A 56761-nucleotide genomic window follows, 5' to 3' on the forward strand; every position below is an offset into this window, starting at 1 on the left:
CCCGCACCTACGCCCTCGACCAGATCCAGGAAGCGGCCAAGCTCAGCCAATCCCGCCGCCCCGGCGGCAAACTCATGCTCGTCCTGTGATCACCTATCTGGCTTGGCCAGGCGAAAGGAATCCACACAACCCTCGATGATCACACGGTGACCGCACCCGTTCCCGACCAGGGTCCCTACAAGATCGTGAAGTCACACTGGAGTACTAAGCGCGTCCGTCGAGCTCACATCGCGGCTTACGAAGGCCGTGTCGCACTCATCGGCGCCTCGGCAAGGCCGTTCCCAAGGATCGCCGCGGGAGCCGTCAAGAGGTTCCACTTCCGCCTGTCGATCGACGTGCCGCCGTCATAGCCGCGTGAAGCGGCCGGCAGCGTCACGGACCCCCTTCACCGGCTGCGCGGCGATGCTTTCCGTTCGTCTCTCGCCCCCCCTCACCTGCCCCCATGCAGCCGGTCATGGAACTTCACGAACAGCTCGTTCTGGTGCCACCGGCGGAACATAGCCCCGGCACCATTCGGGGAAGTCCAGCTTCGGTCACCGAGGGCACGGGGTGAGTCGTGACCGGTAGAGGAGCTGTCTTCGGAGCAGAGAACAGTTACGAGTACGTCACGTTTAGCTGAGCCGGCGGAGCGGTCGAGGGGGAGTAGCGATCATGTGCCCCATGACAGGTACGTGGCGAGGTCGAGTGCGCTTGGCATCATGGCTCGGTGGGGCAAGCGCCCTTTCTGCAGGTCTTGTTGCAGCTGCGCTCTTTGTGCTGGCGGATGCGCCGACTGATTCGCTCTCCGCCTATGGTGCGGTGACTGTAGCGGCGCTGCTTCCCCTCGTCTGGCTGGTAGGGCAGGACCGCCACTCCGAGACGCTAGTGAAGACTGCCCGCCAACTTCATTACTGGCAGCCCCTCCGGGACAAGTTCACGGACGACAAGCGAAGGATGGAGCGGATTTCTGCAATTGGTCCGATTCCCGTCGACCAATACCTGGAGGAAATGGAAAGGAAGTTGGGGCGCGAAGCGGCGGTGAAGCCGGAGGAGCGTGAAAGGCGCCTCGGAATCGCTCGGACGCAAAAGGCACGAGAGGACTCGCTGCAGCGCCATCGGGAGCAATCTCTGGAGCTCAACCTGAAGCAGGCGGAAGATCAGGTTCGGCAGCAAGAACGAATCCAACTCGGAGCACTGACTCGGCTGAAGGCCAACGCGGAGGCACGGTCTTCCCTGATTCTCTTGGCCTTCTCGCTCATTCTGCTCGTGCTCACTTACCATGCTGCGGCTCACCTGCTCGAACGCACCGAGACCGGGCAACTCACTCCGGCTGATGCCGCCCAGGTTGTTACGGCCGTCGGAGGTGCACCCGCTGCCATCGTGCTCGGCATCTACGGGGTGCTCAAGGGGACAGCCCTTGTGATGCATGCCTGGGCCGATGTCGTCCGGGCGCGGGCCGGCCTCCCTCCGGCCGAGTCTGCGGGGAGCGAGAACGGGGAAAGGGGTGGGAATGGGAGCAGCGGCGGAGCCAACATGGGATCGGGCACGTGACGTCCTATCCCACGAAGGGCAATGCCAGGGGAGGCGCTCCCTGCGTGAAGCGCCTCCCCTGGCGCAGGGGTGGTCCGATCACCTTGCCTCACGCCCAGAGGCTGGCCGTCGGGTAGGCGGATGCACCCATTGGCGCCCTCGTCGGCAGTGCCGTGCACTCTGGCTCTTACCGGCTGGCGCCCTTGGGCCACACGACATGTACAGGGGCGGTCGTAGGCCGAGTCGGCGGGGCCGCGCAGCGCGATCACCGAGCACCTCCGTCTGTGGGCGGGCTATCCGCCGCCATCAGGCGCGGAGGTCTAGGTGTCGGCGTTCACGTAAAAGTGGCCCCGGCAAGATTTCCGTGAAGCTGGGATGCGCCTCCATGCGCCGGTGACACTCCGTCATGGGTGTTGGCGTCGGAGGTGCGCCATCAGGATCACGCGGTGGCGTAGGAGGGGCACTCCTGCGCGTCCTGCCATGATCCGCTTCTGGAGTTTCAGATCGGTGATGCGGCCTTCGTTGACGCCGGAGTTGAACGGGGTGGTGATGCCCTGGATGACTGCGGGCTGGTCTTCGCGGATAGCGTTGGCCAGGCTGGCCAGTGCGGGCAGGTGTGAGGCGATCAGGCCATCGAGCCAGCCCGGCAGCTGGTCGGCGTCGCCGGTGTCGAGCATGGCGGCGAACTGACGTACCAGGTCGTGGGTCTGGGTCAGTTCTGGGCAGTGCTCGAACAGTCGCCCGAGTGCCTCGGCGGCGTGCAGGCTGCGCCGGGATGGCGCGGTGGTGATCCAGCGGGCGACCTGCCGGGGCGAGGGCGGTCGCTCGCGCGGCGTATCGATCGGCAGTCCCCGGCGGAGCGGTGCGATGGCCATCTTGACCCGCTGGTAGTGGCCCCGGTAGCCCTTGGCGACGATCTCCTGGTGCAGCACCGTCGCGGTGTGCTCGCCCTCCTCCCACCGCTGCCGCAGGTACTCCAGATACGGATCGAGGCTGGTGGGCCGACGGGTGGGAGTGCGGCGTACGCATTCCTGCCAGGTGGCGGCTCGCGCATACTTGCCCACGGTGCGCCGGTTCAGGCCAAGTTGGTGGGCTGCGGCGTGGAGTGAGATGCCGGTGTCGGTCACCGCGTGCACCGCATCGAAGAGGTTCTTCGCGTGGCGACGGGCACGGGTTTCGGCTTGGTCGGACGGCGCCGTTGAGCTCGATGGCGACGGTGCCGCGTCAGGATCGGGAACTGCCGCGGGCAGGCAGCCGCGGTGCGCGGCGGCAATGTCCCCGACTCTCTTCGACAATCCCTGCCACAGATGGAAGCGGTCGCTGACCTGCACCGCACCCGGGGCGCCGTCGGTGACGCCCTGCCGGTAGACCAACGAGCCGTCCCGGCAGACGACCTCAACGCCGGGATGCGTCCGCAGCCAGGCGGCCAGCTGCTCGGCGTCGCGGCCGGCCCACAGCTCGATCGGCAGCCGGGTATCGGCATCCACCAGCAGGGTGCCGTATACGTCCGCGTACAGCGCGAAGTCATCCACACCCAGCACCCGTGGTGTCGCCGTCTCCGGAAGCGGCAAGCGCATCACGTGGAACAGCACGCTCGTCCGCGACAACGGCACCTTCAGAATCTGCAGCAGCCGGGCACCGCCACGGCCGGCGAGCAACACCCCGGCCATCTGCACCAGGTGCTGCAGCAGTGGGCTGCGGCGTTGATAGCGCACCGTCAGTCCCTCCACCTGCTCCACGAACGTCCGCCGACCGCAGTCCGGGCCGTCGCAGAACAGCCGGCGTACCGACAGCCCGATCACGACCGGGCGGCCGCCGACAGCGACATCCGCCAGTGCGCGGTGATAGCGGCTGTGCGTCCGCGCGGAACCGCGGCCGCAGTCAGGACACGTCACCGTCAACTCACGGGTGCAGGCCGCGATACGGACCACGCCGCCCGCCACCCACACCCGTTCCACCCGCACCGCAACAAGATGCGGAGACACAATCCGTACGAGGTCATCACACTCGCCGACAATGCCGCTTCCTGTGACGGAGTGTCACCGGCGCATGGAGGCACATCCCAGCTTCACGGAAATCTTGCCGGGGCCACATTGGGGTGTACGCCGACACCAATCTCCGATTCACCCTGGTCATGGCCGGAGGCTCGGTGGCTGGGGCGGCGCTGGGCGGGCTACTGCTCGGCGTGTTCTCGGATCTGGTGCTTATCCCCGCGTTGGCCGTGGTTCTGCTCGTCTCCGCGGTCAAGCTCGCCCGCCACGACTGAGCATGCGGACTTGACCCGAATGTCCAGCTACCCCGCACCTGATCGGACGCGGGTGAGGACCTTGGCTGCGAGCAGGTTCACTGCGTCAGAAGTCGTGCGACGTCGCGGGCCATCTCCCGGGCGGTACGGCCGACACCGATCAGGGTGGCAGAGGCGGGGCCGGTCCAGTCGCCGTATCCGAGCAGATGCAGCCGGGGTTCACCAAGCGCGCGGGTGCCCTCGGTGGCGATGCGTCCGCATGTCCCGCGCAGGCCCAGCGGGGCCAGGTGCGACAGGGCGGGCCTAAAACCCGTGCACCAGATCACCGCGTCGGCGCGAGTAGAGGTCTCGTCGGCCCATTCCACTCCGCCTCTGGTCAGGCGCTGGAACATCGGCTGGGCTTTGAGGAGCCCGGCGTCGCGGGCAGCGCGTACCGGGGAGACAGTGACGATGTCACCGAGGGAGGCCACCCCGCCGGTATCGGCCTCGCCTTGATCGAGGGCGCGGCGGCGGGCGGTCGCGGCGTCGAACAGGGCGCGCCCGTCGATGTCGTCGGCCAGGAACCGTGCCGGGCGCTGGGTGACCCAGGTCAACTCGACGCCGGCCAGGGCGAGGTCGGCGGCGATCTGCGCGCCGGAGTTCCCTCCGCCGACCACGACGACCCTTCCCCAAGCTCTCAACTGCGTTCGAGCAGGGGATACCCCATTCCCGGCGAAGTCGGCCGGACTGCGGTAGTGACTGTGTGCAGCTGGCGGCCGGTGAACACCTCACGGCCCGCGACCGCGGGCAAGAACGGGCGCCACCAGGTGCCGGTCGCCGAGATGACCGCCCGCGCCGACCAGGCGCCCCCGTCCGCCTCCACCCGCAGCCGTTTGCCCTCGGGTCGTACGGCGCTCACCCGGACCGGGTGCTGCACGGGCAGGTCGTGGCGCTGTTCGTAGTCGTCCAGGTAGTTGACGACGTGTCCGGCGTCCGGGTACTCCTCACCGCTCTGGGCGGGCATGAGCCGCCCCGGCAGGGAGGAGAACGCGGCCGGGGAGAACAGGTGCAGCGAATCCCAGGTGCGTTGCCAGGCGCCGCCCGGATCGCTCTGGGCATCCAGGATGACGAAGTCGAGCTTCTGGCGGCGCAGGTGATATCCGGCGGCGAAGCCCGGCCTGCCCGCCACCGATCACCACCACATCCACCGCATGCGTCACGGGGCCGTTGTCACCGCGTCGGCGGCGAACTTCCTGCGCCAGGCCAGCGCGACGTACACCAGGCCGATCAGGACGGGCACTTCGATGAGCGGGCCGACGACACCGGACAGCGCCTGGCCGGAGGTGACGCCGAAGGTCGCGATGGCCACGGCGATGGCCAGCTCGAAGTTGTTGCCCGCAGCCGTGAACGCGAGGGTCGCGGTGCGGTCGTAGGCGAGACCAAGCCCCTTGCCCACCAGGAAGGTGCCGAAGAACATCACCGCGAAGTACACGAGCAGCGGCAACGCGATACGGACGACGTCCACCGGCTGCGAGGTGATGGTCTTGCCCTGCAGCGCGAAGAGGATGACGATCGTGAAGAGCAGGCCGTAGAGCGCCCACGGGCCGATCTTGGGAAGGAAGTTGGACTCGTACTTCTGTCGGCCGAGCTTCTTCTCGCCGACGCGGCGGGTGAGGAAGCCCGCGAGGAGCGGGATGCCGAGGAAGATGACGACGTTCAGCGCGATCTTCCACATGGAGATGTCGAGCTTCTCGCCGTCGCCCAGGCCCAGCCAGCCCGGCAGCAGGTCGAGGTAGAACCAGCCGAGCAGGCCGAACGCGATGACCTGGAAGACGGAGTTGAGTGCGACCAGGACGGCGGCGGCTTCGCGGTCGCCGCAGGCGAGGTCGTTCCAGATGATGACCATGGCGATGCAGCGGGCCAGGCCGACGATGATCAGGCCGGTGCGGTACTCGGGCAGGTCCGGCAGGAAGATCCAGGCGAGCGCGAACATGACGGCCGGGCCGACGATCCAGTTGATGACCAGCGACGAGACCATCAGTTTGCGGTCGCCGGTGACGGCGTCGAGCTTGTCGTAGCGGACCTTGGCGAGGACCGGGTACATCATGATCAGCAGCCCGATCGCGATCGGCAGCGAGATGCCGCCGATCTCGACCTTGGCGAGCGCGTCATTCATGCCCGGGATCAGCCGCCCCAGACCGAGGCCGACGGCCATCGCGATGAGGATCCACACGGCCAGGTACCGGTCGAGCGTGGACAGCTTGGCGACGACGCCGTCGCCGGACGCCGCGCCCTGGTCCGTCTGCGGGGTGGTGTCGGTGCGGCTCATCAGCAGGCCCTCTTGTTCGCGGCGGCAGTGCGGGCGGACTCGGCGAGCTCGGCGAACTGCTCGGAGACCGAGGCCAGGACCTCGGGGCGCAGCTTGTAGTAGGTGAAGCGGCCGCACGGCTCGGTCTCCACCAGACCGGCTTCGCGCAGCACCTTCATGTGGTTGGAGAGGTTGGTCTGCTTGGCGCCGGTCTCCTCCACCAAGTGCGTCGTACAGAGCGTCTCCTGGGCGAGCAGGGTCACGATTTTCAGACGGAGCGGGTCGCCAAGGACCCGGATCGCATCAGCATCGACTGAAGTCAGCATGGACTGATATTGTCACATCATTCGGTGCTGATACCAGTCCGGACTGAACCGTAGGGCCCTCCGAAAGGGTTCCCTCATGACCGCGCCCCCGCTCCCCCTGTTCCCCGACGAGCGGCTCTCCGCCAGAGTCGCCCGTCTCGCCTCCCGGCACGCGGGCCGCTTCTCCGTGGAGACCGTGCGACTGCTGCTCACCGACTTCGACCGGCGCCTGGCCGAACAATCCCGCATCCGTACGCACCTGGTGGTGCTGTCCGAGCGGCTCGTCGGCGAACGTCTGGACGCCCTCGCCCGCGTCGAGGGCGCACAGGGCGGCGGACCTCCGCGGGTGCTGTTCGTCTGCAGCCTCAACGCCAGGCGCTCGCAGATGGCCGCGGCGCTCCTGGCGCACCGCGCGGGAGACCGGGTCACGGTGTCCTCCGCCGGCACGACCCCGGCCAGCGAGGTGGAGCGCGGGGTCGCCCAGGCTCTGGTCGAAGCGGGCGTGGACCTCGCCGACGCCTACCCCAAGCCGCTGACCGACGAGGTCGTCCAGGCCGCCGACATCGTCATCACGATTGGCTGCGGTAATGCCTGTCCCGTCGTCGCGGGCCGACGCTACCTGGACTGGCCGGTCCCGGACCCCGACGGTGCACCCATCGCCGTGATCCGCGCCATCCGTGACGACATCGACACCCGCATCACTGCCCTGCTCGACACCCTGCCGGGCACCTGAACACACCCATCGGCAGTCCCTGTTGACCGCTCTCTGCTTGTTAGGAAGACCCCATGACCACTTCTCCCCTCGCCTCCGTGCTCTTCGTCTGCGTCCACAACGCCGGGCGCTCGCAGATGGCCGCCGGATTCCTCAACCACCTCGCGGGCGACCGGATCGAGGTCCGCTCCGCCGGGTCGATCCCCGGCGACCAGGTCAACCCGGCCGCCGTCGAGGCCATGAAGGAGGTCGGCATCGACATCGCCGACCAGAAGCCGAAGATCCTGACCACCGAAGCCGTCAAGGCGTCCGACTACGTCATCACCATGGGCTGCGGCGACGCCTGCCCGATCTTCCCCGGCAAGAAGTACCTCGACTGGGCACTCGAAGACCCCGCAGGCCAGGGAGTCGATGCCGTCCGCCCTATCCGCGACGAGATCAAGACCCGCATCGAGACCCTCGTCGCCGAGATCGACGCCCAGCAGGAGGCGTGAGCGCGATCATTGAACGGGACGTCATACGCGAGGTCATCGGCTCCGGCCCCGCCGGATACACCGCCGCCCTCTACACGGCCCGCGCCAACCTGAAGCCCCTGCTCTTCGGCAGGGTCGATCTTCGTGGGCGGCTCACACTGACCACGACCACCGAGGTAGAGAACTTCCCCGGCTCCCCCGAGGGCGTCGGCGGCCCAGCACTCATGGAAAACATGCGGACCAGGCCAAGCGCTCGGCGCCGAGATGGTCGACGACGCCCCCATCCCAATTCATTCACCTGGCAGCGCTGTCGACAGTCTGGCCATCGGTATAAATGCCGCGCTCTTCCGCACGTATCCGCAATAGGCTCAAGTCGTCGTGAATCCACAGGAAACCGAAGATCAGCTCCTCCGGAAGATCCTGGTGCTGCTCGACGGCGCCAGGAAGTACGAGACACTCACCCAGGGCAACTCCAGGGCCTGGAACGTCGCGCCGGGCAGTCTGACGCGCCGCCTTCTCGTCGCGGATCACGCGCGGGTCGAGCGGCGATCCCGGCAACGCTTCGGGGTGTGCAGCGCTCTTGGCATACGAGGCGATGCATAGCAGCCGGAGGGCGAGCATGCCGATGAGAGGGACCCGGCCCGAGGGGTGATTGCGTTCTTGAACTCGCGGGCGGACGTTATTTTCCCCACCTCTGGTGCGGTCCGGTCCTTCTTCCGCAAGCGAGGCGGGGCGAACAAGTGCCATCGGCCGCTCGAACGCTTCCCTTTTGAACTCTTCCGTGTGTGGCCTTCCAGGGCCAGCCGCGCGCTGGTGCGTCGTGGCACCTGGCTCTATGGGGACCGAGTGCCGGCGGGCGGGGGTGCAGGGCTATTGCCAGGCGGGACGGGGGGCGAGCCATATTGCAGAGAGGTGGAGAGCTCGTCCAGAGCGGCGAGGAGAAGGACCCCGGTTCGCTGCACCATCTCATCCGTCGGTCCTTGGCTGTCCCAGCCGGTGAGGGCGGCCCGAATCGGTCCCCACGTGGGGATGCGACGGTCGCGCACCGCCTTTGCCGCATCATCGGCCGATTGCTGCAGGGCGATCGCTAGAGGCGCCGCAGCGGTGACGGCTCTGCTGCCGGGAACAGGAAGATTAGCTTCCAGGAGCATGGTGATCCGGGCGACCTCGGCCAAGGCGTGCTCGGCGCCGGTTTCCGTGGTGTGCGACAGGCCGCGGTGGCGGACGGGTTCCTTGGCGGCGAGGGCCACCGCGCCCCGCCAGGCAAGGAGGGCGGCTCGGGCCTCCAGGACGGCTTCGCGGCTCTCGCGGGCGGTGCGCGCGCCGGGTTCGGCGTAGTGCCGTACGACCGTGGCGGTGTAACGGAGGTCGGCCCGGGTCCAGTCGGCGAGGCGGGTGCGCAGACGAGGAGTCTCCCAGGAGGGGTAGAGAGCGTAGGCCAGCATGGCCAGGAACCCGCCGATCAGGGTCAGGTTGAGGCGGGCTGGCACCGACTGGTCCAGGCCCTCGCCGGCCATGGCGAGGGTGAAGATGGTGTACGCGGCCGCGGCGGCCTGCACGGGTGCGTACCCCGTGTACATGAACAGCAGGATCAACCCTCCACAGATCACGGACAGGACCGCGTTCACGAGTGCTCCTGGCTGGGCGAGCTGCACGATGGTTCCGGCGATGAGGAGGCCGCCGATGTTTCCCCCGATGCGGGCCGTGGCCCGGCTGTATGTCTGGGTGAACCCAGGACGCATGATCAAGATGGCGACCAGCGGGACCCAGTAGCCGTGTCCGAACGGTAGGAGGCGGCCGACAACATCACCCACGACCACGACGACCGTGGTGCGTACCGCGTGCCGGAACACCGGTGAGTCGCGGTGCAGTTGACCGTGCAGCGTACGAGCCGCGGTCTTGACCTCGTCGGACACCGAGGGCCGCACGAGCGCGGTCGCGTCCTCCTCCTCGGGGCCGCTGCTCCCGGAGTGTTCCCCGCCGGTGGTCTCGATGACGTCGTGCAGCAGGGCGCGCAGACGGACAGCCGTCTGCTCGGCGGGGCCGGTCAGGGCATGGCCGCTCTTGGGGACTTCGATGGCGGCGACGGCCCAAGCCGACAGCTCGACCGGTCGGCCGTGGCGGATCGCACGGGCCTGCGCGTCGAGGATTTCGGCCGCTCCCCCGAGAATTTCCTGGGCCCGCTCGCCGGTGAGGCTCTTCGGCGCTCCGGTGACGGAGGGGTCGGCGAGGGTGGCCAGAACCGGGCGGATCAGCTCGGCCAGGCCCCGGGCGCCGTGCAGTTCAGGGGGACGGCGGCGTACTTGGCGTGCGCTGAGCATGGCCGCGTCGCGGGCCTGGGCGAAGGGCCCCGGGGTGAACGGCGCGGCCGGATCCTCCCGCAGACGGCGGGCGTAGTCGGCTTCGGCGGCCAGAGCGTCGGCGAGCGCGTCACGACGGCGCCCCCACCGGCGAATCGGGAAGAGCACCACCAGGGCCGCTTGGACCAGACCGCCGGCGGTCATCAGAGCGGCCTGTCCCAGCGACTCCATGAAGGTTGCCGGCAGGGTGACGGTCACCAGCATTACGGCGGCGTTGGTCGTGCCGAGGCTGCCCGCGTTCGCGCCGAGCGACCAGGCCATGCCGCCCAGAAACGTCCACAGCGCTACCAGGGCGAGAAACAGCAGCAGATGTCCACCGGTCAGGTAGCTCAGGAAACTGGTGATGCCAAGCGTCAGCGCAGAGGCCACCGGGAGCACCGGATCCGGCCGCCAGCTGCGCTGGAACACCGCGATCCCACCCAGCAGCGCACCGTAAGCGGCAGCCGCGGCCGCGGTCCCGCCGAACAGCCACAGGGCCGTTCCCCCCGACAGCGCGAGCCCGGCCGTCGCACGTAACGTGACCAGCGGTTCGAGCCTTGTCCGCTCGACGCGCAGACCGGAACGGGCGGCGTCCTTCAGGGTGATGAACCATCCCATATCGGGAAGGGTATCTCTGCAATTGATCACTCCGCTGAAATTTCCTTACCGGCCCAGGCAGAACGTCTGCACCACGAAGCCGATCGAGGCTGCCCCACCGGCAGCTGCCTGGCAACTGACGTGCGGAGCACGTCAGTTGCACCGTCGATGGGCAGCCCGACAACCACCACTAGTCGACTCATCGTCGAAATACCTACCCACTCGTCCGGGCGCATTCGGGGCCATGACGCCTTCTGCTGGTAAGTCATGGGCATTCCGTGTCCGACTCCTGGCAAGAAGGCCATGGTGAACTCGGTGCAGTGGTCGTGGGACAGGAAGGGGGCGGTGCGCCAACCGAAGGCCCCTGGGCATTACTTGCGTGCGTCGCGCCGTGCCAGCAGCTCCTGCAACTGGTCGATGATCTGCGCTGCCTGGTCCTTGTCGGTGGGGGCCTTCGGCCCGCGCAGTGCGTCGGTGACGTCCTGGAGCTGGGTGGCGACGTCACTCTCGTAGACCTGCTCGTGCTCGGTGATGCCGCCGGGCTGACGCAGACCGACGGTCATGTCGATGAGCTTGCCGATGATGGCCGTCATCACGAAGGAGAAGAGACCGAGGGCAAGGATGGCGACGAGTTGGCGGCCGAGCAGGTTCCAGGAGCCGCCGTAGAAGAGGCCCTTTTGCCCTGTCACGGCGCCAGTTGCCGCGAGTCCGGCCATGACCATGCCGAAGAGGCCGCCCCAGCCGTGGATGCCGACGACGTCCAGGGTGTCGTCCACTCCCAGGCGGTACTTCCAGCTGATGGCGAACGCGCAGGTGAGCCCGGCGAGGAAGCCGATGGTGGTGGCCCAGACCGGGGTGATGCCGGCGGCCAGCGGGGTCATGGAGACCATGCCGGTCACCGCGCCCATGCACATGTCCAGGAGGGTGACCTGGCGGGTGCGCCAGTAGGCCGTGACGCCCCAGCCGGCCATGGCGGCGCCCGCGGCGAACTGGGTGTTCAGGAAAGCCATCGCGGTGGAGCCCGGTCCGGTGAGGTAGGAGCCGGCGTTGAAGCCGAACCAGCCGAACCACAGGAGTGCCAGGCCGATGACGACGAGCGGCAGGTTGTGCGGGCGGATGGTCTGACGCTCGAAGTCCTTGCGCTTGCCGGCGACGATGGCGAGCGCCAACCCGGCTGTGCCGGAGCTGAGTTCGACGACGGTGCCGCCGGAGAAGTCGACGGCCTGGACCTGCTTGGCGACCCAGCCGTCGGGGTCGAAGACCCAGTGCGCCATGGGGACGTAGACCAAGAGCGTCCAGACGCACACGAAGGCGATCCAGCCGCTCATCTTGGCCCGTCCAGCCACCGAGCCGCTGATCAGGGCCACGGTGACGATCGCGAAGCACATGTGGAAGACCGAGTAGATGACGGTGGGGACATCGCCGGTCTTTGTGCTCGGGCCGATGCCGCGCATGAATGCGTGGTCGAGCGTGCCGATCATGCCGAGACCGGCGGCATCCGGACCGAAAACGAGGGTGTAGCCGAGGGCCCACCAGATGAGCGTGACGAAGGCGACGCAGACGAAGCACATCTTCAGCATCGCGATGATCTGCTCGGTCTTGACCATGCCGCCGTAGAAGAAGGCGAGGCCCGGGGCCATGAGGAGCACCAGGGCCGCCGACATCATCAGCCAGGCGGTGTTGCCGGAGTCGAACAGTGTGTTCATGAAGGGTCCTCACACAGAACGGGAACGGGAACGGGGCGGTGTCGGTGGCAGGTCACTTCTCGCGCTCCCGTCGTTCGAGCAGGTCGAGGATCTCGCCCAGCTTCTCGGTGTCCGCGCTGGTGCGGGCTGCTGCCGGCTGGGGCGCGGTGAGGCGCGGCTTGTCCAGGCGCGCCTGGATCTCGTCGAGGGTCGCGTTGTCGTACGCGATCTCCTCCTCCTCGCCCGGGACGTCCTCGTACTCCTCCTTGGTGCGGAACCCGATCGTCTTGTCGATGGCCTTGGCGATCAGCCAGGTGACGACGAAGGAGAAGGATCCGCAGGCGAGTACGGCGACGGCCTGGCGCCACAGCTGGTCGAACCCGCCGCCGTAGAAGAGGCCCTTCTTGCCGCTCATCTGGGCCGTTGCGAACAGCCCGATGGACAAGGTGCCGACGATGCCGCCCCAGCCGTGGACACCGACCACGTCAAGGGTGTCGTCGACGCCGAGCTTGAACTTGAAGTTGACGGCGAAGGCGCAGACGACGCCGGCCATGAAGCCGATGCACACCGCCCCCAGGGGGGAGACCTCGCCGCAGGACGGGGTAATGGCAACCATGCCGGCCACCGCGGCCGAGGCGACGCCGAGCATCTCCACGTGGCCCAGGCGCCACTTCTCGATGAGCGGCCAGCCGACCATCGCGGCGCAGGCCGCGAGCTGGGTGTTGAGGAAGGCGGTGGGCGCACCGCCGGCATCCTTGAGCGCGGACCCGGCATTGAAGCCGAACCAGCCGAACCACAGGAGTGCCAGGCCGATGACGACCAATGGCAGGTTGTGCGGCCGGATCGGCTGACGCTCGAAGTCCTTGCGCTTGCGCAGCGCGATGGCCACCGCCAGGCCAGCCGCTCCGGAGTTGAGCTCCACGGGCAGACCGCCGGCGAAGTCCAGTGCGCCGAGATGGGCGACCACCCAGCCCTCGGGTGAGAAGACCCAGTGCGCCAGGGGGATGTACACCAGCAGCGTCCAGACGACGACGAAGACCAGCCAGCCCCGCATCGTGGCGCGGCCCGCGATGGAGCCGCTGATCAGTGCCACGGTGATGATCGCGAACGACATCTGGAAGCAGGCGAACACGGTCTCGGGGATGGTGTTGTGCAGTTCATTCATCCCGATGCCGCGGAAGAACGCGTGGTCGAGATTGCCGAGCATCCCGCCGCCGATGTCCGGCCCGAAGGCCAGCGAATACCCGACCGCAAGCCAGAGCAGGGTTACCAGGGCCAGGCAGGCGAAGCTCATTTTGAGCATGACCAGGACGTGCTGGGTGCGGACCATGCCTCCGTAGAAGAAGGCGAGACCAGGGGTCATCAGGAGCACCATGGCGGTGCTGGCCAGCAGCCAGGCGCTGTCGCCCGTGTCGAGGGAGGCGGCCAAGAGCATCGGTAACTCCGCGGGGTGCAGCGCCCCGGCCCGCGGCCGGAGCGAGGGGCGTCAGGACTTGCGCATCAGGGGTGCGGGGACGCCGATCAGCAGTTTGCGTACGGCATCCCACGCGCTTCGGGCGGCGGCTGTCGCGGCCTGCGGGTCGTCGGTCAGGAACCGTGCCCATGCACCGCATTCCTGGGGCAAGGTGCTGACCCCGCAGCTGATGCCCGTCGAGGCGAGCGCGGCGTGCAGGGTGTCGGCGACCTGTGCGGCCGGCGCGAGCGAAGTGATCGCGTAAAAGGTGCCGACGACGTCGTGTTCCTGGAGCACGGCGGGGCCGCGCACACCGCTCCCGCCTGGCTCCAGCCGCATCGGGTCGACGAGCACCAGATCCCCGCCGGGGCGCCGAAGTTCGAGGTCGGAGGCGAAGATCTCATAGGCGTGACGCTCACCGTAGGCGAGCCGGCCCGCGTAGAGCACCTCTCCGGCGAGCACCGTCGCCGAGGGAGCGGCGGTGATCATGGTGCGCTGGTAGAACCGGGAACCGGCGAAAGGGATGACGGGCTCGGGCAAGTACTCGACATAGCTCCTGTCCCCCAGATGGAGGTTGACGAGCTGGGTGGCGTAGTCGCACTCCATCCGGTAGAGCTTCGTGGCCGACTGAGAGGTGAGGTGCAGCGCCGTATCGGGACCGCAGTGCAGGTCCGTCCGGAGCCGGTCGCCCTGCAGGATGCCGCCGCCCGTGGCCATCAGCTGGGTGATGGGCAGGTCGGGGCGGGCCGGATCGTAGTAGAGCGGCCGCATGATCTGCAGGGGTGACTTCTGGTAGTGACGCACGAGTTCGGTGCGCGCGCCGCGCTGCTCGAAGGACAGCTCGAGGAGGCCCACTTTGCCGGGGCGGCCCACGCCGAGCGTGTCCGGAGTCCCTGCGTGCCTTCTGACCTCGTAGGGGATGCGCTCGGGCTCGTAGTGTGCGGGCGCCAGCCGGTCGGCGACCGGCGAGGTGAGGCCAGGGGCCGGCCGGACGGCGGTCTCCCGCGCTGCCGCCTGCGTTGCGTCGGGCGCCGCGGGTGCGGGCCGTCTGCCGCGGCGAGCGGGCCTGGTAACGGCGGAGGTCACACCGCAACCTTGCGGTAGGACTCCAGCAGGTCGGTCACCTGGTCCAAGCCCTGGCCGGTGAGGCAGTTCGTCAAAGCCACCGGACGGCCCTCTCGTACCCGGTGGGCGTCCGACTCCATGACACCGAGATCGCAGCGCACGTACTGCGCGATGTCGATCTTGTTGATGACCAGGAGGTCGCATTCGGTGATGCCAGGGCCGCGCTTGCGGGGCATCTTCTCTCCCTCGGCCGTGTCGAGCACGAACAGGAACAGGTCGACGAGGACCGGGCTGAAGGTGAGGGTGAGGTTGTCGCCGCCCGACTCGTAGAGCAGGGTGTCGACGTCGGGGAAGCTCTCCAGGAGTTCGGCACCGGCGGCCAGGTTCATGGTCGGATCGTCACGTACCGCGGTGTGCGGGCAGGCTCCGGTCTCGACGCCGACCACGCGCTCGGGTTCGAGCATGCCTTCCAGTGCCCGACGGACATGCTGGGCGTCCTCCTGGGTGTAGATGTCGTTGGTGATCACCGCGGGGCGGTGACCGCGCTTGATCAGCACCGGCACCAGCGCTTCGATCAGCGCGGTCTTGCCGGAGCCGACCGGACCGCCGATGCCTACCCGCAACACGTTGTCCCTCATGGGTTTTCGTCCCTCTCATCGATTCGTCGGACATCAAGGCCGGGCATCAGGAAGCGAACAGCCGGGCCTCAGCCCGCTCATGGCGGCCAGACATCACGTCGGCCATGGGTACGCAGCCGCCGAGGTCGGCCAGGTCGCGCAGCACTGCGCCAGCTGTGACCTCGGTGATCACCGGGGCGATCGATCGCAGTACCACCTGGGCCCTGCGGTGGTCGGTGAGGCGCAGCCGAAGGGCGGCGCCGACGAAGCTCGCGCAGAACGCGAACAGGTCGCTTGCCACGGCTTGTTCGACCGGTGCCCCGGCCGCCGCATAGGTGACGCCCGCCACCACCGCCTGACAGCCGGGGGCATGTTTGGCGGTGACCAGTTTGGCGTAGCGGTCCAACGCGATGCCGCCCACCGACTCCCGCGCGATGTCGAGGAGTTGCCGACCGGTGCGGGTGACCGCAAGTCGCAGCTCGCGGTTGAGCTTGGTCGCGTACAGCCGGCGATCGGTCTCGCTCACGCGCGCGAAGTCACCCGCCCGGGCGGCCCGGTGGGCCAGCGCGAGTGCGGTGGCGTCGGCCGGGCCGACCGAGTGGCGCAGCAAGTCGGCCAGGAGCACCTCGACCGTGTCCGGGGTGATGGCCTTGGCCTGGGCATAGCCCTCCAGTCCGTGCGAGAGGGTGTAGAACCCGCTGGGGAAGGCTGAGTCGGTCAGCTGGAGGCTGATCAACAGGGCGTCCAGGCCGCCCTGGGACACGGATTCTTCCGCACTCATGCCAGATAGAAGAGCTGGCTGAGCGGGAGCGACTGCGCCGGCTCGATGGTGGCGACCTCGCCGTCGAGCTTGACCTTGTACGTCTCCGGGTCGACCTCGACCTTCGGGGTCCGGTCGTTGCGCACCATGTGCTGTTTACCCACCGAACGACAGTGCTTGACCGGAAGCACCAGCGAGTCCAAGCCCAGCTTCTGGGGGATGCCAGCATCGATGCCCGCCTGCGACATGAACGTCACTCGGGTGGCCTGCTTGGCTTTGCCGTGCGCACCGAACATCGGCCGGTAGTAGACCGGCTGCGGCGTGGGCAGCGAGGCGTTCGGGTCGCCCATCTGAGCCCAGTTGATCAGGCCGCCCTTGATCACGAGGCGAGGCTTGGCGGCGAAGGAACTGATCGGCCACAGTGCGATGTCGGCGATCTTCCCGGTTTCCAGGGAGCCGATGTGTTCGGCGGTGCCCGTCGCGATCGCCGGGTTGATGGTCATCTTGGCCAGGTAGCGAAGCACCCGGAAGTTGTCGTTGCGCTCGGTGTCGCCGTCGAGCTTGCCGCGCTGGTCCTTGCAGTGGTGCGCGGTCTGGAAGGCGCGCAAGAAGGATTCACCGATGCGGCCCATGGCCTGCGAGTCGGAGGAAAAGATCGAGATGACGCCTTCGTCGTGCAGCACGGTTTCGGCGGCGATGGTCTCGGCGCGCACCCGGGAGTCGGCGAAGGAGACGTCCTCGGGGATGTCGTGGCTGAGGTGGTGACAGACCATCACCATGTCGAGCAGCTCGTCGATCGAGTTGATCGTGTACGGCAGCGTCGGGTTGGTGGAGGAAGGCAGGACGTTGGATTCGCCGGTGACGCGCATGATGTCGGGTGCGTGCCCGCCGCCCGCGCCCTCGCTGTGGAAGGTGTGAATGGTACGGCCGTCGATCGCGGAGCGGGTGTCCTCGAAGTAGCCGCCCTCGTTCAGCGTGTCGGTGTGCACCGCGACCTGGACGTCGTAGTCGTCGGCCACCGTCAAGGCGCAGTCCAGGGCGGCCGGGGTGGCGCCGTAGTCCTCGTGCACCTTCAGGCCGCACGCCCCGGCCTCGACCTGCTCCACCAACGCACCGGGCAGCGAGCCGTTGCCCTTGCCCAGCAGACCGGTGTTGACCGGCAGGTCCTCGACGGCCTGGAACATCCGGGCCAGGTTCCACGCACCCGGTGTGCTGGTGACACCGTTGGTGCCGTCCGCCGGGCCGGTACCGCCGCCGATCATGGTGGTGATGCCGTTGGACAGCGCGGGCAGCGCCTGCTGCGGCGAAATGAAGTGGATGTGACTGTCGATGCCGCCCGCGGTGGCGATCTGGTGCTCGCCGGCGATGACCTCCGTGCCGGGGCCGATGACCAGTCGTGAATCGACGCCGGACTGGGTGTGCGGGTTGCCGGACTTCCCGATGCCCGCGATCCTGCCGTCCTTGATGCCGATGTCCCCCTTGACGACGCCCAGGATCGGGTCGAGCACCACGACATTGGTGATGACCGTGTCCAGGGCCCCCTGCGCGCCGGTGGCCTGCGGGTCCTGGGCCATGCCGTCGCGGAAGGTCTTGCCGCCGCCGTAGACGACCTCGTCGCCGTAGTGGCCTTCGTTGTAGTCCTTGGTCACCTCGACGACCAGATTGGTGTCGGCCAGGGTGAAGCGATCACCGACCGTGGGTCCGAACAGGTCGGTGTACTGCTTACGCGGCAAAGTGGCCATCAGCTGTTCTCGCCTTCCGTGCGTGCGCCCTTGAAGCCGTGCTGCACCGCACGGGCCATGGCTTTGGTTCGGGTGTCTCCGGCGTGGACGCCTCCACCGGTGAGGTTGCTGAAGCCGATCAGCCGCCGATGTCCGGCGAACGCGGTCAGGTCGACGTCACGCGTGGCGCCCGGCTCGAAGCGCACCGAGGTGCCCGCGGGAATGTCCAGATGCATCCCGAACGCTTCGTTGCGGTCGAAATCGAGCGCCCGGTTGGCCTCGAAGAAGTGATAGTGCGAGCCGACCTGGATCGCCCGGTCGCCGGTGTTGGCCACGGTGACCGTGGCCTTGGCCCGGCCGGCGTTGAGCTCGATCTCTCCGTCGCCGTATTGGTATGTGACGCCACCCGACATAGGTGGCCTCCCTTCTCAATGGTGGTGCGCGTGGGGGGTGATGTGCGTGTGACCAGTGGTCGTGTCGTGCGGATGGGAGTGCGCGTAACCGTGACCGTGCTCGGCATCGAGGCCCCCGTGGATGCCGTCGTGCCCATGCGCGAGCCGATGCAGGGCTTCGCGCGTGCGCGCCTGCAGGACGCCGCTGATAGCGGACGGGCTGAGCAGCGGCCCTCCGTCCACGGCCTGGCAGTCGCGCCGGGCCCCCGAGGCCCCGAAACCCGCCGGGACCATCGTGACCCGGTCGGCACCGAGCCGGAGGCAGCGCTCCACACCCTCTTCCAGGTCCGGATCACCCCCCGTGAAGGCCACCTCGACCAGCCGGTGCTGCCCGTACTGCCGGACGAGACGGGCGATGCGGAAAAGTTCCGCATCCTCGAAGGGGCCGGCCGCGGTCGCCGTGATCAGGATCGCGGAGTCCGCCGTGTGTCCAGGCCAGGACGCGGCTTTTTGTACCGCGGTGCGCAGCCAGGAGATCAAGTGGTCCTTGGTCCCGAATGGTTCGGCGAGCACCAACCGGCCCTTGGCCTCGTCCGCAGCCAGCCAGCGCAGGGCGCGGGCAGTGTCGGCGACCAGCCGCGGATCGCGGCCGAGCGTCATCGGAACCACACACACCGGCGCATCCGATGACACGAGCGCCTCGCTGACGGCCGCCATGGTGCGGCGTCCGCCGCGCACGACGTGGAAGCCGGGCATGTCCGGTCCGCACTCATGGCCGCCGGTGTGCACGACCGTGGCGGCGCCGGCCTGCACCGCAGCGGCCACGGCGCTCGCCATCACTCAGGCGCCCACGGGGTCATGACAGGAGACCAGTTTGGTGCCGTCCGGGAAGGTCGCCTCGATCTGGATCAGCGAGGCCATGTCCCGGACACCGTCCATCACATCATCGGAGCCGACAATGGTCTTCCCCAACTCCATGCACTCCGCGACCGTCTTGGAGTCACGGGCACCCTCGAGGATGGCCTCGCTGATGAGCGCGACAGCCTCGCTGTAATTCAGTTTGAGGCCGCGCTCCCGACGCTTTCTGGCCAGGTCGGCCACAATATAGACGTACAGCTTGTCGATCTCTCGCGGCGCAAGATTCATCGCATTACTCGCTTTCGATTACTCACGGACCACTGGCGGGGTCCGGCGGGCGCCATTCGGCGGTCAGGTTCGCTGGAGGCGGTCCAGAGCGGGCACGGCGGCAACGAAGGCCACTGCGGTCAGCACGAACGGCCAGGTGAAGGTGTGCCCGCCAAAGGGATCGAAGAAGTTGGTCATCGCCGCGGTCAGCCCGGTGGCCGCGGCAGCGCCGATCACGGCGTACGCGAAGCTCCAGCCGCTGACCTTGACGAAGACACCGCACAGCGCCATGGCGACCAGGACGGCGTTGTAGCCCATCAGTCCCTGCTCCACCCCCGCAGCCGGTGAACCCAGCGCCCAGGCCGTGAAGATGGCGACACCGCTCCCGACACAGGCCATCACGCCCGCGAACCAACTGGCCACGAAGATGCCGATGAGGAAGAGCAGGCCGACGTACCACTGCGGCATGAAGAAGATCTGACTGACATTGGCGAAGAAGGCGTGCCAAAGGTCGTGCCAGCTCAGATGGGTGGCGTCGCTGCTGGCCTCGGACAGCGCGGAGAGCCCGGGCCCTTGGTGCCAGACGCGCTCGAAGCTGGGCGCGGCGATCGTCATCGCGCTCGCCATGATGCAGAACGGGATGGTGAACGTCGGGAGGTTCCAGGTAGCCAGAATGTTCGCGAGAGCCGAAGTCACCACGACCACCGTGATACATCCGCCGATCGAAAGCAGCACCGTGGAGGGGTGGTCGGCCCCGAGAAATGCGGCGTAACCGGTCGCCACCAGAGTGCCGTTGAAGCCTTCCAGTCCTGCCTTGATCCGCCCCTTGTCCGCGCCCAGCAGATACGCCGTGGCAGTGGACACGGCAGTGCCGAGCAGACCGTAGAGACCGTACTCCCAGCCGGCGGCGAAGAGCGCGGCCACGAAGAAGACGCCGCACAGGACGCTCGGCATGAAGTCAACCTGGGCCACGCCCTTGAAGACTTCCGCAACAGATTTGAACGGGCCCTTCTCAGGAGATTCCAGCCACGCATCGAGCTGCTTGAGCATTGAACTCCGCTTTCCGGCGTAGAGGATGCCGCCCCCCACAGGGCACGTAATCAGGCTAGAGCAGAATAGGCACCGGATGGCGCACGCAACGCGTACCGCGAACGCGACATAGAAACGACAGGATCATTACGCAACTCAATAAGTATTTCAGCAATTTCCTATTAGTTCTTAATTACGGCAGCTTTCCGGTCCGCGCGGTGTTCACAGCATGCCGAAGGCCCCGTCCCTGTACAGCCGTTGCCCGGCCATGAAGATGCCCCCTGCCTGATTGGTGGCCGCAGGTCTGCACCTCCGCGTTGAGCCCGTCGCAGTTCGAACAGCTGGTGGCGCTGGCGCGTCGTCGCAGTGTCGATGTCAGCGGGGCCGTCCGTTGCGATTGCCGCTGGCAGAGCGGGTGCCGAGCGCGCCTTGGCCCGACTCAAGAACGGGAAGACCTGCAGGACTGCAGGCTCAAGGGCCGGGACGTTCGCCAGGCCATGCTTGGCGACCCATGGCAACACCGGCGAATTCCTCCATAGCTACCACCACGACGTGCGGCTTGCCGCAGAATGGATTGCATGTTGAGGCGCAAGCAACCAGTCCAGAGCCGCGCGATCGCAAACCGCATGCAAACCATTTCTAGGGGAATCGACGGGAAACAACTAAGCAGTAGAGCTGTGGCGATGCACTATTCAAATGGCCTCATCAAAGGGACTGACACGGGGGCGGCAATGAAGCTGGTCACCGCGAAGCGCATTTCGCGCTCACGATTCCATGTAGGACTTTCCACTGAAAGTATTGGGCTCGCTGCTCTCACTATGCGCGCAGCGCTGGTGTCCGACACATTGCTGCTCACTCACGAGAACCATGAAGTTGGCCATCGCCTGGGCGAGTACACCTTTTCTGGTATCCCCAATAAGATGTACGGCGCGGCCAGCCGAGAGTCAATTAAGTACGGAATCCACTGCCCCAGCCTCGAACGACTTGGCGAATGGATCCTGGGCGCTGAAAGAATGCTTAAGATGGGCCTCGTTTGGTATCTTCCGAACTATTGGACGCAGTCGCTCACATTTAACACCGGATACTTCGGCAGGATTCACGCCGTCGACTATCTGATCCGGAACGGACGGGCTGTGGACGCTTCGGGAGCCGAGCCGATCAAAAGTCAAGTGGTTCGCCCCATCCTGCAAATAGATCTTCCGTTCATCGAGGGCGTCGACCTGAGAACCTTCAGCAAAATCACAGCCGATGAGTTCGATTCGTATGTCGCTTTCCGGGGTTTTCTTCAAAGCAGTCTGCTGGCGATCGATGATTCGCTGAATGCCGTCCAGTCGGAGCGTGAACTCCTAAGGCTCGGTATGGACATCAAAGACCAAGTGCGTTCTATGCGATTTGAAATGCAGAAGGCACGGAGGAAGGGGGCTGTCTCCGCTAGCGGTGCCCTGATCGGATCCGTTGGCGCGATCCTCGTGGCCGTATACGGGCCAGCTCTGCAGGCGGCCATCGCCACTGTTGGCGCATCGGGCGGGGTGTGGTCCATCATCCACTCTGCCGCAGAAAATAACACCCGCCATCTCCGCGAGGACAAGTGGTACTACGTGTGGGCGCTGGCCAAGGAGAGCGATGCCGGTACCATTTGATCTCGCCCTGGCCGGGGCCCCTGATTTCTGCCTACTCCTTCGGAGAAGCAGCTTCTCAGTGAAAAAAATCGAACTTCTAAGACGGACTGGCCAGGGCGAGCACGCCCGGGCCTGGCGCCGGTTATCCGGAGCATCACACCACCAGGGCTGGTGGTCGGACAGGTCCCGCGGTGCCGCCCCCCGCCAACGACACCCCGCGCGAGGACAAGAAGGTTCAGCAGCGGCCGGTACTTCGTAGCACGCGGGTCATCAACACGTCCTTGCCCCTGGTGCTCGAGAGCGGCGAGCCGGAGTGCAGCAGTGCCCACACCTGACCCTGCGCGCCCTCGCAGCCCGCCACACACGAACCCCCGCCGGAGCTCACCGGCGGAGGTTCTTCATGTCACGAAATTCAACACACATCTCCCGATGAGCGGGTTCCTGACTGTGGCTGTCCGATGAGGTGGAAGACCTCTCGGGTGGCATAGCGTTTGAGGCATCGGATGATCTCGCGCCGGGTCTTGCCCTCCTTGATCCGGCGCTCGAAATAGTTCTGGGTGCGTGGGTCGACCCGCAGACGGGTGAACACGATGCGGTGGAGCGCTGCATTGGCCTGCCGGTCGCCGCCGCGGTTGAGGCGGCGGAACTGACTGCGCCCCGAGGAGCGCTCGACGGGACTGACCCCGCACAAGGCGGCGAACGACGCCTCGCTGCGAAGCCGTTCCGGGTTGTCCCCTACCGCGATCAGCAGAGCAACCGCCGTGTCCGGACCGATCCCCACCACCTCCAGCAGCTGCGGGGCATGACCCTCGAGGAGCCGAGCCAGACGAGTGTCCACTTCCCTGATCTGCTCGGAGATCTGGCCGATCCGGTGAGCCAACAACCCCAAGGTGATCCGAGTGGCCTGCAGCACCGACTCCTCGCCGGCCCACTCGTAACTGCTCACTTCGGCGAAGCCCGCACAGGTACGGAAGAGTTCGGCATTACCCAGTCCAGCCAGCTCTTCCCGCAAGGCTGGATCAGCAGTGATGCGGACGGACTTGAGCTGATTGATGGCCTGAGTGCGGGCCTTGACGGCCGACACCTTCGTGAGCTTGTACATCCTGGCGATCTGCACCGGCCCGTCGCCCGCCTTGGCCCGGGCTCGCGCCCGCCCGCTCAGCACGGCTCGCGCCGCGTTCTGGGTATCGAGCGGATCCGACTTACCGCGCCGACGGCGATCCGCCCGGTCCATCCGGTTCACGTCCAACACGGCGACACCCTGCGCCAGCAAATAGCGCGACAGGGACGCTCCGAAGGAGCCGGTCCCCTACACCCCGGCCCGCCTGACCACACCCAACTTCCGGGCCCACTTCAGCAGATCCCGGTAACCGGCAGCAGTGGCCGGGAACTCGTCGGTGGCCAACACTGTCCCGGTCGCGGAGAGCGCCACAGCCATGTGGGCATCCCGGTGCGTATCCACTCCCAGCACCACCTCCCCCGCAGGACGGCGACGGCGAGTCTGCGGCACAGACGACGTACTGGGCACGGTCGCAGTGGACATGCCCGCTCCCCTTCCAATCCGACGGCGCGTCGTGTTGCCGGTGCCAGGCCGCGTAGGACGGTCAGAATCGTGAGGACGCCACAACCATCGCAGGCCCCTATCGGGACACACCCCGCCAGCCCAGCACCGACAACGCACCATCCCCGGACAACGGCCGACAGCGTGACACCGGGACGCTTCGGTCAGAAAAGTCAGGAGTCAGACCCAGACCCGGGACAGCACCCACTAATCCTCCCGCCCCTCGCAGCGCCCGACCCGAGAACAGAGAGCATGCTCAGTCCCGGTTCTCAGGGCAGCTCCGATCTGACACCGGCCGATCGTTATGCGCCGCAGAGGTCGACATCTTGGTCCAATGCGCGACGGCCAGCGCAACCCGCCCACAGCTACGAGCGCCCCGGACGCCAACCCGCCTGGCCATGCCGTCCGCAACAGACGCTCAAGGTGCCCACAAACACCGCACCGGTGCAATCAGACCTCGCCGGTGGCGAACGCTGAGGCCCCCTGCCAGCACCTGGCCGACAGGGGGTCGCTGGATACCGTTTTGACCAGGTTGGATACCTCGCGGGCGGCATATCGCTTGAGGCACCTGATGATCTCACGACGGGTTTTGCCCTCCCGGGTGCGGCGTTCGCAGTACGCCTGCGTGCGCGGTCGTGGCGCAGCCTAGTGAACACGATGCGGTGCAGGGCGGCGTTCGCCTTCCGGTCGCCGCCGTGGTTGAGCCGACGCGAGCTCCGGCGGCCCGAGGAGCACTCGACGGGGCTGACCTCGCACAGGGCAGCGAACGACGCCTCGGTGTGCAAGCGCTCGGGATTGCCCCCCATGATGATCAGGAGCGTGACGGCACTGTCCGGGCCGATACCCACCGGTGCGAGCAGCCGCGGGGCGTGAATCCAGGAGTGACTGACAGGTTCGGCCGGAATGACAAGAACCGCGGCTTGTAGATGCTTGTGTCGCGGAATAGTGCACCTTCCGACGTCCATCTATGTCGAAACTGTTCACGTTGTACGACAGCGTCCAGCGATCCCCTGCGGGCGTCGGCCTCAACACGACGGTCCTTCGCGTGGCAAGCACAACAGAGCAGCGCCGCACGGCGAACGCGGGCTCTGGGTCGGCTCTGCTCAGTACTTCGTCAACCGTCCGGGCCGGTCGAAGTAGAAGCCTCTGGGCCCCTGCCGTTCACCGCTCTGTCCAGGTGGTGAAGCCGCCGCGACACCCTTGACCAGCGCGCTGCCGTTAAGGACGCGCTTGCCGTCGAACCGGTGGCCGGTGAAGCCGAACATATGGGTTCCCCGGCCCAGCCGCAGCAGCCCCAAGGTGACGTGCGTCGCCGAGAGGGGCACACCGTCGGACACCAGCGGGATGGACAGGAAGAGGTTCTTCTTCTCGCGCGCCGCGGGACCGGTCCACAGCGCAACGGTCACCCGAGGCTCGTCCAGGTCTGGGATGCACCCGCGCACGTAGTATGGCTTGGCGACCGGGGTGGTGGTGTAGTGCCACAGCGCATCCGCGACGGCGCACTGCGTACGGAACAGCACGTCCGGGGAGACGGTCACTAGCGGTTGACCCATGACGGGCACTTCTGCACCCCTCTGCAGTAGGCGGTGATCACGCCGATCTTCCCCTTCGTGCCGGGGGCGGTGTAGCGGCCGTCGTCGGTCTTCCTGGCATAGCGCACTTTGACCACGAAGTCGACCTGGCGCCCACTATGGAGGGCCGATCCCCAATACTCGAGGTTGCGCTGCTGGTCGGTCTTCTTGTCAGGTTTGCCGTCGAGGGCGGCATTGATGAGCCTGCACGACGTGATGTTGTGCGGCCTGGAGAAGTGGATCCAACCCAGCTCCGAGTTGCCTGTACGCGTGGGGATGCGACGACCGTCCCAGTCCTTCTGCACACACTTCTCATGGGTGTTCCAGGACTCTCGCGAGTCCGCGGTGGACGGGACGGCGACAAAGCCGAGTGCGGCGAGAGCCGCGGCGGCGGCGATAGTTCTTCTCAACGTTCCTCCTGGGCAAGATGCTGATCACATCAGGGTTGCCCGTCAGAACGAGTGGCTATGAGCAAGGACTGACTAATCACCCGGTTGAAGGCGTGTCGGCCCGTTGCCTACAGGTGCACTCACCACCGCGCAGCTACTCCTGTCGAGACACGGACGGACCAAGGCCGCGGGCAAAATGCCGAGTTCGTGGGTGAAGTACTCGCCGAACCGCTTGAGGTTCTCCGTAATCACAGGGGGGAGAGACCTCGGCTAGGTTGTCCGGCTCGATCTTCCAGCCCTCGCGTGGCGCCCCTGTGCCTCGCGTCACTTGAAGCAGAAGGAGGCGGGGCATGCGGCAGCCAGCACGGGTACGCCCGGCCGCCACCAGAAGGGGCGAGCACACTACTCCTGGACAGTCGCGCGCCGGGTCCCCCCTTGCCCGTTCGCCGAACACACAGGCCCCCGTCGGCACCATCAAACGGAGCCCCTCAAATCACATGCGCTGTCACACAGCCCCTATGAGCGGGGTCCTGACTATAGCTGTTTGACCAGGTGGAAGAACTCTCCGGGCGCCTCACGGCTTCCGACTACCTGGTCCGATGGCATATCCATTCCCAGCACTACCGCTCCTGCAGGGAGACGACGACGGGTCTGCGCAGCAGGCGGCGTACTGGACAGGTCGAAAATGGACACACCCCTCCCGGTCCGACGGCGCATCGCGTTGCCGGCACCGGACCGCGTGGGCGGTCAGAAACGTGAGGACGCCAGAACGAACGGCAGGCCCCTATCGGGACACGCCCTGCCAGCCCGGCACCGACAACGCACCGTCCCCGGGCAGCAGTCGACACTGTGACACCGAGGCACCTCGGTCAAACAACACCTGAGTCAGATCCCAGGCCCAGGACTGCACCCACCCATCCTCCTGCCTGTCACGGCATCTCCACCACCAAACCCTGGGCATGTTCAATCCCAGCCATGGGGGCATCCCGAATCTGACTCCAGCCGATCGTCTTACGGCACGGGGCCGGCACCTTCGTTCAGGTTGCTCACGACCGGGCCCCTTCTCTCCTGGCCCTCGGTGCCTCATCAGAGCCATGCCGAGGGACCAACGCCCCCTTCGTTACAGCCCCTATGAGCGGGGTACTGACTGTAACTGTGACCAGGTGGGAGACCTCTCGGGCCGCATAGCGCTTGAGGCGACGGACGATTTCTCGGCGGGTCTTACGGGGCTGACCCCGCGCAAGGCCGCGAAGGACGACTCACTGTCCGGGCGTTCCGCGTTGTCCCCACCGTGATCCGCTGAGCGACGGCCAAGTCCGGACCGATCCCCACCACGGCCAGCAGCTGCAGGGCATGAGCTTTCACTAGCCAGGTAGCCGGGCCAGACGAGCGTCCATATCCCGGATCTGCCCGGAGACCTGGCCAATCCGGCAAGCCAGCAGGCCAACAGGCCAACACCACCCCGCAATAACGCCGCGCCTGCGCGATGCCCTCACGCCACGCTGGGCAGCACGCGGGTGCGGCCGATGGCGCCGAGCCAGGCGGCCGAGGGCTTGGGCGTACGGACGAAGGTTTCGCGGTCGACGGCGATCAGGCCGAAGGTCGGCTCGTAGCGGCCCCATTCGTAGTTGTCCAGGGCGCTCCAGTGGAAGTAGCCGCGGATGTCGATGCCGTCGCGCATTGCGGCGGCCATGGAGTCCAGGGCGCCGGTGGTGTAGTGGATCCGGCGGCCGTCGTCGGCGGTGGCGATGCCGTTCTCGGTGACGATCAGAGGGGTGCCGCCGGTGACGGAAGCGCTGTGCCGCACGGCATGGCCCAGCGCCTGCGGGTAGTACTCCCATCCCGTGAGGGTGCGTTCCACGCCCTCGGGTACGGGCAGTCGACCGCTCGGGCCGATGAGAGTGCGGGTGTATGCCTGCACTCCGAGCCAGTCGTCGCCGCGGGCGGCTTCGAGGAAGACGTCCACACGTGGGTGCCGGAATACCGCGGCGACCTCCTCGGATCCGGGCAGGGCTTTGCACACCAGGTTGGCGACGGACCAGCCGGTACTTACGTGCGGGGCAAGGGACTTGACCGTGTCGACGGCTCGAGTGTGCGCTCGTACCAGAGCGTCGGTGGTGGCCTCGTCCGGAGCCGGCGGGTCCTCGGCGAAGTTCACGGCCCGGCCGGAGGCGATGGCGGCCTGTGCGGCAGCCATGACGGCGACAATGTTGGGCTCGTTGATGGTGCACACGTGCGCCACGTCCGTGGCGAAGATGGGTGCGGCCGCGGTGAGGTAGCGGGCGAACACTTCGTCCGATCCGATGGCGGCCCAACCGCCGCGTCGGGCGAACCACAGGGGCGTCGTGAAGTGGTGCAAGGTCACCATGGGACGCAGACCGCGTTCGCGGGCGCCCTCGACCATGCGCCGGTAGTGGGCGATGGCGGCACGGGAGAACTCGCCCGGGGCCGGCTCGATGCGAGCCCATTCGATACTGAACCGGTAATCGGTGAAGCCAAGTTCGGCCAGCAGGTCCATGTCCTCGCGCCAACGGTGGTAGCTGTCGCAGGCATCGCCGCTGGGCTCTTTGACGATGGGGTTCTCGGTGTGCTCGAACTCCCACCAGTCGCTGTTGGTGTTGCCGCCCTCGATCTGGTGGGCGGCTGTGGAGGCGCCCCACAGGAATGCCTCGGGCAGACGTCGTGCATGCGTCATGAGCTGCTTCTCTCTTCTGTGCGGCCGTGTGCGGAAAAGTCGCGGCGGGCGAGCGGGCCCGGCGGTTGGGGGCGATACAGGCGGCAGGCAGGTTGGCGCCGATACCGAGGGCGTCGCCTCGACCGTCGCCAGCGGGTCAGGTAGTGGGGTCGAGGGCCTGTTCACGGCGCGCGTGCAGTTCCCTCTGGACTCGGGCCACGTCCTCGGCGTACGAGCGGTGAAGAAGCGTAAGGAAGATGCCGTTGACCAGCATGAGGATGACGAGCGCCCACAGGAAGACGGTGCGGAGCCCGATCGCGTCGCCGAGGAAGCCGGCGCCGAGGCTGAAAGAGGCCCAGGCGATCGCCTCGAAGACGGAGACGTAGATGGCGAAGGCGGCGCCGCGCAGCTCGGGTGGGGTGATGGCCATGACCATGGGGCGATTGACACTCGGGTTGATGCCCTGGGCCGCGCCCATGAGGGCGAAGAAGACGCCGAAGAGGGCAATGCTCCCGTAGTCGAACTGGGTGCCGAGGTAGGCGAAGCCCGCAAAGGCGAACTGGGCCGCCTGAAGGACCGTGACCAGACCGTGGCGGGGGCTGCGCCGGGTGGCCCGGTCCGCCGCGAAGCCACCCAGGAGCGTGCCCAGGAAGTAGCCGACACCGAAGGGGAGCAGCACGATGGACGCTTTCTGCGTGCTGAAGCCGTACACGTCCACCAGGTAGACGACGCCGAAGGTGCCCACCAGGAGATGTCCCGACAGGAGACGGGAGACCAAGAGGACGAGCAAACTGCGGATCTTGAGGAGCGAGAGTGCCTTGGTCCAGGTCAGCTTCGAGTGGGCGTTGCGCGTGGCGCGGTCGAGGTCGGCGAGCTGTTCCTCGGACGCACCCCGCCCCGGGTCGCGAAACCACAGCCACATGGCGAGGCCGAGCAGGATGTTGAAGGTGCCGATGCCCCACAAGCCCCAGCGCCAGCCCTCGTCCATGCCCGCCAGCTGGCCCTTGAGCGGGCCGATCACCGCGCTCACCAGCGAGACGGCGCCGTAAACCACACCGACCGCGCGGCCGCGGGTCGATCCCCCGAAGAGGTCGCCGATCAGTTCGGTGATGATGGGGTGCGCGGCCGCGTAGCCTGCGGCCAGGATGGTGTAGAGGACGACGAGTTGGGTGAAGTTCTGCGAGTAGCCCGCAGCCACCCCCCACACGCCCCAGAGCCCGGTGGCCACGACGAGGACGCTCTTGCGCGACCAGCGCTCCGCCACCCACACCCACAGGGGCCCGGTGAAGGCACCCGCTATCTTCCCGGCGGCGGTCAGTATGCCGAGCGCGCCCAGCGAGACCCCGAGGGACTGCCGGATCAACGGGAAGAGACTGCTGACCAGGCTCGCCTCGGTGCTGTCGACCAGCATGGTGCCGCCGAGCAGGGACAACTGCCGCCAGCGCCCTTTCACCCGCACCTCGGGTCTGGGCATGACGGGGCTCTGGCTAAGCTCGGGCATCGGGCCGTCTCTTTTCTCTGTGACTTTCTTCGCGGGAGGTCTGCGGGAAGGGGAGGTCGTACGCCGGTGACGGGGCGGCAACCCCGTCACCGGCTCAAGTGGCCACGAGGGCCTCAGAGCTTTGCGAGCTCCTCGGCGACCCGACGGAGACTCGGGGGCGGGAACAGCGCACCCGCCATGGCGGCGACGTCGATGAGCGGTGTCGCGCCGATCATCTGCAGCAGCTCCGAGTCGGCGACACCGGGCAGGTGTGTGCGCAGCACCTCGACGGCGACCGGATCGGAGATCAGTGCCTTGAGTGGGGTGTGCAGCGAGAGGCGGCCCTGCGGATAGTCCTCGGCCCGCGGCAGTGGCTGCGCGGCACGCTCCGCCTGCTCACGCTGGGAGCGGACCAGCAAGTGCTGCTCCGTGACCGGCCCAAGGGCAGGCAGGCCGAGGCGTTCGTACTGGCTGGGCGGCGCGTCGTTGGCCCGCATCAGCTCCACCAGCAGGGTGGCCATGCGCAGTTCGGCGGCATCGTCGACCAGTGGATTCTCCTGCTCGGGGTCGGTCTCCAGGTCGAACAGGAGCGTGCCGTGGTGGTAAGGGTTGACGAGGGTGCGGCCCGGCACACGCAGGGTGCGCACGTTCTTGGTGAAGGCGAACGGCTCGGCCAGTTCCAGGTCCACGAGTTCGGCGGGCGAGAAGCGACCCCGCATGTGGGTCGGCATCAGAGTGTGTTCGTACAGGGGCGCGTTGTCGGGTGAGGCGGGCGCCCGCATGTAGACGTAGCGGCCGTCCGTGATGTTGACGTGTCCGCCGTGGATGCCGAACAGGCCCGCCTCCCGCACCGGGGTGTCGTCAGCGACCGGGAGTGGCGCACCCTGCATGTCGGTGGGACGGTCGACGCCGAAGAACTCCAGCAAGGTCGGCGCCACGTCCACGGTCTGCACCAGCGCCGAACGCCGCTCGCCCGCGGCGGGGTTGCGCGGGTCCCAGGCGAACAGCGGCAGATGGACCAGTTCGTTGAACCATGGCTGGACGCTCTTGCCCCACCAGCCCTTCTCCCCCAGCAGCAGCCCGTGGTCGGTGTTGACGATCAGCAGGGTGTCGTCCCACAACTCCAGCTCGTCCATGATGTCCAGGACCCGGCCGAGCGAGTGGTCGCACATCGACAGGAGCGCCCCGTACTCGAAGCGGGCGTGCTCCACCTGGCCATCGGTTTCGACCACACGCTTGTAGTCGGGCCAGTCGAAGTGCGGACCGTCGTAGTCGTGAGGGTAGAGGTCCTTGTAGGGCTGGTGGCTGAAGAACGGCTCGTGCGGGTCGAAGGTCTCGATCTGCACGAACCACCGGTCGGCGTCCTGGTTCGTCCGCACGAACTCCAGGCCCGCGTCGAAGGTGAGGGTCTGCGGGTGCCGGTCCTCCGTCGCCATGTGGGGACGGTTCACCCAGTCCTGGCGGTAGGAGCCGAACCGCATCCGCTTCAGGTCGTCGGGTATCTCCGGGTCGGCCACCTGGCCCTTCCACGGGTCGCCCTCCTGTCCGCGGAAGAACTCCCAGGTGTTGTAGCGGCCGTGGTAGGTGGCGCCGCCGTCCTCCCAGTAGTGCGGGTGGTCGCTGACGAGGTGGGTGTAGACGCCGTTCTGCTTGAGGAGTTCGGGCATGGAGTCGTCGAACGGCTCGAGGGGGCCCCAGCTGCGGTGCAGGAAGTTGTGCCGCCCGGTGTGCAGTTCGCGGCGGGCCGGCATACAGGGCATCGAACCGGCGTACGCGTTGTCGAAGGTGACGGCCCGCTCGGCAAGGCGGGCAAAGTTCGGTGCGTGGGTCCAGTCGCCTCCGTACGGCGGCAGCATGTGCCGGTTGAGGCTGTCGAACATCACCATGATCGCCCTCATCGGACGGGGTTCCCTTCTGTCAGGCTGCGCAGGGTCCGCTCCAGCCAGGCCACCCAGCGGTCCATGGCGGACGCGCCGAGCGTGTGGAGGGCCTCGTGGACCTGAAGGTCGAGGTCCTGGTCGAGGCCGGGTGCCGGGTCCTCGTAGGTCAGGGTGCGATCTCGGTCCCGGTTCTTGGCGATCTGCGCACGGCGGTGTTCCAGTTCGGCCCCGACGATCCGGATCGCGGCCTCTTTGTCGAGCGGCGCCGCGACGCTGAACCGCGCGAGGAAGTCGATCTCCTGGAAGCGGCTGGGCGGTTCGTAGGGCGAGCGCACCCATCCCAGGAGGACCTCGCGCCCGCGCGGTGTGAGCCGGTACACCTTGGCGTCCGGGCGGCCTTCGCGCGCGTCGACCTCGTGCCGCACCCAGCCGTCGACCTCCATCTGCCCGAGCTTGCGGTAGATCTGACTGTGGTGGGCTCGCGCCCACAGGAACTGCCCCTCGACCTCGAGCCACTTGCGCAGGTCGTACCCGCTGTAGGGGCGACGGGCCAGCAGGCCGAGCAGGACGTACTCGAACTTCACGGACGTGGACTCCCTTGTGCGGAAGCGGTGTGCGATCTTGCTATGTGCAGTCTCACCTAGGTGAGAATTCATATACTCGCGTCATGGAGACGTCAATGGGATGTTGCGTACCGGAAACCCGGATCCGCTTCACCGGCCCGCTGCCCGCGCCAGCCCACACACCGCCCGCGCACGCCCAAGTCGAGCTCCCCAGAGACGAGTTCTTGATGGGCGACTCCTTCGGCGAGGGCTATCCGGCGGACGGTGAACAGCCGGTGCACGCGGTACGCGTCACCCCGTTCGCCATCGACGTCACGACGGTGACCGTGGCGATGTTCCGGGCCTTCGTCGACGACACGTCGTGGGTGACCGTCGCCGAACAGGAGGGCAGCTCGGCCGTGTTCCACCTGGCCGTCGCCGCCGAGCGGGCCGACGTCATCGGGAGGGACCCGGCAGCCCCGTGGTGGCTGGACGTATGGGGAGCCGACTGGCGCCACCCCCATGGCCCGCTGTCCACTGCGGAGCCGGACCACCCGGCGGTGCACGTGGCCTGGGACGACGCCATGGCGTACTGCGCGTGGGCGGGCCGCCGCCTGCCGACCGAGGCCGAGTGGGAGTACGCGGCCCGCGGTGGAATCGATGGCCGCCGCTTCGCATGGGGAGATAAACTCGCCCCCGACGGACGGTGGTTGTGCAACATCTGGCAGGGCACGTTCCCGTACGCCAACACTGGTGCGGACGGCTGGCTGGCGACCGCACCGGTCCGCACGTACCCGCCCAACGGCCACGGCCTGTATGAAGTCGCAGGGAACGTCTGGGAGTGGTGCGCGGACTGGTTCGCCCCCGACTACTACGCCCACTCCCCCGCCGCCGACCCCAAGGGGCCGCGGAGCGGCGAGCGCCGTGTCATGCGCGGCGGCTCCTACCTGTGCCATCACACCTATTGCCACCGTTACCGCGTGGCCGCCCGCTCGGCCAACACGCCCGCCTCCAGCAGCGCGAACTGCGGCTTCCGTACGGTCGCCGCGTGAGGGGTCACGCCGGGGGTCAGGAGGTCTCCTTGCTCCCGGTGCCCGCGGCCGACCGCACCGTCTCGACCAGTTCCTGTACGTCGTCGAAGCCCAGGGGGACGATCGGGAGCCCGGCGAGCTGGCTGAGGCGCATGTTGGCCACCATCCGGTGACGGGGGCTTCCCTCCTTGGGGTAGGCGTCGCCCATGGTCTTCTGGACCCGGCGCAGGAGTGCCTCGATGGCCGGGCCGCCCACGGGGTGGGCGAGCCATACCTCGACGGTCGAGTCGGCGTCCGGCTGCTCGGCGTGGGCGTCGCCCGTGACCGGGACGGTTGCGCTCAGCCGGATGTCGCGGCTGGAGGCCCCGATGTCGATGCGGTGGTCGGCGTCCTCGACGAGCCAGGTGTCGGCTGCGGTGTCGAAATAGGCGAGGTCGGCGCGGGAGATGCGGACGGTGACGTTCTGGGTCTCGCCAGGCGTGATCCACACGGTGGCGAAACCCTTCAGCTCCCGTACAGGGCGCCGGACCCGCTCCCCCGGCGCGGCCACGTACACCTGGACGACCTCATGGCCTGCCCGCTCCCCGGTGTTGGTGACCGCCACGGTGACATCGAGCCCGGCGTCGTCCGAGACCACGCGCAGGTCCGCGTAGTCGAAGGTGGTGTACGAGAGGCCGTGCCCGAAGGGGAAGGAGACCGCCATGTCGCGAGCGTCGTAGTGGCGATAGCCGACGAACAGGCCCTCGCTGTATGTGACATGACCGTTCTCGCCCGGCCAGGCCAGGTGCGCCGGGGTGTCGGCGAGTCGCTGCGGGATCGTCTCCGCGAGGCGGCCCGACGGGTTCTCCCGGCCGAACAGCAGATCAGCGGTGGCCGAGCCGGCGGCCTGACCGAGCAGCCAGCCCTCCAGGACGGCCGGTACGTCGTCGATCCACCCGGCCAGGCGGACCACGCCACCGTTGGCGAGGACCACGACGGTGTTCGGGTTCACTGCGATCACGGAGGCGAGCAACCGGGTCTGCTCGGCCGGGAGTTCGATGTGCTCGCGGTCGTAGCCCTCGGACTCGAGGCTCGGCGGAAGACCGAGGAAGAGCACGGCGACGTCCGAACTCTCGGCCGTGCGGACGGCCTCCTCGTGCAGCGTGGCCGCGTCGGTGTCCGGAGCGTCGACGGGGAAGCCGGGAGCGAAGGTGATGTGCGCCGCGGGTGCGGCCTCGCTGACCGAGGTCAGTGCGGAGTCGAGCCGGGTCGGGGTCACGCGCGAGCTGCCCTCGCCCTGGTAGCGCGGCGTGCGTGCGAACTCGCCGATGAGCGCGATGCGTTGGGGTGTGGCGGGGTCCAGGGGGAGGAGCGCGCCTTCGTTCTTGAGCAGTACCGCCCCGCGCGTGGCGACCTCGCGGGCCAGGTCGTGGTGGGCAGCCGGGTCGAAGGAGGCGTCGGGGCGCGCGTGCGCGGTCGCCTTGCGGGCGAGTGCCACGACCCGCGCGGCGCTGCGGTCCAGTGCTTCCTCGGACAGTTCACCGGATTCCACGGCCGTGACGGCCCGGGCGGGGCCGGCGCCGGACGAGGACGGCATCTCCAGGTCGAGCCCGGCTGCGAGGGCCCGCGCCCGGTCGACGACGGCTCCCCAGTCGGAGACGACCACGCCGTCGAATGCCCACTCGCCCCGCAGGACGTCCGTCAGAAGCCACGGATTCTGTGACGCGTGCACTCCGTTGACCCGGTTGTACGCGCACATGACGGTCCAGGGCCGGGCTTCGGTCAGCACGCGGCGGAAGGCCGGGAGGTAGATCTCGCGCAGGGCCCGTACGTCGATGTCCGCACTGACCGACATGCGGCCGGTCTCCTGATTGTTCGCGGCGAAGTGCTTCACCGAGGCCCCGACACCCTGCGCCTGCAGTCCCTTGACCCAGGCCGCTCCCAACACTCCACTGAGCAGCGGGTCTTCGGAGAAGTACTCGAAGTTGCGTCCGCACAGCGGGCTGCGCTTGATGTTGACGCCTGGTCCGAGCAGCACGTGCACGCCGTGTGCGAGGCACTCTCGGGCTAGTGCCCCGCCGACCCGCCCCGCAAGGTCGGTGTCCCAAGTGCAGGCCAGGGTGACGGCCGGCGGGAAGCAGGTGGCCGGAGCGCTGCCGTTGATGCCCAGTTGGTCGGCCTGGGTGTCGTTCTGCAGCCGCAGTCCATGGGGGCCGTCCGAGAGGCGGAACTCCGGGATCCCGGCGTCGGGGAGTGCGGTGGTGTGCCACCAGCCCGCGCCGGTGGTCAGATCGGCCTTCTCGGCGAGGCTCAGCCGGGCGACCGTCTCGCCGGGCGTCTGCGCCGACTGATGCAGGTTGTTCATGCCTTCTCCTTGGAGCGTGGTGCGGGTTGATGCGCGGTGGGAGATTGCGGTGGTCGGCTGCGGTCAGCGGACCCCCTTCACTCGCAGGACCGCCACAGCACCGAGCAGCGCGAAGGCCATGGCGAGGGGGAAGAGCGTCCGGTACCCGCCGAGCCACAGGACGACGGCTCCGGCGATGGCGGGGGCAAGGACCTGCGGCAGGGTGGCCGCGACGTTCACGACGCCGAGGTCACGGGCGAAGGAGCGCTCGGACGGCAGCACTTGAGAGATGAGGGCGGTGTCCACGCCCTGGAAGCAGCCGAAGCCGACGCCCACCAGGAAGGCCATCGCGGTCATTCCGGCCATGGTGGGGACGGCGAAGGGGATGAGCATGGCGCAGCCGATGAGGGACGCCGAGGCCACCACGAACACCTTGCGCCGACCGAGCCGGTCCGAGAGGGGTCCGCTGACGACAGCGGCCGGGAGCAGCCCCGCCACGGCGCTCAGTGCGAGAGCGGGGACATGGTCGATGGCCTCGTCGTGCAGGCCGATGTAGTCCTGGAGGATGTAGAGCTTGTAGCCGATGACCAGGAAGTACGACAGGTTGGTGCACAGCCTGCCGATGAACACCCAGAAGAAGTCCGGGTGTTTGCGCGGGTTCGGCAACAGCTCACCTAGGAACTCCCGTACACGGAAGGGCCCTTGGGGCGCATCCCGGCTCGAGTGGTCCGGGTTGAGGGTCACGAGGACGACCGCCAGGGTCGTCGCGAGCGCGGCGAGCAGTACGTACGCCGTGGTGATCCGGTCGTCGAAGACGGCGGCAAAGACCTGGCCGAGCAACGAGCCGCACATGGCGCCGAGGCCGAAGACGGTGGAGAACAGGCCCCGCTTCTGCGGCGGCACCCGGTCGGGCATGACGGCCGAGAGCGGCCCCATCGCGAAGTTGTAGCCGATCTGCACCAGGCACCAGAGGGCCGCCATCGCCGGTATGGAGTGTGTGAACGCCATGCCGATCAGGGCCAGGCCACCGGTCGCCGTGCCGGCCACGATCCAGGGCCCGCGCCTCCCGAAGCGGCTGCGGGTCCGGTCCGAGACGGCTCCCGCGACGGGCTGGGCGACCATCGCGACGAGCGCGCCCACCGTGGTGACGATCGCGAGCGTGCCGACCTTCGCTTCCTCGCCGACCGTGCGCTGGATCTGGAGGGCGAGGAGGGTGCTGGGGACGGCTCCCCATACGAGGGCGATGCCGAGGTTGGCGGGGCCGATGCATGCCATGAGGCGCCGCAGCGCCCGGCCGTCGACCGGCGGGGCCACTCCCGCCGGATCGGCAGGGAGCGCGAAGGGAGCACGGAGCTCCCCAGGGGGTCTCGCCATCGGGACCTTCTTTCGGTGGGCCGCATCTGCGACTGGCAAGAAACAGTACGGCGTACTGTTTTTGCGGGCAAGGGTTCGCGCAGGCGGAATAGGGTGGGCGTGTGAAAGCCAGAAGCTCCTACCCCAAGGGGGTCGCCAAGCGCGAGGAGATCCTCAAGGTCACCCTTGAGATCTTCGGCCGCGAGGGCGAGCGGAACACCACCCTGCGGACGGTCGCCAACGAGAGCGGCATCAGCCTGACCGGGCTGATGCACTACTTCGAGTCCAAGGACCACCTGCTGACCGAGGTCCTGCGCGCCAGCGACCGGGCGGCCGAGGCCCGCTTCCGCGGCCCGGACGCCGTACGTGATCCGGGCGAGTTCCTGGCCCGGGCCCTGACGGCGAACGCCGCCAACTCCGCCCGCGTACGCCTCTACGTCACCCTCGCCGCAGCCTCCACCGACCCCGCACACCCGGCGCACCCGTATTTCAAGGAACGCTTCGCCCTGCTTCGAGCCACGATCGCCGAGCAACTCGCGGCCGAGCAGCGGGCGGGCCGGGAGAACCCCGACCTCGACCCAGCCTTCACCGCCTCCGCCCTCGTCGCGGCGTCCGACGGCATCCAACTCCAGTGGCTGAGCGACCCTGACATCGACATGGCGGGCCAGGTCCGCCGCGTCTGGCGGATGCTCACGGCGACGCCCGGCCCATCGGACGCCGCCGCATCAAGCACGTAGCGCTTCAGACACGGTCGGCCAATTCATGGCCCGTGACCGCGCGGGCATAGGCGTGCAGGGCGGTGATCACTTCGGCGCGGGTGCGGCGGCCGGCGAGGACTTCCATCTGATAGCCGTCCTCCATGGCGACGAAGCTGGCGGCGAGCAGGCGTGGCGGGTCCTGCAACGCGAAGTGCCCCTGAGCCTGCCCCAGAACCAGGATTCCTGAGTACACGGCGATCTGGCGTTCCGTCAGCGCACTGTCGAGGGCCGCGGCCTTGGCGTCACGCAGGCAGCGCGGCCAGTACTCGAAGAGCAGCCGGGTCAGCGCGTCGTCGGGTCCGCTGGCAACCCCCTTGTCGATACAGGATTCGAGTTGGTCGCGTGCGTCGGTGAAGCGGTTCGCGGCCCGTTCGCGTTCCTGGCTGTAGCGCTCGATGGCCTGCTGGTAGGCCGCGTGGACCAGAGCGTCCAGGTCGCCGTAGTAGAGCACCGCGGCGGGGGTGACCCCCGCCTCCTCCGCGACATCACGCAGACGCAGACCCTCAAGACCGCGCGCCACCAGAGCGCGCTCCACAGCCTTGCCCAGCTCAGCCCGACGGGCCTCCTTGCTGCTGCCCTTTCTCGCCGCCACGATCCCCTCACCATTCTGTTGTATCCAGTTTTAAAGATAACCCTGCACCTATTGACGATCCAGGCACCCCAGTCTTAAATCTGCGTTTAACAAACCTGCGCCCCACGGAGGCACCATGCCCGACCCAACCGACGCCGAGGCCAGAACGGGGCCTGCTCCCGCCCCGGGCAAGGGGCTGCGCGGGGGCTCGGTGGGCCTGCTCGCCTCAGTCACTCTCGGCCTGTCCTGCGTCGCCCCGGCCTACAGCATCGCCGTCACCCTCGGCTTCGTGACCCTGACCGTCGGGAATCTCGCGCCGGCCGCACTGCTGCTCGGCTTCGTCCCGATCCTGCTCACCGCGTTCGCCTTCCGCGAGCTGAACCGCGAGATGCCGGACTGCGGCACCACCTTCGTGTGGACCACCCGCGCGTTCGGGCCGCTGACCGGCTGGCTCACCGGCGGCTGGGTGGTGCAGGTCGCCACACTCATCGCGATGACGGCCCTCTCCCAGGTCGGCGCGACCTACCTGCTCCAGTTGCTCGGCCTTCACTCCCTCGCCGACAGCAGCGTGGCCGTGACGATCACCGCGGTGGCTCTCCTTGCGGCGGTCACCTCGATCGCCTACCGGGGCCTGCATCTCGCGGCGTCCGTCCAGTACGTACTGCTCGGCCTGCAGTTGGCGGCCCTGCTCGGCTTCGGGGCCGCCGCCTTCGCCCGGCCCGGCGCCGTCACCCCGTCCCTGACTTGGCTCAACCCCTCCGCCATCGACGGCTTCGGCCCCTTCGCCGAGGCGGTGATGCTGTGCCTGTTCATCTACTGGGGCTGGGACGCGCTGATCACCGCGAACGAGGAGACGCGTGACGGGGAACGCGTCGCCGGTCAGGCCGCCGTCATCTCCACCCTCGTACTCCTTGGGACCTACCTGTTCACCGCCTTCGCGGCGATCAGCTTCGCCGGCACCGGCACCGGCGGCACCGGGCTCGGCAACCCCGACAACGCCGCCGACATCCTGTCCACCCTCGCCCCACCGGTCCTCGGCACAGCGCTGGCCAAGGTGATGCAGCTGGCCGTCTGCGTGTCCGCGGTCTCCGCCCTGCTCACCAGCCTCGTCGGCTCCTCCCGCGGCACCCTGTCCATGGCTGCCCACGGCGCCCTGCCAGCCGACTTCGCCCGCATCCACCCCCGGCACCGCACCCCCGGCTTCGGAACCCTCTTCGTCGGCGCGACGGCCGCGTGCCTGCTCGTCCTGCTCACGCTCGTCTCCACCGACTTCCTCGGCGACGCGATCCTGTGCATCGGACTGCTGATCGCCTGCTACTACGGCACCACCGCGCTCGCCTGCGTCTGGTACTTCCGCGGGCAGCTGCGGAACTCACTCCGCGACCTGCTGCTGCGCGGAATCCTGCCCCTGCTGGGCGGGCTGATGATGCTGGCCGCCTTCGCCCGCAGCGCCCACGACATGTACGACCCGGCCTACGGCAGCACCTCCTTCCACGGCATCGGCGGAGTCTTCCTCCTCGGCGCCGGCTCCATAACCACCGGAGCCCTGGCCCTGACCATCGCCCGCAGCCGCTTCCACCGCTTCTTCCGCGACGGCCGCACCACGGTGGCCGCACTCACCATCACCGAGGACTGACACGCTCATGCGCACGCTCGCCATCGCCGCCCTGCAGACCACCCCCGTGCCTCACGACCTCGATGCAAGTTGGCAGCGCTTCGCCGACCAGGTCCGAACCACCCGCGACTTGTTCCCCCATGTCCAACTCGTCGTCGTGCCCGAGCTGTTGCTCGCCGCAGAAGGTGCCCTGCTGCAGCCGTCACCCGACGACTGGATGGAACAGGCCGCCGTCACGATCCCCGGCTCGCTCACCGATCGGCTCTGCGCCCTGGCAGCGGAGACCGGCTTGTGGCTGGTCCCGGGAAGCGTGTACGAGCGCGCGGAGGACGGGCACGTCTACAACACCGCCTTGGCCGTCTCCCCGGAGGGTGAGATCACCGCCCGCTACCGCAAGGTCTTCCCCTGGCAGCCGTACGAGAAGACCGCCCCCGGCCACGAATTCACCGTCTTCGACATCCCCGGCGCCGGCCGGGTGGGCCTGGCCATCTGCTACGACGGCTCGTTTCCCGAAACAGTGCGCCAACTCGCCTGGCTGGGCGCGGAGATCGTCATCCAGCCCACCCTTACCCCCACCCGCGACCGGGAGATGGAACTGGTCTGCGCACGCGCCAACGCCTGGACCAACCAGGTCTACGTCATCAACGTCAACGCTAGCGACCCGGCCGGGGTCGGACAGAGCACCGTCGTCGACCCAGAGGGCATCGTGCGCCAGCAGGCCGGCCCCGGCGAGGAGATCCTCGTCGACGTACTCGACCTCGACACCGTCGCCCGGGTACGCAACTACGGCTCCGCAGGCATCAACCGCCCCTGGAGCCAACTCGCCCGCTACGGGGAGTCGCTGAAGCTCCCGATGTACGGCGGCGAAGGAATACACACACCGGACTGGCTCCAGGAAGAGACCCCGTAACGCCTCCCTCAGGAATCAACCACGAGGCTTTAAGAGTCCCTGGTGATGATTCGGCGCCGAAGGCGTGCGTACGAGACCAGCAAAGCCATCCGGAGTTGGTAGAGGTATCCGAGGGCCGCTGCGGATGCTTCGAAAGGATCGGACTGCCCGCTCATTACATCCTTCGATCCTGGCCCGCTCACCGTCTGCGTCCGGTGATCTTATCGAGCAGACTGTGCGTGATTACGGCTTTCGCGGACACTCAGCTCACGAATCACCGTCGCCGCCGCTTCTGCGCCAGGAGTGCAGGGTTCGTGGGGCAGGGGGCATCTCTTCCCGGGGCGTGTGCATGCCACACGTGGTATGGCCTGCGATGCCCACGCAGCCGTCAAGGGCTATGACCTTGTTCGCTGTGGGGATCCCCTGCCGCGGGCTGCTGATTGGCCTTACCATCCGCATCGCTCCTCTGTGGCCTCGAAAGCGGCGAGCCGGAGTGCGACGGCCCCCTGCACAGACGCAGATCCCTTCTGACCAGCCACACAATGAAGCCCCACCGGAGCAGACCGACGGGGCTTCATTACGTTCCAGGTGTCACCTGCGAGTCACGAACCCCATGGACACCTACCTACCCCACGGCCCCGAACCCGGACATACATGCCCGGTCTGGACTGGATGGACGTCTCTGGACGCCTTCGCCTACCTGTGCCAGGTGGTGCCCAGTGAGGGACCCAAGATCAGGACAGGAGCGTCTTCCGGCCCGTCAAAGCGGTATTGCAGGGTGTTCATCGGTGTCTCACTCACTCGCCCGACCCTCTCATCTGTCACGACAGCCCCTATGAGCGGGGTCATGGCGTAACTGTATGACGAGGTGGAAGACCTCCCGGGCCGCGTCGGGCTCACCCTCCTGACGCCGCGGGCAGTTCCACGGTGATGCGGAGCCCGCCTGCGGGGCGTGGGGTGAGGGTGAGGGTTCCGTCGTGTGCATCGGTGATGGTCTTGACGATGGCCAGGCCCAGGCCGACGCCTGCCTGGTCGGTGTGGACGCGCTCGGTGCCGCGCCGGAAGGGTTCGGTGAGGGTCGCGACCAGTTGTGGGGTGAGCTGCTCGCCGGTGTTCTCGACGGTGAGCACCACGCTCTTGGGGTGGACGCCGGTGTGGACCCGGACGGTGCCCCCATCCGGCACGTTGTGGACGATCGCGTTGTGTACGAGGTTCGTGGTGAGCTGCAGCAGGAGCGCGGGCGAACCGGTCGTGGGCGCGATGTCGCCGCTGGTGGCGAGGGTGACACCGTGCTTGTGCGCGAGCGGGTGGAGCGTTTCGGCTGCTTCCTCGGCGACGAGGGACAGGTCGACGTGCTCTCGGGTGAAGGAGCGCCGACTGGCGCGGCTGAGGAGGAGCAGGGCCTCGGTGAGGTCGATGGCGCGGGTGTTGACGGTGTGGAGGCGGTCGACGAGTTCGCCGGTGTCGTGGTGCGGATCGGCGCGGGCGACGTCGATGAGTGCCTTGGAGATCGCCAGCGGGGTACGCAGTTCGTGCGAGGCGTTGGCGGCGAATCTCTGCTGTCCCGCGACGTGTGCTTCGAGCTGGGCGAGCATCGTGTCGAAGGCGTCGGCGAGTTCGCGGAACTCGTCGTTGCAGCCCGGCAGTTGGATCCGGTGGGACAGCGATCCGGCTGCGGCCGTGCGGGTGGCGTGGGTGATGCGGTCCAGGGGGGCGAGCATGCGTCCGGCGAGGATCCATCCTCCCAGGAGGCCGAAGACCAGGAGGAACACCATGACCGCGGCTGCCGTGGGCCCGAACCCGCGTACGAGATCGATGCCCGGACTCTGTTTCCAGGCTCCCGCTTCGTTGGTCCGCAGCCATCCTTTGCGGAGCAGGAAGAGCCCCGCGGCGCCGAGCAGCAGGGACCCCGCGAGCATGAGGAATCCGGCGTAGCTGAGGGTGAGTTTGAGGCGCACGCTCCATCCGGGCCGCCTATCCACGGTCACCGCCCCCGTGCCCGGTGCCGCGCGTGGTGTCGATGCGGTAGCCGACGCCCGGCACGGTGGCGATGAGCCAGGGTTCGCCGAGGCGTTTGCGCAGGGCCGAGACCGTGATGCGTACGGCGTTGGTGAACGGGTCGGCGTTCTCGTCCCACGCGCGCTCCAGGAGCTCCTCGGCGCTGACGACACCGCCTTCGGCGGCTACGAGGACTTCGAGGACCGCGAACTGTTTGCGGGTGAGCGCGATGTAGCGGTCGTCTCGGTAGACCTCGCGGCGGAACGGATCGAGGCGCAGGCCCGCGATCTCGCGCACCGGCGGCCGGTTGTGCGCGCGCCTGCGGTCCAGAGCCCTGAGCCTGAGCACGAGCTCCAGGAGTTCGAAAGGCTTCGTGAGGTAGTCGTCGGCGCCGAGTTCGAACCCGGATGCCTTGTCGTCGAGCCGGTCGGCCGCGGTGAGCATGAGGACGGGCATGCCGCTGCCGGAGGCGACGATGCGCTTGGCGATCTCGTCGCCGGAGGGGCCGGGAATGTCGCGGTCCAGGACGGCGATGTCGTACGTGTTGATGTTCAGCAGTTCCAGAGCCGTATCGCCGTCACCGGCGATGTCTGCCGCGATCGCTTCCAGGCGCAGGCCATCGCGGATGGCCTCTGCCATGTAGGGCTCGTCCTCGACGACCAAGACACGCATGTCCTCAAGGCTACGAGCCGGCACATATCGTCGGCGTATCGAATCGTCGGCGAATCGAAACCCGCGTACGCGCTGTCGGCACCGGCGGTGGCGGCCAGGGATCTGGAGCTTCTGGCGGCCGGATAAAGTGCGCGCGACGGCAACCTGGTCGTTCGAGGAGGGCAAGCGTGACCGACACCAGCGACACCCGATCCGCCGACAGTGCGGCGCACGCGGCCCAGCAGAGCCGGTTGCGCCGCCTGATGCGCTACCTCCCCCTGGTCGCCCCCGTCCTGCTGTGGACCGTGCCCTGCTGGCTGCTGCTGCACGCCGGCCAGCACTGGCCGCTGCCCGTCGCGCTGGGCGGCACCGGGCTTTTCCTCCTCGGCCTGATCACCATGCCGCTCGCGATGATGCGCGGCCACGGCAAGCGGCAGCAGGACGGGGCGGCGATCGTCGGGGACACCCTCCTCGGGGCCGGCTGGGTGCTGTTCGCCTGGTCCGTCCTGCTCGGTGTCCTGCTGCGGCTCGCCCTGACCGTGACCGGCGTCGGCGACGGCCAGGACCGGGCCCGGATCGTCACCTGGGCGGTCCTCGGCACGGCCGCCGTGCTGCTCGCCTGGGGGTACGCCGAGGCGCGCCGGGTGCCGCGGGTGCGCCGGCTCGACGTACGACTGCCGCGCCTGGGAGCCGGATTGGACGGCACGCGCGTCGTCCTCATCACCGACACCCACTACGGCCCGCTCGACCGTGCCCGTTGGTCGGAGCGGGTCTGCGCGAAGGTCAACACCCTGGAGGCGGACCTGGTCTGCCACACCGGCGACATCGCGGACGGCACGGCCGAGCGCCGCCGCGCCCAGGCCGCCCCGCTCGGCACCGTGCAAGCCAGCCGGGCCCGCGTCTACGTCACCGGCAACCACGAGTACTACAGCGAGGCCCAGGGCTGGGTCGACCTGATGGACGAGCTGGGCTGGGAGCCGCTGCGCAACCGCCATCTGCTGCTCGAACGCGGCGGCGACACCCTCGTGGTCGCGGGCGTGGACGACGTCACCGCCGAGTCCTCCGGCCTGGCCGGCCACGGTGCCCACCTCGCCGGAGCCCTGGACGGCGCCGACCCCGACCACCCCGTCCTGCTGCTGGCCCACCAGCCCAAGTTCGTCGACCAGGCCGCAGCGGGCGGCGTCGACCTCCAGCTCTCCGGCCACACCCACGGCGGCCAGATCTGGCCCTTCCACCACCTGGTCCGCATCGACCAGCCCGCCCTCGCCGGTCTCAGCCGCCACGGCGCCCGCACCCTGCTCTACACCAGCCGGGGCACCGGCTTCTGGGGCCCGCCGTTCCGCGTCTTCGCGCCCAGCGAGATCACCCTGCTCGTACTCCGCCGGGGCGAGGACCTTCGTTCCTGACGTACGCGTGGGCAAGAGGGTGCCGGAGCTCTTGTCAGGATGGTTGTTTCCGCAGCAGGCTCCTATGACAGAGGAGTATTCAAGGGCCGGCTGCACGCCGAGATCAGGATCGAGAGCGCGCCCGGCACCCTCCAGCTCACCGCGGACCTCCGCCTGAGCCGGCTCCGTACGTCGATGGCGGTCCCCGCGCCCGAGCAGGGCTACCCGCTCACCTGGGTGAAACGCCTGGTGAAACAGTTGTCCGACGCCCCCGCAGACCTCCACGTCCAGACCCTGCTGCACGGTGAGGCTCCGGGGCCGCGCGGCACCTTGGAGAAGCTCCGGCCGGAACCGGCGGACCTGCTCCCCGTCCCGGGCAGCCCGATCACCGGCTTCCGGCTGTCCCTCTCCCGGGGGCTCGGCAGCACGCGCGGCAACGCGGAGTCGGGATTCATCCGCAGTGTCGACCAGGCGGTGGAGGTGTTCTATAAGGGGGTGATCATGAGTGTGACGTGACGCGAGCAACCGCCCCCCAGCGGGCGGCCCCGAAAGGACCCAGACATGAGCCAGGCCCCGCCCTACATCGACGCCGACGCGATCGCCCGGCTCGTGCCGATGTCCGCCGCCGTCGAGGCGGTGGAAGCCGTCCTCAGGACCGGTCTGGACCCGGAGTCGGAGCCCCCGCGGGGGGTGGTGGGCGTACCGGGCGGCCAGCTCCTCATGATGCCGTCGTCGACCGCGTCGTACACCGGGGTGAAGGTCGCCACGGTCACCCCCCAGAACGCGGCGCGCGGCCTCCCCCGCGTCCAGGGCGTGTACCTCCTCCTGGACGGCGAGACCCACACCCCGCTGGCCCTGCTCGACGGAATCGCCCTGACCTCCCTGCGCACCCCGGCGGTCTCAGGTGCCGCGATCAAGCACCTCGCGGTCCCGGAGGCCCGCCGCCTCCTGGTCTTCGGCACCGGCCCGCAGGCCTGGGGCCATGTGGAGGCGGTGCGCGCGGTGCGCCCGGCGCTGGACCACGTGGACGTGGTGGCGCGCAACCCGGAGCGCGTGGCGGCCTTCGTCGCCCGTTGCCGCGATGCGGGCCTGTCGGCGGCGCCCGCGACCCCGGCGGACGTCGCCACCGCCGACGTGGTCTGCTGCTGCACGACGGCCCGAGAGCCACTGTTCGACAGCACACTGCTCCCGCCCCACGCGACGGTCGCGGCAGTGGGCTCGCACGAACCGGACGCGCGCGAGGTGGACGAACGCCTCCTGGAGCGCGGCCTGGTGGTGGCGGAGTCCCACGAGGTGGCGCGGCGGGAGTGCGGCGACATCGTGCTCGCGGTGGACGCGGGGGCCTTCGACATGGGTCGGCTGCGGACGCTGGGCGAGTTGGTGCGGGGCGAGGTGAAGATCGCCGATGACCGGCCCCGGTTGTTCAAGTCGGCGGGGATGGCCTGGGAGGACCTGGGGGTGGGGGCCGCCGCGTACGAGGGGTGGAGGGGCCGCGGCTGACCCCGGGGCCCTCCGGCCTCACACCACCTTCACCGCATGCCGCACCACCGCGTCGAACAAGTACCCCTGCGCGTTGTGCACCGTCACCTCCGGCTGCGTACGCCCCGTGCTGTCCGTGGCGCGGGCCAGGAGTGTGGCGGGGCCGGGGGTTCTGGGGTGCCAGGGGGTGGTCCAGCGGGTCCAAGTGGCGCGGTGGGGGGTGTCCTTGAGGTGGGCGCGGCGCCATGTCGTGCCCGCGTCCGTGCTGACGTCCACCCGCGTGATCGCGCCCGTCGCCGACCATGAGCGGCCGGTGAGGTGGTGGGTCGTGGATGCCTCGATGCTTGCGTTCAGGGGGAGTTCGAAGGCGGACTTCAGGGTTTGGCGGGTCAGGGGGGCGCTGCCCTCCGGGGGGTACGCCTCGCCGAACAGGCGGTAGAACTGGGTGTTCCAGGGGGAGTAGAGGGGCGTCGACGCGACCTCTATGTCGCCCACCCATTTGATCGACGCGATGCCCACCCAGCCCGGCACCAGGACCCGCACCGGGTAGCCGTGGTCCGCGGGGAGCGGGGCGCCGTTCATCTCGTACGCCAGGATCACGTCGTCCAGCGCTTTGGAGAGCGGCAGGGGGCGCCGGACCCGGCCCAGGTTCGTGCCGTCGTCCGTGACGTACTCCGCGTCCAGGCCGCTCGGCAGCACGTCCACCGCGTCCCGCGACACGCCTGCCCGGCGCAGGACTTCGGAGAGGCGTACGCCGCGCCAGCGCGCGTTGCCGATCGCTCCCAGGGTCCAGGCCGTGCCCGAGGCCGGCCGGCCCTGCTGGGTGGTGAAGAAGCTTCTGCCGTTGCCCGCGCATTCGACGAAGGCGGTGCGTGACGTCGAGGGGAGGCGTTTGAGGTCCGCGAGAGTGAACTCCCTTTCGCCGCCCGTCAGTCCGTCGCCCCAGATCCTCAGCCGCCAGGTCTTCGCGTCGATGCGCGGCGTCGCGGTGTGGTTGCGTACGAAGAAGTGGGACGCGGGGGTGTGGAAGCCCGTTCCCGCGAGCGCCTCGAACTTCGTCTCCGCGTTCGTGCCGCGGATCGTGAAGCGGTCCGCGGGGAGCGGCTTCACGATTCCGGGGGCCGCGGTGCCGGTCGCCGCCCGCGCCCGGGGTGCTGCCAGCGTCATCGGCAGCGTCGCCGCCCCCGCGAGCGCCCCCGCAGCCGCCACGAGGCGCAGCATGTCCCTGCGTGCCACCCCGTCCGCACGGGCCTGCCCCGCGAGCCACTGGGCCCCTCGGCGTCTGTCGTACTCCGCTTCAAGAATCCCTTCGGAGTTCCCCGCGGAATTCTCTTCGGATGGTCCGGCGGACGTCCCTGTGGAGATCATGGCGACATCGTATGAGCCGCCCATCGGTCAACTCACCGATGAAACACGCCAGTTACGGAGTTGTCGTAGACACTACATAGACCATCGGGTGGTCCGGGTTGACGCGGTTCACCACCACGTCCAGGGTCGGCACCGGGTCCTTCTGCACGTGGGTGAGGCCCAGCCAGGGGCCCGGGTCCGTGAACTCCCAGCCGACCACCTTGCGGTCGCGCTTGCTGATCGTGATGTCGTTCTTCTTCAGCGTCTTCGTGCTGGAGCCGATCTCCTTGAGGAACTTGTCCAGGCCCTTGTTGCTCGTCAGGAACTGGGCGTAGAGGCGGCTGGTGCGCCAGTTGTTCGTCTCGTAGTAGGCGACCTCCCGGGAGTAATGCGGGATCGGTACGTCGTAGAGACGGCGCTGCACCTTGGAGGGCCAGCCCGCGGTGAGGCCGGTCGCGGAGTACTTGGCCTCCTTGTCGCGGCCGCTGTTGCGGCTCTGGTTGGCGGAGATCACCAGGTAGCCGGCGGGTACGCCGATCAGGAGCACGATGATCGTGGCCGTCAGCCAGCGGCGGCGGAGCATGTGACGGCGGTCCTCGCGGGGGCTGCCGCCCTCGTCGGCGGGGTCCGGGGAGCCCGGGGAATCCGCGGAGTCCGGGGACGAGGGTTGTCGGGGCACGGTCATCTGTTTACTGAGTCCCCTGAGAGGTGCGGTCGTTGGTGCGGCGCGCTTCCGCGAAGCGCTCGTAGCGTTCGTGGCGCTCCACCCGGCGGCGGTTCGCCCGGCGGAAGCGGCGTGCCACCAGGCGGGCCAGGTCGGCGGCGCCCACCATGCCCGCCTCGGGGCCCAGCTGGGCGCGGGCGATACGGGCCTCGGGGCGGTAGCCGCGGCCGGTCAGCTGGCGGCGGAACGCGTCGCGTGCCGGGCCGATCAGGAGGTCGTCGGCGGCCGAGACGCCGCCGCCGATCACGAAGCAGGACGGGTCGAGGGCCGCCGCGAGGTTCGCGATGCCGACGCCGAGCCACTGGCCGATGTCCTGGAGGAGCTCGACGCACATCGCGTCGCCGTCGCGGGCCAGCTCCGTGATCAGGGGGCCCGTGATGTCGGGGATGTTGCCCTTGACGCGCTCGATGATCCCGTACGCGACCGGGGAGTCGGCCGCGGCGAGCTCGCGGGCCTCCCTGACCAGCGCGTTCCCGGAGCTGTACTGCTCCCAGCAGCCGCGGTTGCCGCACGGGCAGCGGTGGCCGCCGGGGACGACCTGCATGTGGCCGAACTCGCCGGCCACCCCGAACTTGCCGCGCTTGACCTGGCCGTCCTCCAGGATCGCGCCGCCGATGCCGGTGCCGAGCGTGATCATGACCAGGTGGTCCTCGCCGCGGGCCGCGCCGAAGCGCCACTCCGCCCAGGCGGCGGTGTTCGCGTCGTTGTCGACGAGCACGGGGACCGCGAGGCGGCCGGAGATGCGGTCGCGCAGCGGTTCGTTGCGCCAGGACAGGTGCGGGGCGAACAGGACGCGGTTGCGGTCCGCGTCGACCCAGCCCGCCGCGCCGATGCCCACCGCGTGCACGTCGTGCCGGTCGGAGAGGTCGAGGACCAGCTCGACGATGGTGTCCTCGACGACCTTGGGGCTCTTGGACTTGTCCGGGGTCTCCGTGCGGAGCGTCTCCAGGATGTTGCCGTCGGCGTCGACGACGCCCGCCATCACCTTCGTGCCGCCGATGTCGATGCCGACGGTGGGGACGCGGGGCGCCGTCAGATGTGATCGGCGCTCACGCGTGCCCACGGTCCGCAGGACGGTGGCTCGGGCGGAGCCACGGTGCGCGAGGTCGCGGTAGGTGCTCATTGCGGCGATTCTGCCTCACACTCGCGGGGGCGCGCACAACGGACCCGGTGCGCCCCGTCAGGGGCGCGGGGAACTGCGCGAGCAACCACAAGAAAGCCGCAGTCGCGTCTGCTGGGTCACGGAGCAGTCGCGACTGCGGCTTTTCCTGGGCTGAGCGCGCAGTTCCCCGCGCCCCTGACGGGGCGCTCCTCAGCGCTTCTCCAGTTCGTGGCGCAGGTCATCCAGCTCGGAGCCGCCCGCCATCTGGCGCGTCAGCTCGTCCAGGGTGATCTCGTCGCGCGCGTAGCTGCCGGACATCGTGCCCCGCTTCAGGAGGACGAAGCGGTTGCCGACCAGGTACGCGTGGTGCGGGTTGTGGGTGATCAAGACCACTCCGAGGCCCGCGTCCCGCGCGGCGGCGACGTACTTCAGGACGACACCCGACTGCTTGACTCCCAGCGCCGCCGTCGGCTCGTCCAGGACGAGGACCTTGGCGCCGAAGTGGACGGCGCGCGCGATCGCCACGCACTGGCGCTCGCCGCCCGACAGGGTGCCGATGGGCTGGTCGACGTCGCGCAGGTCGATGCCCATGCGCAGCAGCTCCGCGCGGGTCGTCTCGCGCATGAGGTCGACGTCCAGGCGCTTGAAGGGGCCCACGCCCTTCGTCGGCTCGGAGCCGAGGAAGAAGTTGCGCCAGACAGGCATCAGCGGCACCACGGCGAGGTCCTGGTAGACCGTGGCGATACCGCGGTCGAGGGCCTCGCGCGGCGAGCCGAGCTTCGCGTCGGCGCCCTCGATGCGGAAGGAGCCCGCGTCGTGCCGGTGCAGTCCCGCGATGATCTTGATGAGGGTCGACTTGCCCGCGCCGTTGTCGCCGAGGACGCAGGAGATCTCGCCCGCGTGGACCTCCAGGGAGACGCCTTCGAGGGCGCGGATGTTGCCGTAGTACTTACTGACGTCGTCGAGCTCGACGAGGGGGGTGCGCTCCGTCACGGGCGTCGCGTCGGTCACTTCCGTCATTTCGTCGCCTCCGCGCGCTTGCGGACCCAGTGGTTGAGCAGGGTCGCCAGGAGCAGCATCACTCCGAGGAAGAACTTGAACCAGTCCGGGTTCCACTCGGCGAACACGATGCCCTTGCTGACCATGCCGAAGATCAGGGCGCCCACGGCCGCGCCGACCGCCGAGCCGTATCCACCGGTGATCAGACAGCCGCCGATGACGGCCGCGATGATGTAGATCAGTTCGTTGCCGACGCCTTCGCCCGACTGGACGACGTCGTACGAGAAGAGCAGGTGCTGACCCGAGATCCAGGCGCCGAAGGCGACGCCCATGTAGAGGCCGATCTTGGTCATCGCGACCGGGACGCCGACCGCGCGGGCCGCGTCCTCGCCGCCGCCGACCGCGAAGATCCAGTTGCCGACGCGGGTGCGGAGCAGGATCCAGGTGGCGACCGCGATCAGGCCGAGCCACCAGAGGATCGTGATCTTGAAGTCGACGCCGCCGATGGTGATCGTCGAGGCGAAGACGTCCTTGGCGGAGGAGAAGCCCTCCATGTCGGAGATCGACTTCGTGGAGACCGTGCCGCTGATCAGCTTGGTGAAGCCGAGGTTCATGCCGGTCAGCATCAGGAACGTACCGAGCGTGATGATGAAGCTCGGCGGGTCGGTGCGCGTCAGCATCACGCCGTTGAACACGCCGACCGCGAGGGTGGCGATCAGCGAGACCAGGACGCCGACCCAGACGTTGGCCGTCATCTGGTAGCTGAACATCGACGAGATCAGCGCGGAGGTCGTCACCATGACGCCCGCCGACAGGTCGAACTCGCCGCCGATCATCAGGAGCGCCACCGGCACCGCCATGATGCCGAGCGTCGATGCCGCGTAGAGCACCGTGGCGAGGCTGTTGGTCTGCAGGAAGCTGTCCGCGGCGATCGAGAAGAAGACGAAGACGGCGATGGCGCCGACGACGGAGCCGAGCTCGGGGCGCCCCATCAGCTTCTTCAGGGGCGACGCCTTCAGGAGTCGCTCGTCGGTCTTGGTGCCCGGCGAAGGCGCCGGCGCCGGTGCGGTGGCTGTCATCGCGTCCCTCGCTTCGCGTATTCCTCCAGCTTGGCGGCCTGGTCCTTGGTGATGATCTGCGGTCCGGTGAGGACCGGCTTGCCGCCACCGAGGACATCGGCGTTGTACTTGTAGAGCCAGAGCAGGTCCACGGCCTCGTACCCCTGGAGGTAGGGCTGCTGGTCGACGGCGAAGCCGAGCGTGCCGTCCTTCAGGCCCGCCGCGACCTTCTCGTTCAGGTCGAAGGTGTCGATCTCGGCGTCGCTGCCCGCGCTGTCCGCGGCCTTCACCGCGGTGTCCGCGAAGGGCGCGCCGAGCGTGACGACCGAGTCGATGGACTTGTCGGACTGCAGCCGGGCCTCGATGGAGGACTGCACGTCGGGCATGTTCGTGCCGGTCACGTACAGGTTCTGCATCTTGCCGTCGAAGGTCTTGTCGGCGCCTTCGCAGCGCTGCTCGTGGCCGACGTTGCCCTGCTCGTGCAGGATGCAGAGCGCCTTCTTCTTGCCGCGCTTGTTGAGCTCCTCGCCGACGGCCTCGCCCGCGATCGTCTCGTCCTGACCGATGTGGGTGAGCGCGCCGAACGCCTTGGACTCCGCGGAGCCGGAGTTCACGGTGATCACCGGGATGCCGGCCTTCTCGGCACGGGCCAGGGCGCCCTTCATCGCGGCGGGCTTGGCGAGGCTGACGATGATGCCGTCGACCTTCTTGTCGATGTACGAGTCCACGAGCTGGGCCTGCTGCTGGGCCTCGGCGTTGTGGGAGTAGAGGAAGTTGATGTTGTCCTTGCGGGCCGCCTGCTCGGCGCCTTCCTGGACGATGTCCCAGAACGTGTCGCCGTCACCCGAGTGGGTCACCATCCCGAACGTCCACTTCGGCGTGTTCACCGCGGCCTTGCCCTGTGCCGTTGCCGCCTTGCGTGCGTCCTCGGCGCGCTTGCCACCGGTGCTGCTGCACCCCGCGAGGGATACCCCGAGCACCGCGACCAGCACGGCGCCCACCGCACGTACCCCTGTCTGAACCCTTGCCACGACGCCGTGCCCTTCTAGCTCTGCTCCTCGGTGAGGCCGGTCCGGATCCCCGGCCCCAGCCGCCCAAGTATCGACCACGCGGATCACGCATGTGTTCATCGGGTACCGCGGGCGGTGTACTTCTCCAGCTTCGGCACGTCCTTCTCGGTGACGATGGCGGGTCCGGTGAGGACGGGCTTGCCGCCGCCCAGGACGTTGGCGTTGGTCTTGTACAGCCACAGCTCGTCGATGGCGAGATAGCCCTGGAGGTAGGGCTGCTGGTCGACGGCGAAGCCGACCTCCTTGGCCTTGAGGCGCTTGACGACCTCCGCGTTCAGGTCGAACGTGTCGACCTCCGCCCCGCTCTTCGCGTCCTCCTTGGCCTTCACCGAAATGGCGGCGATCGGCGCGCCGAGGGTGACCACCGCGTCGATGCTCTTGGTCGCCTGGAGCTTGGCGCTGATGGAGGACTGGGCGTTGGGGGCGTTGGTGCCCTCGACGTTGAGGTTCTCGACCGAGCCCTTGAAGGTCTTCTTCACGCCCGCGCAGCGCTGCTCCAGCGAGACGTTGCCCTGTTCGTGGATGACGCAGAGCACCTTCTTCTTGCCGCGCTTGGTGAGCTCGTCGCCGACGGCCTCGCCCGCCACCGACTCGTCCTGGCCGATGTGGCTCAGCGCGCCGAACTCGGCGGAGAACTCGCCGCCGGAATTGATGGTGACGACCGGTATCCCGGCGGATGCGGCCTTGCCGAGGACCGCCTTCATCGCCTCGGGCTTGGCCAGGGTCACGACGATGCCGTCGACCTTCTTGTCGATCGCCGACTGGACGAGCTCGGCCTGGCCCTTGGCCTCTTTGTCGTTGGAGTAGAGGAAATCGACGTTGTCCTTGCGGGCCGCCTGCTTGGCGCCGCTCTGGACGATGTCCCAGAACGTGTCGCCCTCGCCGGAGTGCGTGACCATCGCGATCTTGAGGCGGGGCGTGTCGACGCCCTTGCCGCCTCCCCCGCCGTCGCCCGACTTGTCCTCGTCGTCCTTGCCGCCGGATCCGCTGCAGCCGACGACGAGCGCGATGGCCGCCACACAGGCCGTGATGCCCGCTGCCCTACGGTCTTTGCGCATGAGTGGGACCGCCCCTTCTCCCGGCCGCCTCAGTGCGGCTGGGGGAGTTCTAGCCGGGGGCGCGCGGCAGCGTCAATGGCTTTGTCAGAACATTCTGACGACCGTGAGCGAGTTGGGACCTACGGCCGTACGAGGAGCTGGAACTCGAAGGAGTAGCGCGAGGCCCGGTAGATGTGCGAGCCGAACTCGACCGCGCGGCCCGTGTCGTCGAAGGTCGTGCGCTCCATCGTGAGCAGCGGGGCCCCCTCGGGCTCGCCGAGCCGCTCGCCCTCGCCGGCGGTGGCGGCGCGGGCGCCCACGGACTGGCGCGCGCTGTGCAGGGTGATGCCGGCGGCGCGCATCAGGCGGTAGAGGCCGGTGGCTTCGAGGCGTTCGGTGTCCAGGGCGATCAGGCCGCTGGGGAGGCGGTTGCGGAGGTAGGCCATGGGCTCGCCGTGGGCCAGGCGGAGCCGCTCGACCAGGTGCACCTCGTCGCCCTCCGCGACGCCGAGGGCGGCTGCGACCTGGGCGGACGCGGGCTCGATGGTGTTGCGCAGGACGCGGGTCTCGGGGCGCTGGCCCGCCGCCTCCAGGTCGTCGTAGAGGCTGCTGAGTTCTAGGGGGCGCTTGACCTGGCTGTGCACGACCTGGGTGCCGATGCCCCTGCGGCGCACGAGCAGTCCCTTGTCGACGAGCGACTGGATGGCCTGGCGGACGGTCGGCCGGGACAGGCCGAGGCGTCCCGCGAGCTCGATCTCGTTGCCGAGCAGGGTGCCCGGTGTCAGGGCGCCGCGCTCGATCGCCGCCTCCAGCTGCTGGGACAGCTGGAAGTACAGCGGGACCGGGCTGCTGCGGTCGACGCCGAGCTGAAGGGAGACGGTGGGGTCCACGGCTGGTTTGGCGACTGATTTGGGCACGGGGCGAGCGTAGTCGCAGGGAATGATGACGGGAAGTTCTGAAGTTCTGTTGTCCGGACAAAGGATTGACAGGACCGCGGGGTGTGGGAAGGGTGGGTCCATGCGCATCGGACTGATCGGAACGGGCCGTATCGGCACATTTCACTCGACGGCTCTTCAGCGGCATCCCGAAGTGGACGCGCTGGTCGTGGCCGACGTCGACCCGGGGCGGGCCGCCGGGCTCGCCGCGCGGATCGGCGCGGCGTCGGCGGCCTCGGTGGACGACGTGTTCACCGGGGGCGGCCGGTCGGGCGCCCTGGACGCGGTGGTGATCACGACGGCGACCTCCGCGCACGCCGAGCTGATCGGCAGGGCGGCGCGGGCGGGGCTCCCGGTCTTCTGCGAGAAGCCCATCGCCCTCGACCTGCCCGGCACGCTGGCCGCGCTCCAGGAGGTCGAGGCCGCGGGCACGGTGCTCCAGCTGGGCTTCCAGCGGCGGTTCGACGCGGGGTACGTGGCGGCGCGCGAGGCCGTGCGGTCGGGGCGGCTCGGGCGGCTGCACACGGTCCGGGCGATGACCTCCGACCCGGCGCCGCCGCCGGCCGCGTACCTCCCGCTCTCCGGGGGCCTGTACCGCGACTGCCTGGTCCACGACTTCGACATGCTGCGGTGGGTCACCGGCCGCGAGGTGACCGAGGTGTACGCGACGGGGTCGGACGCCGGGCCTTCGATGTTCCGCGAGGCGGACGACGTCGACACGGCCGCGGCGGTCCTCACCCTCGACGACGGCGCGCTCGCCACGGCGACGGCCACGCGGTGCAACGGCGCGGGCTATGACGTACGGATGGAACTGGCCGGGGAGGACGACCAGATCGCGGTCGGCTTCGACGACCGCACTCCCCTGTCGTCCGTGGAACCGTCGGGCCCGCCCCCGCCCGACAAGCCGTGGCCCGGCTTCCTGGAGCGTTTCGCTCCCGCGTACGAGGCGGAGCTCGCGGCGTTCGTGGATGTCGTACGAGGAGAGCGAACAAACCCCTGCGAAGGCCGCGAGGCACTGCAGGCCCTGCGGATCGCCGAGGCGTGCGAACTGTCGCGGCGCGAGGGACGGTTGGTACGGATGGCGGAGATCGCCGGAAGCTGAACTTCCTGGCCCCGGGGCCCGCACGACTCCACCCGGCGCGTGGCACGCGCCGGGGCCCAGTCAGCCCACCCGGCCCGGGGGCGGTGCTGTTTCAGGGCGGGGCGTCGGCTACTCCAGCAGGCCCGCGTCGTGCGCCAACAGCGCGATCTGTACCCGGTTGTTGAGGTCCAGCTTCGTCAGGACGCGGGAGACGTGGGCCTTTACGGTGGCCACGCTGAGGTAGAGCTCCGCCGCGATGTCCGCGTTCGACGCGCCCCGGCCCACCGCGACCGCCACCTCCCTCTCCCGCTCCCCCAGCAGACCGAGCCGCTCCAACGCCCTTTCGCGACGCCCCTGTTGGGGGTTCACCCCGGTCACCTGCGTGATCAACTGCTGGGTCACGGAAGGGGAGAGCACCGGCTCCCCCGCCGCCACCGCCCGGACCGCCGCGACGATCTCGGCGGGCGGGGTGTCCTTGAGGACGAACCCGGCCGCCCCTGCCCGCAGGGCCCGCAGCACCTGTTCGTCGGCGTGGAAGGTGGTGAGGACGATGACCTCGGGGGCGTCGGGGCGCTTGCGCAGGGCCTCCGTCGCCGCGAGGCCGTCCATCGTGGGCATGCGGATGTCCATCAGGACGACGTCGGGGCGCAGTTCGGCGACCAGCGGGGCGACCTGGGTTCCGTCCGCCGCCTCGCCGACGATCTCGATGTCGTCCGCGCCGCCCATCATGAAGGACAGACCGGCACGGACCAGCGGGTCGTCGTCGACGAGAAGCACGCGGATCGGGTTCATGGGGCCACAGTAACCAGAGGTCCGGACACCGGATCACGTCTCCCCTTCGGTGTGCGGACACGACCGCGGCGGGGGAAGGAGAGGGGGAAGGAGAAGGGGGAAGGAGAAGAGGGAAGGGCCGATGCCGAGCCGTGCTCCCGCGTTCACAGCTCGTCGCCGCGGCCGGAGGCGGTGTCCCACGGCAGCCAGGCGTCGACCCGGAAACCGCCGTCCCCCACCGCGCCGTGCTCGATGCGCCCGCCCGCCAGCATGGCCCGTTCCGTGAGGCCGATCAGGCCCTGGCCGGAGCCGGGGACGTTCGGCACCTCGCCCGGCGGCGGTGGGTTGCGCACCGACAGGGTGAGGCCTTCGCCTGCCGCGCCGGAGACCAGGACGGTCACCTCAGCGCCCGGGGCATGCTTGCGGGCGTTGGTCAGACCCTCCTGGGCGATGCGGTAGGCGGTGCGGCCCACGGCGGCGGGCACGGCTCCGGGGTCGGTGACGCGGTGGTCGAGTGCCACCTTCATGCCCGCGTCACGGGACTCCGCGACCAG

General features: G+C 68.5%; 50 protein-coding genes and 3 pseudogenes (1 of these 53 cut by a window edge). 13 read left to right on the forward strand and 40 right to left on the reverse strand.

The window, feature by feature from the left end:
- The first annotated feature begins 690 nt into the window (after nucleotides 1-690).
- Nucleotides 691-1530, forward strand: a complete 840-nt coding sequence (locus tag ACFUPX_RS19730; RefSeq protein ID WP_383323716.1) for a hypothetical protein — start codon at nucleotides 691-693, stop codon at nucleotides 1528-1530.
- Between the two features lie 383 nt (nucleotides 1531-1913).
- Here ACFUPX_RS19730 and ACFUPX_RS19735 read toward each other — a convergent pair whose 3' ends face one another.
- Nucleotides 1914-3473 carry an ISL3 family transposase gene (locus ACFUPX_RS19735; RefSeq protein ID WP_383323719.1) on the reverse strand — a complete coding sequence of 520 codons (1560 nt, stop codon included), beginning with the start codon at nucleotides 3471-3473 and terminating at the stop codon, nucleotides 1914-1916.
- A gap of 134 nt (nucleotides 3474-3607) precedes the next feature.
- Here ACFUPX_RS19735 and ACFUPX_RS19740 point away from each other — a divergent pair, with 134 nt between their 5' ends.
- Complete coding sequence (locus tag ACFUPX_RS19740) at nucleotides 3608-3775, forward strand: hypothetical protein (protein WP_383323721.1); 168 nt, start codon at nucleotides 3608-3610, stop codon at nucleotides 3773-3775.
- Nucleotides 3776-3852: 77 nt separating this feature from the next.
- Here ACFUPX_RS19740 and ACFUPX_RS19745 read toward each other — a convergent pair.
- The 3 genes and pseudogenes from ACFUPX_RS19745 to ACFUPX_RS19755 form a co-directional block, all read right to left on the reverse strand.
- Nucleotides 3853-4953, reverse strand: a pseudogene (locus tag ACFUPX_RS19745) (ArsO family NAD(P)H-dependent flavin-containing monooxygenase).
- Nucleotides 4950-6062: an ACR3 family arsenite efflux transporter gene (arsB, locus tag ACFUPX_RS19750; protein WP_383323723.1), complete on the reverse strand. Its 1113-nt coding sequence runs from the start codon at nucleotides 6060-6062 to the stop codon at nucleotides 4950-4952. The pseudogene ACFUPX_RS19745 and the gene arsB overlap by 4 nt, the downstream one beginning before the upstream one ends.
- Nucleotides 6062-6367 (reverse strand): ArsR/SmtB family transcription factor, encoded by a 306-nt coding sequence (locus ACFUPX_RS19755; protein ID WP_383323726.1) that lies wholly within the window; start codon nucleotides 6365-6367, stop codon nucleotides 6062-6064. The genes arsB and ACFUPX_RS19755 overlap by 1 nt, the downstream gene beginning before the upstream one ends.
- Before the next feature lie 76 nt (nucleotides 6368-6443).
- On the opposite strand from ACFUPX_RS19755, the gene ACFUPX_RS19760 reads away from it, so the two are divergent.
- Both ACFUPX_RS19760 and ACFUPX_RS19765 read left to right on the forward strand, forming a co-directional pair.
- On the forward strand, nucleotides 6444-7079 hold the full coding sequence (locus tag ACFUPX_RS19760) for a low molecular weight phosphatase family protein (RefSeq protein ID WP_383323729.1): 636 nt from the start codon (nucleotides 6444-6446) through the stop codon (nucleotides 7077-7079).
- Between the two features lie 53 nt (nucleotides 7080-7132).
- Nucleotides 7133-7552, forward strand: coding sequence for an arsenate reductase ArsC (locus ACFUPX_RS19765; RefSeq protein WP_383323732.1), 420 nt, complete (start codon nucleotides 7133-7135; stop codon nucleotides 7550-7552).
- A 273-nt stretch (nucleotides 7553-7825) separates the two neighbouring features.
- Here the strand turns inward: ACFUPX_RS19765 and ACFUPX_RS19770 are convergent, their stop codons facing one another.
- From ACFUPX_RS19770 to ACFUPX_RS19825, 12 genes are all read right to left on the reverse strand, one after another.
- Nucleotides 7826-8152: a hypothetical protein gene (locus tag ACFUPX_RS19770; protein WP_383323735.1), complete on the reverse strand. Its 327-nt coding sequence runs from the start codon at nucleotides 8150-8152 to the stop codon at nucleotides 7826-7828.
- A gap of 212 nt (nucleotides 8153-8364) precedes the next feature.
- The gene (locus tag ACFUPX_RS19775; RefSeq protein WP_383323738.1) at nucleotides 8365-10488 is read right to left on the reverse strand and encodes an FUSC family protein; all 2124 of its coding nucleotides are present in this window, start codon (nucleotides 10486-10488) and stop codon (nucleotides 8365-8367) included.
- Between the two features lie 350 nt (nucleotides 10489-10838).
- Nucleotides 10839-12173, reverse strand: a complete 1335-nt coding sequence (locus tag ACFUPX_RS19780; RefSeq protein ID WP_383323741.1) for an ammonium transporter — start codon at nucleotides 12171-12173, stop codon at nucleotides 10839-10841.
- 52 nt (nucleotides 12174-12225) lie between these two features.
- On the reverse strand, nucleotides 12226-13587 hold the full coding sequence (locus ACFUPX_RS19785) for an ammonium transporter (protein WP_383323744.1): 1362 nt from the start codon (nucleotides 13585-13587) through the stop codon (nucleotides 12226-12228).
- Nucleotides 13588-13638: 51 nt separating this feature from the next.
- Nucleotides 13639-14556, reverse strand: a complete 918-nt coding sequence (locus ACFUPX_RS19790; RefSeq protein WP_383323959.1) for an urease accessory protein UreD — start codon at nucleotides 14554-14556, stop codon at nucleotides 13639-13641.
- Between the two features lie 131 nt (nucleotides 14557-14687).
- A complete protein-coding gene (ureG, locus tag ACFUPX_RS19795; protein WP_383323747.1) occupies nucleotides 14688-15308 on the reverse strand; it encodes an urease accessory protein UreG in 621 nt (206 codons plus the stop codon).
- 46 nt (nucleotides 15309-15354) lie between these two features.
- On the reverse strand, nucleotides 15355-16068 hold the full coding sequence (locus ACFUPX_RS19800) for an urease accessory protein UreF (protein WP_383323749.1): 714 nt from the start codon (nucleotides 16066-16068) through the stop codon (nucleotides 15355-15357).
- The gene (ureC, locus tag ACFUPX_RS19805; protein ID WP_383323752.1) at nucleotides 16065-17789 is read right to left on the reverse strand and encodes an urease subunit alpha; all 1725 of its coding nucleotides are present in this window, start codon (nucleotides 17787-17789) and stop codon (nucleotides 16065-16067) included. The genes ACFUPX_RS19800 and ureC overlap by 4 nt, the downstream gene beginning before the upstream one ends.
- Nucleotides 17789-18181 carry an urease subunit beta gene (locus tag ACFUPX_RS19810; protein ID WP_383323755.1) on the reverse strand — a complete coding sequence of 131 codons (393 nt, stop codon included), beginning with the start codon at nucleotides 18179-18181 and terminating at the stop codon, nucleotides 17789-17791. The genes ureC and ACFUPX_RS19810 overlap by 1 nt, the downstream gene beginning before the upstream one ends.
- A 15-nt stretch (nucleotides 18182-18196) precedes the next feature.
- On the reverse strand, nucleotides 18197-18997 hold the full coding sequence (locus ACFUPX_RS19815; protein WP_383323758.1) for a sirohydrochlorin chelatase: 801 nt from the start codon (nucleotides 18995-18997) through the stop codon (nucleotides 18197-18199).
- 3 nt (nucleotides 18998-19000) lie between these two features.
- Complete coding sequence (locus ACFUPX_RS19820) at nucleotides 19001-19306, reverse strand: urease subunit gamma (protein WP_383323761.1); 306 nt, start codon at nucleotides 19304-19306, stop codon at nucleotides 19001-19003.
- 63 nt (nucleotides 19307-19369) lie between these two features.
- Nucleotides 19370-20335, reverse strand: a complete 966-nt coding sequence (locus ACFUPX_RS19825; protein WP_383323764.1) for an urea transporter — start codon at nucleotides 20333-20335, stop codon at nucleotides 19370-19372.
- A 557-nt stretch (nucleotides 20336-20892) separates the two neighbouring features.
- On the opposite strand from ACFUPX_RS19825, the gene ACFUPX_RS19830 reads away from it, so the two are divergent.
- Nucleotides 20893-21954 carry a hypothetical protein gene (locus ACFUPX_RS19830; RefSeq protein WP_383323767.1) on the forward strand — a complete coding sequence of 354 codons (1062 nt, stop codon included), beginning with the start codon at nucleotides 20893-20895 and terminating at the stop codon, nucleotides 21952-21954.
- A gap of 391 nt (nucleotides 21955-22345) precedes the next feature.
- Here ACFUPX_RS19830 and ACFUPX_RS19835 read toward each other — a convergent pair whose 3' ends face one another.
- From ACFUPX_RS19835 to ACFUPX_RS19870, 8 genes are all read right to left on the reverse strand, one after another.
- Nucleotides 22346-23185, reverse strand: coding sequence for a transposase (locus ACFUPX_RS19835; protein ID WP_383323770.1), 840 nt, complete (start codon nucleotides 23183-23185; stop codon nucleotides 22346-22348).
- A gap of 674 nt (nucleotides 23186-23859) precedes the next feature.
- The gene (locus ACFUPX_RS19840; protein ID WP_383323773.1) at nucleotides 23860-24459 is read right to left on the reverse strand and encodes a transposase; all 600 of its coding nucleotides are present in this window, start codon (nucleotides 24457-24459) and stop codon (nucleotides 23860-23862) included.
- A gap of 138 nt (nucleotides 24460-24597) precedes the next feature.
- Complete coding sequence (locus ACFUPX_RS19845) at nucleotides 24598-25047, reverse strand: hypothetical protein (RefSeq protein ID WP_383323776.1); 450 nt, start codon at nucleotides 25045-25047, stop codon at nucleotides 24598-24600.
- Entirely contained in the window at nucleotides 25032-25475 is a 444-nt protein-coding gene (locus tag ACFUPX_RS19850; RefSeq protein WP_383323779.1) for a hypothetical protein, read from the reverse strand. The genes ACFUPX_RS19845 and ACFUPX_RS19850 overlap by 16 nt, the downstream gene beginning before the upstream one ends.
- Nucleotides 25476-26946: 1471 nt before the next feature.
- Nucleotides 26947-28149, reverse strand: a complete 1203-nt coding sequence (locus ACFUPX_RS19855) for a glycoside hydrolase family 1 protein (RefSeq protein WP_383323782.1) — start codon at nucleotides 28147-28149, stop codon at nucleotides 26947-26949.
- A 136-nt stretch (nucleotides 28150-28285) separates the two neighbouring features.
- Nucleotides 28286-29629 (reverse strand): MFS transporter, encoded by a 1344-nt coding sequence (locus ACFUPX_RS19860; RefSeq protein ID WP_383323785.1) that lies wholly within the window; start codon nucleotides 29627-29629, stop codon nucleotides 28286-28288.
- Nucleotides 29630-29742: 113 nt separating this feature from the next.
- Nucleotides 29743-31506 carry a sulfatase gene (locus ACFUPX_RS19865; RefSeq protein WP_383323788.1) on the reverse strand — a complete coding sequence of 588 codons (1764 nt, stop codon included), beginning with the start codon at nucleotides 31504-31506 and terminating at the stop codon, nucleotides 29743-29745.
- Nucleotides 31503-32072 (reverse strand): PadR family transcriptional regulator, encoded by a 570-nt coding sequence (locus ACFUPX_RS19870; RefSeq protein ID WP_383323791.1) that lies wholly within the window; start codon nucleotides 32070-32072, stop codon nucleotides 31503-31505. Before ACFUPX_RS19870 ends, ACFUPX_RS19865 begins: the two co-directional genes overlap by 4 nt.
- 83 nt (nucleotides 32073-32155) lie before the next feature.
- Between ACFUPX_RS19870 and ACFUPX_RS19875 the strand changes: the two genes are divergently transcribed.
- Nucleotides 32156-33082: a formylglycine-generating enzyme family protein gene (locus ACFUPX_RS19875; protein WP_383323794.1), complete on the forward strand. Its 927-nt coding sequence runs from the start codon at nucleotides 32156-32158 to the stop codon at nucleotides 33080-33082.
- 16 nt (nucleotides 33083-33098) lie between these two features.
- Here ACFUPX_RS19875 and ACFUPX_RS19880 read toward each other — a convergent pair whose 3' ends face one another.
- Together ACFUPX_RS19880 and ACFUPX_RS19885 are read right to left on the reverse strand one after the other, a co-directional pair.
- Nucleotides 33099-35405, reverse strand: a complete 2307-nt coding sequence (locus tag ACFUPX_RS19880; RefSeq protein WP_383323797.1) for a glycoside hydrolase family 3 C-terminal domain-containing protein — start codon at nucleotides 35403-35405, stop codon at nucleotides 33099-33101.
- Nucleotides 35406-35468: 63 nt separating this feature from the next.
- Complete coding sequence (locus tag ACFUPX_RS19885) at nucleotides 35469-36758, reverse strand: MFS transporter (RefSeq protein ID WP_383323800.1); 1290 nt, start codon at nucleotides 36756-36758, stop codon at nucleotides 35469-35471.
- A gap of 101 nt (nucleotides 36759-36859) precedes the next feature.
- Between ACFUPX_RS19885 and ACFUPX_RS19890 the strand changes: the two genes are divergently transcribed.
- A complete protein-coding gene (locus tag ACFUPX_RS19890; RefSeq protein WP_383323803.1) occupies nucleotides 36860-37474 on the forward strand; it encodes a TetR/AcrR family transcriptional regulator in 615 nt (204 codons plus the stop codon).
- A gap of 4 nt (nucleotides 37475-37478) precedes the next feature.
- On the opposite strand, the gene ACFUPX_RS19895 is transcribed toward ACFUPX_RS19890, so the two are convergent.
- On the reverse strand, nucleotides 37479-38087 hold the full coding sequence (locus ACFUPX_RS19895) for a TetR/AcrR family transcriptional regulator (RefSeq protein WP_383323806.1): 609 nt from the start codon (nucleotides 38085-38087) through the stop codon (nucleotides 37479-37481).
- Between the two features lie 115 nt (nucleotides 38088-38202).
- Between ACFUPX_RS19895 and ACFUPX_RS19900 the strand changes: the two genes are divergently transcribed.
- Both ACFUPX_RS19900 and ACFUPX_RS19905 read left to right on the forward strand, forming a co-directional pair.
- A complete protein-coding gene (locus ACFUPX_RS19900) occupies nucleotides 38203-39702 on the forward strand; it encodes an APC family permease (protein ID WP_383323809.1) in 1500 nt (499 codons plus the stop codon).
- 7 nt (nucleotides 39703-39709) lie between these two features.
- Nucleotides 39710-40591 carry a carbon-nitrogen hydrolase family protein gene (locus tag ACFUPX_RS19905; protein ID WP_383323812.1) on the forward strand — a complete coding sequence of 294 codons (882 nt, stop codon included), beginning with the start codon at nucleotides 39710-39712 and terminating at the stop codon, nucleotides 40589-40591.
- A gap of 681 nt (nucleotides 40592-41272) precedes the next feature.
- Here ACFUPX_RS19905 and ACFUPX_RS19910 read toward each other — a convergent pair.
- From ACFUPX_RS19910 to ACFUPX_RS19920, 3 genes and pseudogenes are all read right to left on the reverse strand, one after another.
- A pseudogene (locus ACFUPX_RS19910) lies at nucleotides 41273-41371 on the reverse strand (3-oxoadipate enol-lactone hydrolase); the annotation flags it as partial.
- Between the two features lie 95 nt (nucleotides 41372-41466).
- Complete coding sequence (locus tag ACFUPX_RS19915) at nucleotides 41467-42552, reverse strand: sensor histidine kinase (protein WP_383323815.1); 1086 nt, start codon at nucleotides 42550-42552, stop codon at nucleotides 41467-41469.
- Nucleotides 42545-43240: a response regulator transcription factor gene (locus tag ACFUPX_RS19920; RefSeq protein WP_383323818.1), complete on the reverse strand. Its 696-nt coding sequence runs from the start codon at nucleotides 43238-43240 to the stop codon at nucleotides 42545-42547. The genes ACFUPX_RS19915 and ACFUPX_RS19920 overlap by 8 nt, the downstream gene beginning before the upstream one ends.
- Before the next feature lie 167 nt (nucleotides 43241-43407).
- Here ACFUPX_RS19920 and ACFUPX_RS19925 point away from each other — a divergent pair, with 167 nt between their 5' ends.
- The 3 genes and pseudogenes from ACFUPX_RS19925 (at nucleotide 43408) to ACFUPX_RS19935 (ending at nucleotide 46104) form a co-directional block, all read left to right on the forward strand.
- On the forward strand, nucleotides 43408-44625 hold the full coding sequence (locus tag ACFUPX_RS19925; RefSeq protein WP_383323821.1) for a metallophosphoesterase: 1218 nt from the start codon (nucleotides 43408-43410) through the stop codon (nucleotides 44623-44625).
- Nucleotides 44626-44706: 81 nt separating this feature from the next.
- Nucleotides 44707-45120 (forward strand): annotated as a pseudogene (locus ACFUPX_RS19930) (TerD family protein); the annotation flags it as partial.
- 45 nt (nucleotides 45121-45165) lie between these two features.
- On the forward strand, nucleotides 45166-46104 hold the full coding sequence (locus tag ACFUPX_RS19935) for an ornithine cyclodeaminase family protein (RefSeq protein WP_383323824.1): 939 nt from the start codon (nucleotides 45166-45168) through the stop codon (nucleotides 46102-46104).
- A gap of 18 nt (nucleotides 46105-46122) precedes the next feature.
- Here ACFUPX_RS19935 and ACFUPX_RS19940 read toward each other — a convergent pair whose 3' ends face one another.
- From ACFUPX_RS19940 to ACFUPX_RS19975, 8 genes are all read right to left on the reverse strand, one after another.
- Nucleotides 46123-47451 (reverse strand): sulfite oxidase, encoded by a 1329-nt coding sequence (locus ACFUPX_RS19940; RefSeq protein ID WP_383323827.1) that lies wholly within the window; start codon nucleotides 47449-47451, stop codon nucleotides 46123-46125.
- A 52-nt stretch (nucleotides 47452-47503) separates the two neighbouring features.
- The gene (locus ACFUPX_RS19945; RefSeq protein ID WP_383323830.1) at nucleotides 47504-48115 is read right to left on the reverse strand and encodes a sugar kinase; all 612 of its coding nucleotides are present in this window, start codon (nucleotides 48113-48115) and stop codon (nucleotides 47504-47506) included.
- Nucleotides 48116-48119: 4 nt separating this feature from the next.
- A complete protein-coding gene (locus ACFUPX_RS19950; RefSeq protein ID WP_383323833.1) occupies nucleotides 48120-49277 on the reverse strand; it encodes an ROK family glucokinase in 1158 nt (385 codons plus the stop codon).
- A 189-nt stretch (nucleotides 49278-49466) separates the two neighbouring features.
- On the reverse strand, nucleotides 49467-50276 hold the full coding sequence (locus ACFUPX_RS19955; RefSeq protein WP_383323836.1) for an ATP-binding cassette domain-containing protein: 810 nt from the start codon (nucleotides 50274-50276) through the stop codon (nucleotides 49467-49469).
- A complete protein-coding gene (locus ACFUPX_RS19960) occupies nucleotides 50273-51334 on the reverse strand; it encodes an ABC transporter permease (protein WP_383323839.1) in 1062 nt (353 codons plus the stop codon). The genes ACFUPX_RS19955 and ACFUPX_RS19960 overlap by 4 nt, the downstream gene beginning before the upstream one ends.
- A complete protein-coding gene (locus ACFUPX_RS19965; RefSeq protein WP_383323842.1) occupies nucleotides 51331-52314 on the reverse strand; it encodes a sugar ABC transporter substrate-binding protein in 984 nt (327 codons plus the stop codon). The genes ACFUPX_RS19960 and ACFUPX_RS19965 overlap by 4 nt, the downstream gene beginning before the upstream one ends.
- A 125-nt stretch (nucleotides 52315-52439) precedes the next feature.
- Nucleotides 52440-53441 (reverse strand): sugar ABC transporter substrate-binding protein, encoded by a 1002-nt coding sequence (locus ACFUPX_RS19970; RefSeq protein ID WP_383323845.1) that lies wholly within the window; start codon nucleotides 53439-53441, stop codon nucleotides 52440-52442.
- 119 nt (nucleotides 53442-53560) lie between these two features.
- On the reverse strand, nucleotides 53561-54310 hold the full coding sequence (locus tag ACFUPX_RS19975; RefSeq protein ID WP_383323961.1) for a GntR family transcriptional regulator: 750 nt from the start codon (nucleotides 54308-54310) through the stop codon (nucleotides 53561-53563).
- A gap of 127 nt (nucleotides 54311-54437) precedes the next feature.
- Between ACFUPX_RS19975 and ACFUPX_RS19980 the strand changes: the two genes are divergently transcribed.
- Nucleotides 54438-55457 (forward strand): Gfo/Idh/MocA family oxidoreductase, encoded by a 1020-nt coding sequence (locus ACFUPX_RS19980; RefSeq protein WP_383323848.1) that lies wholly within the window; start codon nucleotides 54438-54440, stop codon nucleotides 55455-55457.
- A 108-nt stretch (nucleotides 55458-55565) separates the two neighbouring features.
- Here the strand turns inward: ACFUPX_RS19980 and ACFUPX_RS19985 are convergent, their stop codons facing one another.
- Together ACFUPX_RS19985 and ACFUPX_RS19990 are read right to left on the reverse strand one after the other, a co-directional pair.
- Nucleotides 55566-56228, reverse strand: coding sequence for a response regulator (locus ACFUPX_RS19985; protein ID WP_383323851.1), 663 nt, complete (start codon nucleotides 56226-56228; stop codon nucleotides 55566-55568).
- 143 nt (nucleotides 56229-56371) lie between these two features.
- Nucleotides 56372-56761, reverse strand: partial view of a sensor histidine kinase gene (locus ACFUPX_RS19990; RefSeq protein WP_383323853.1) — the end only. The gene runs 909 nt beyond the window's last position; only the last 390 of its 1299 coding nucleotides appear in the window; its start codon lies beyond the right edge, outside the window; its stop codon occupies nucleotides 56372-56374.

It is taken from the genome of Streptomyces sp. NPDC057302, from assembly GCF_042667685.1.
Taxonomy (GTDB): Bacteria; Actinomycetota; Actinomycetes; order Streptomycetales; family Streptomycetaceae; genus Streptomyces.

Bases quoted from the DNA above. Each gene is read 5' to 3' on its own strand.
- arsB (WP_383323723.1), bottom strand. From the start codon at position 6,062: ATGAGCCGCACCGACACCACCCCGCAGACGGACCAGGGCGCGGCGTCC.
- ACFUPX_RS19755 (WP_383323726.1), bottom strand. From the start codon at position 6,367: ATGCTGACTTCAGTCGATGCTGATGCGATCCGGGTCCTTGGCGACCCG.
- ACFUPX_RS19760 (WP_383323729.1), top strand. From the start codon at position 6,444: ATGACCGCGCCCCCGCTCCCCCTGTTCCCCGACGAGCGGCTCTCCGCC.
- ACFUPX_RS19765 (WP_383323732.1), top strand. From the start codon at position 7,133: ATGACCACTTCTCCCCTCGCCTCCGTGCTCTTCGTCTGCGTCCACAAC.
- ACFUPX_RS19770 (WP_383323735.1), bottom strand. From the start codon at position 8,152: ATGCTCGCCCTCCGGCTGCTATGCATCGCCTCGTATGCCAAGAGCGCT.
- ACFUPX_RS19775 (WP_383323738.1), bottom strand. From the start codon at position 10,488: ATGGGATGGTTCATCACCCTGAAGGACGCCGCCCGTTCCGGTCTGCGC.
- ACFUPX_RS19780 (WP_383323741.1), bottom strand. From the start codon at position 12,173: ATGAACACACTGTTCGACTCCGGCAACACCGCCTGGCTGATGATGTCG.
- ACFUPX_RS19785 (WP_383323744.1), bottom strand. From the start codon at position 13,587: ATGCTCTTGGCCGCCTCCCTCGACACGGGCGACAGCGCCTGGCTGCTG.
- ureG (WP_383323747.1), bottom strand. From the start codon at position 15,308: ATGAGGGACAACGTGTTGCGGGTAGGCATCGGCGGTCCGGTCGGCTCC.
- ACFUPX_RS19800 (WP_383323749.1), bottom strand. From the start codon at position 16,068: ATGAGTGCGGAAGAATCCGTGTCCCAGGGCGGCCTGGACGCCCTGTTG.
- ureC (WP_383323752.1), bottom strand. From the start codon at position 17,789: ATGGCCACTTTGCCGCGTAAGCAGTACACCGACCTGTTCGGACCCACG.
- ACFUPX_RS19810 (WP_383323755.1), bottom strand. From the start codon at position 18,181: ATGTCGGGTGGCGTCACATACCAATACGGCGACGGAGAGATCGAGCTC.
- ACFUPX_RS19815 (WP_383323758.1), bottom strand. From the start codon at position 18,997: ATGGCGAGCGCCGTGGCCGCTGCGGTGCAGGCCGGCGCCGCCACGGTC.
- ACFUPX_RS19820 (WP_383323761.1), bottom strand. From the start codon at position 19,306: ATGAATCTTGCGCCGCGAGAGATCGACAAGCTGTACGTCTATATTGTG.
- ACFUPX_RS19825 (WP_383323764.1), bottom strand. From the start codon at position 20,335: ATGCTCAAGCAGCTCGATGCGTGGCTGGAATCTCCTGAGAAGGGCCCG.
- ACFUPX_RS19830 (WP_383323767.1), top strand. From the start codon at position 20,893: ATGTTGAGGCGCAAGCAACCAGTCCAGAGCCGCGCGATCGCAAACCGC.
- ACFUPX_RS19840 (WP_383323773.1), bottom strand. From the start codon at position 24,459: ATGGACGTCGGAAGGTGCACTATTCCGCGACACAAGCATCTACAAGCC.
- ACFUPX_RS19845 (WP_383323776.1), bottom strand. From the start codon at position 25,047: ATGGGTCAACCGCTAGTGACCGTCTCCCCGGACGTGCTGTTCCGTACG.
- ACFUPX_RS19855 (WP_383323782.1), bottom strand. From the start codon at position 28,149: ATGACGCATGCACGACGTCTGCCCGAGGCATTCCTGTGGGGCGCCTCC.
- ACFUPX_RS19860 (WP_383323785.1), bottom strand. From the start codon at position 29,629: ATGCCCGAGCTTAGCCAGAGCCCCGTCATGCCCAGACCCGAGGTGCGG.
- ACFUPX_RS19865 (WP_383323788.1), bottom strand. From the start codon at position 31,506: ATGAGGGCGATCATGGTGATGTTCGACAGCCTCAACCGGCACATGCTG.
- ACFUPX_RS19875 (WP_383323794.1), top strand. From the start codon at position 32,156: ATGGAGACGTCAATGGGATGTTGCGTACCGGAAACCCGGATCCGCTTC.
- ACFUPX_RS19880 (WP_383323797.1), bottom strand. From the start codon at position 35,405: ATGAACAACCTGCATCAGTCGGCGCAGACGCCCGGCGAGACGGTCGCC.
- ACFUPX_RS19885 (WP_383323800.1), bottom strand. From the start codon at position 36,758: ATGGCGAGACCCCCTGGGGAGCTCCGTGCTCCCTTCGCGCTCCCTGCC.
- ACFUPX_RS19900 (WP_383323809.1), top strand. From the start codon at position 38,203: ATGCCCGACCCAACCGACGCCGAGGCCAGAACGGGGCCTGCTCCCGCC.
- ACFUPX_RS19905 (WP_383323812.1), top strand. From the start codon at position 39,710: ATGCGCACGCTCGCCATCGCCGCCCTGCAGACCACCCCCGTGCCTCAC.
- ACFUPX_RS19920 (WP_383323818.1), bottom strand. From the start codon at position 43,240: ATGCGTGTCTTGGTCGTCGAGGACGAGCCCTACATGGCAGAGGCCATC.
- ACFUPX_RS19935 (WP_383323824.1), top strand. From the start codon at position 45,166: ATGAGCCAGGCCCCGCCCTACATCGACGCCGACGCGATCGCCCGGCTC.
- ACFUPX_RS19940 (WP_383323827.1), bottom strand. From the start codon at position 47,451: ATGATCTCCACAGGGACGTCCGCCGGACCATCCGAAGAGAATTCCGCG.
- ACFUPX_RS19945 (WP_383323830.1), bottom strand. From the start codon at position 48,115: ATGACCGTGCCCCGACAACCCTCGTCCCCGGACTCCGCGGATTCCCCG.
- ACFUPX_RS19950 (WP_383323833.1), bottom strand. From the start codon at position 49,277: ATGAGCACCTACCGCGACCTCGCGCACCGTGGCTCCGCCCGAGCCACC.
- ACFUPX_RS19955 (WP_383323836.1), bottom strand. From the start codon at position 50,276: ATGACGGAAGTGACCGACGCGACGCCCGTGACGGAGCGCACCCCCCTC.
- ACFUPX_RS19960 (WP_383323839.1), bottom strand. From the start codon at position 51,334: ATGACAGCCACCGCACCGGCGCCGGCGCCTTCGCCGGGCACCAAGACC.
- ACFUPX_RS19970 (WP_383323845.1), bottom strand. From the start codon at position 53,441: ATGCGCAAAGACCGTAGGGCAGCGGGCATCACGGCCTGTGTGGCGGCC.
- ACFUPX_RS19980 (WP_383323848.1), top strand. From the start codon at position 54,438: ATGCGCATCGGACTGATCGGAACGGGCCGTATCGGCACATTTCACTCG.
- ACFUPX_RS19985 (WP_383323851.1), bottom strand. From the start codon at position 56,228: ATGAACCCGATCCGCGTGCTTCTCGTCGACGACGACCCGCTGGTCCGT.